Annotated in this window: 57 protein-coding genes (2 of these 57 cut by a window edge); 17 read left to right on the forward strand and 40 right to left on the reverse strand. The window is 27.1% G+C overall.

What is annotated here, in order from left to right:
* The 21 genes from SFBMNL_RS06085 to aroF form a co-directional block, all read right to left on the reverse strand.
* Positions 1-687: the 5' portion of a sodium ion-translocating decarboxylase subunit beta gene (locus SFBMNL_RS06085; RefSeq protein ID WP_005805516.1), read on the reverse strand. It extends 453 nt beyond the left edge of the window; 687 of the gene's 1,140 nt are visible here — the first part of the coding sequence; its start codon is at positions 685-687; its stop codon lies off the left edge, out of view.
* A gap of 13 nt (positions 688-700) precedes the next feature.
* Positions 701-1,060 (reverse strand): biotin/lipoyl-containing protein, encoded by a 360-nt coding sequence (locus SFBMNL_RS06090; protein ID WP_005805514.1) that lies wholly within the window; start codon positions 1,058-1,060, stop codon positions 701-703.
* Between the two features lie 12 nt (positions 1,061-1,072).
* The gene (locus SFBMNL_RS06095; RefSeq protein ID WP_005805512.1) at positions 1,073-1,384 is read right to left on the reverse strand and encodes an OadG family protein; all 312 of its coding nucleotides are present in this window, start codon (positions 1,382-1,384) and stop codon (positions 1,073-1,075) included.
* Between the two features lie 18 nt (positions 1,385-1,402).
* Complete coding sequence (locus tag SFBMNL_RS06100) at positions 1,403-2,785, reverse strand: oxaloacetate decarboxylase subunit alpha (protein WP_005805510.1); 1,383 nt, start codon at positions 2,783-2,785, stop codon at positions 1,403-1,405.
* A 180-nt stretch (positions 2,786-2,965) separates the two neighbouring features.
* Complete coding sequence (locus tag SFBMNL_RS06105) at positions 2,966-3,430, reverse strand: hypothetical protein (RefSeq protein WP_007439709.1); 465 nt, start codon at positions 3,428-3,430, stop codon at positions 2,966-2,968.
* Positions 3,431-3,462: 32 nt separating this feature from the next.
* Positions 3,463-3,885: a Fe-S cluster assembly sulfur transfer protein SufU gene (gene sufU, locus SFBMNL_RS06110; RefSeq protein WP_007439708.1), complete on the reverse strand. Its 423-nt coding sequence runs from the start codon at positions 3,883-3,885 to the stop codon at positions 3,463-3,465.
* A gap of 10 nt (positions 3,886-3,895) precedes the next feature.
* Positions 3,896-5,122, reverse strand: coding sequence for an aminotransferase class V-fold PLP-dependent enzyme (locus SFBMNL_RS06115; protein WP_005805505.1), 1,227 nt, complete (start codon positions 5,120-5,122; stop codon positions 3,896-3,898).
* A gap of 1 nt (position 5,123) precedes the next feature.
* Positions 5,124-6,167: a SufB/SufD family protein gene (locus SFBMNL_RS06120; protein WP_005805502.1), complete on the reverse strand. Its 1,044-nt coding sequence runs from the start codon at positions 6,165-6,167 to the stop codon at positions 5,124-5,126.
* 4 nt (positions 6,168-6,171) lie between these two features.
* Positions 6,172-7,557, reverse strand: coding sequence for a Fe-S cluster assembly protein SufB (sufB, locus tag SFBMNL_RS06125; RefSeq protein ID WP_005805500.1), 1,386 nt, complete (start codon positions 7,555-7,557; stop codon positions 6,172-6,174).
* A 6-nt stretch (positions 7,558-7,563) separates the two neighbouring features.
* Positions 7,564-8,301: a Fe-S cluster assembly ATPase SufC gene (gene sufC / locus SFBMNL_RS06130; RefSeq protein WP_042294851.1), complete on the reverse strand. Its 738-nt coding sequence runs from the start codon at positions 8,299-8,301 to the stop codon at positions 7,564-7,566.
* Positions 8,302-8,470: 169 nt separating this feature from the next.
* Positions 8,471-9,097 carry a hypothetical protein gene (locus tag SFBMNL_RS06135; RefSeq protein ID WP_005805497.1) on the reverse strand — a complete coding sequence of 209 codons (627 nt, stop codon included), beginning with the start codon at positions 9,095-9,097 and terminating at the stop codon, positions 8,471-8,473.
* A gap of 112 nt (positions 9,098-9,209) precedes the next feature.
* Positions 9,210-10,037, reverse strand: coding sequence for a Cof-type HAD-IIB family hydrolase (locus SFBMNL_RS06140; protein WP_042294853.1), 828 nt, complete (start codon positions 10,035-10,037; stop codon positions 9,210-9,212).
* A 28-nt stretch (positions 10,038-10,065) separates the two neighbouring features.
* Entirely contained in the window at positions 10,066-10,701 is a 636-nt protein-coding gene (locus tag SFBMNL_RS06145; RefSeq protein WP_005805494.1) for a hypothetical protein, read from the reverse strand.
* A gap of 102 nt (positions 10,702-10,803) precedes the next feature.
* Positions 10,804-10,941: a hypothetical protein gene (locus SFBMNL_RS08380; RefSeq protein WP_005805493.1), complete on the reverse strand. Its 138-nt coding sequence runs from the start codon at positions 10,939-10,941 to the stop codon at positions 10,804-10,806.
* Between the two features lie 95 nt (positions 10,942-11,036).
* Positions 11,037-11,204 (reverse strand): hypothetical protein, encoded by a 168-nt coding sequence (locus SFBMNL_RS08385; protein WP_173400380.1) that lies wholly within the window; start codon positions 11,202-11,204, stop codon positions 11,037-11,039.
* A gap of 117 nt (positions 11,205-11,321) precedes the next feature.
* Positions 11,322-11,657, reverse strand: coding sequence for a hypothetical protein (locus tag SFBMNL_RS06150; RefSeq protein WP_005805489.1), 336 nt, complete (start codon positions 11,655-11,657; stop codon positions 11,322-11,324).
* A gap of 116 nt (positions 11,658-11,773) precedes the next feature.
* On the reverse strand, positions 11,774-12,955 hold the full coding sequence (locus SFBMNL_RS06155; RefSeq protein WP_042295305.1) for a DUF4214 domain-containing protein: 1,182 nt from the start codon (positions 12,953-12,955) through the stop codon (positions 11,774-11,776).
* A 13-nt stretch (positions 12,956-12,968) separates the two neighbouring features.
* Positions 12,969-14,039: a 3-dehydroquinate synthase gene (aroB, locus tag SFBMNL_RS06160; RefSeq protein ID WP_005805486.1), complete on the reverse strand. Its 1,071-nt coding sequence runs from the start codon at positions 14,037-14,039 to the stop codon at positions 12,969-12,971.
* Positions 14,015-15,148 (reverse strand): chorismate synthase, encoded by a 1,134-nt coding sequence (gene aroC, locus SFBMNL_RS06165; RefSeq protein ID WP_005805484.1) that lies wholly within the window; start codon positions 15,146-15,148, stop codon positions 14,015-14,017. The genes aroB and aroC overlap by 25 nt, the downstream gene beginning before the upstream one ends.
* 11 nt (positions 15,149-15,159) lie before the next feature.
* Positions 15,160-16,434, reverse strand: coding sequence for a 3-phosphoshikimate 1-carboxyvinyltransferase (gene aroA, locus SFBMNL_RS06170; protein ID WP_042294856.1), 1,275 nt, complete (start codon positions 16,432-16,434; stop codon positions 15,160-15,162).
* Positions 16,435-16,453: 19 nt separating this feature from the next.
* Positions 16,454-17,449, reverse strand: coding sequence for a 3-deoxy-7-phosphoheptulonate synthase (gene aroF, locus SFBMNL_RS06175; protein WP_042294858.1), 996 nt, complete (start codon positions 17,447-17,449; stop codon positions 16,454-16,456).
* A 189-nt stretch (positions 17,450-17,638) separates the two neighbouring features.
* Here aroF and SFBMNL_RS06180 point away from each other — a divergent pair, with 189 nt between their 5' ends.
* Positions 17,639-20,620 carry a vitamin B12-dependent ribonucleotide reductase gene (locus SFBMNL_RS06180; protein WP_042294860.1) on the forward strand — a complete coding sequence of 994 codons (2,982 nt, stop codon included), beginning with the start codon at positions 17,639-17,641 and terminating at the stop codon, positions 20,618-20,620.
* 67 nt (positions 20,621-20,687) lie between these two features.
* The gene (locus SFBMNL_RS06185) at positions 20,688-21,578 is read left to right on the forward strand and encodes a hypothetical protein (protein ID WP_005805477.1); all 891 of its coding nucleotides are present in this window, start codon (positions 20,688-20,690) and stop codon (positions 21,576-21,578) included.
* 3 nt (positions 21,579-21,581) lie between these two features.
* On the opposite strand, the gene SFBMNL_RS06190 is transcribed toward SFBMNL_RS06185, so the two are convergent.
* A complete protein-coding gene (locus SFBMNL_RS06190; protein WP_042294862.1) occupies positions 21,582-21,899 on the reverse strand; it encodes a hypothetical protein in 318 nt (105 codons plus the stop codon).
* A gap of 47 nt (positions 21,900-21,946) precedes the next feature.
* Between SFBMNL_RS06190 and SFBMNL_RS06195 the strand changes: the two genes are divergently transcribed.
* Positions 21,947-22,417: an Lrp/AsnC ligand binding domain-containing protein gene (locus tag SFBMNL_RS06195; protein ID WP_007440801.1), complete on the forward strand. Its 471-nt coding sequence runs from the start codon at positions 21,947-21,949 to the stop codon at positions 22,415-22,417.
* Positions 22,418-22,507: 90 nt separating this feature from the next.
* Positions 22,508-22,708, forward strand: coding sequence for a DUF378 domain-containing protein (locus tag SFBMNL_RS06200; protein WP_005805470.1), 201 nt, complete (start codon positions 22,508-22,510; stop codon positions 22,706-22,708).
* A gap of 32 nt (positions 22,709-22,740) precedes the next feature.
* Here SFBMNL_RS06200 and SFBMNL_RS06205 read toward each other — a convergent pair whose 3' ends face one another.
* Together SFBMNL_RS06205 and SFBMNL_RS06210 are read right to left on the reverse strand one after the other, a co-directional pair.
* Entirely contained in the window at positions 22,741-24,495 is a 1,755-nt protein-coding gene (locus SFBMNL_RS06205; protein WP_007440020.1) for a hypothetical protein, read from the reverse strand.
* 22 nt (positions 24,496-24,517) lie between these two features.
* Entirely contained in the window at positions 24,518-25,243 is a 726-nt protein-coding gene (locus tag SFBMNL_RS06210) for a lysophospholipid acyltransferase family protein (protein WP_007440021.1), read from the reverse strand.
* A gap of 162 nt (positions 25,244-25,405) precedes the next feature.
* Between SFBMNL_RS06210 and SFBMNL_RS06215 the strand changes: the two genes are divergently transcribed.
* Together SFBMNL_RS06215 and gltX are read left to right on the forward strand one after the other, a co-directional pair.
* Positions 25,406-26,242 carry a ComEC/Rec2 family competence protein gene (locus SFBMNL_RS06215; RefSeq protein WP_005805465.1) on the forward strand — a complete coding sequence of 279 codons (837 nt, stop codon included), beginning with the start codon at positions 25,406-25,408 and terminating at the stop codon, positions 26,240-26,242.
* 63 nt (positions 26,243-26,305) lie between these two features.
* Positions 26,306-27,742, forward strand: a complete 1,437-nt coding sequence (gltX, locus tag SFBMNL_RS06220) for a glutamate--tRNA ligase (protein WP_042294865.1) — start codon at positions 26,306-26,308, stop codon at positions 27,740-27,742.
* A 13-nt stretch (positions 27,743-27,755) separates the two neighbouring features.
* Here gltX and SFBMNL_RS06225 read toward each other — a convergent pair whose 3' ends face one another.
* The gene (locus tag SFBMNL_RS06225; protein ID WP_005805461.1) at positions 27,756-28,448 is read right to left on the reverse strand and encodes a ribonuclease H-like domain-containing protein; all 693 of its coding nucleotides are present in this window, start codon (positions 28,446-28,448) and stop codon (positions 27,756-27,758) included.
* Between the two features lie 164 nt (positions 28,449-28,612).
* On the opposite strand from SFBMNL_RS06225, the gene SFBMNL_RS06230 reads away from it, so the two are divergent.
* Together SFBMNL_RS06230 and feoB are read left to right on the forward strand one after the other, a co-directional pair.
* Positions 28,613-28,849, forward strand: coding sequence for a FeoA family protein (locus SFBMNL_RS06230; protein ID WP_042294867.1), 237 nt, complete (start codon positions 28,613-28,615; stop codon positions 28,847-28,849).
* A gap of 4 nt (positions 28,850-28,853) precedes the next feature.
* The gene (gene feoB / locus SFBMNL_RS06235) at positions 28,854-30,617 is read left to right on the forward strand and encodes a ferrous iron transporter B (RefSeq protein WP_042294869.1); all 1,764 of its coding nucleotides are present in this window, start codon (positions 28,854-28,856) and stop codon (positions 30,615-30,617) included.
* Positions 30,618-31,036: 419 nt separating this feature from the next.
* Here feoB and SFBMNL_RS06240 read toward each other — a convergent pair whose 3' ends face one another.
* From SFBMNL_RS06240 to SFBMNL_RS06250, 3 genes are all read right to left on the reverse strand, one after another.
* Positions 31,037-33,385, reverse strand: a complete 2,349-nt coding sequence (locus SFBMNL_RS06240; protein ID WP_042294871.1) for a GH36-type glycosyl hydrolase domain-containing protein — start codon at positions 33,383-33,385, stop codon at positions 31,037-31,039.
* A gap of 103 nt (positions 33,386-33,488) precedes the next feature.
* Positions 33,489-34,526 (reverse strand): hypothetical protein, encoded by a 1,038-nt coding sequence (locus SFBMNL_RS06245; RefSeq protein ID WP_042294873.1) that lies wholly within the window; start codon positions 34,524-34,526, stop codon positions 33,489-33,491.
* A 9-nt stretch (positions 34,527-34,535) separates the two neighbouring features.
* A complete protein-coding gene (locus SFBMNL_RS06250; RefSeq protein WP_042294875.1) occupies positions 34,536-35,369 on the reverse strand; it encodes a mechanosensitive ion channel family protein in 834 nt (277 codons plus the stop codon).
* Positions 35,370-35,722: 353 nt separating this feature from the next.
* Here SFBMNL_RS06250 and SFBMNL_RS06255 point away from each other — a divergent pair, with 353 nt between their 5' ends.
* Positions 35,723-38,641, forward strand: coding sequence for an Ig-like domain-containing protein (locus SFBMNL_RS06255; RefSeq protein ID WP_042294877.1), 2,919 nt, complete (start codon positions 35,723-35,725; stop codon positions 38,639-38,641).
* Positions 38,642-39,108: 467 nt separating this feature from the next.
* Here SFBMNL_RS06255 and argS read toward each other — a convergent pair whose 3' ends face one another.
* Together argS and trmB are read right to left on the reverse strand one after the other, a co-directional pair.
* Positions 39,109-40,803: an arginine--tRNA ligase gene (gene argS / locus SFBMNL_RS06260; RefSeq protein ID WP_042295307.1), complete on the reverse strand. Its 1,695-nt coding sequence runs from the start codon at positions 40,801-40,803 to the stop codon at positions 39,109-39,111.
* Between the two features lies 1 nt (position 40,804).
* The gene (gene trmB, locus SFBMNL_RS06265) at positions 40,805-41,449 is read right to left on the reverse strand and encodes a tRNA (guanosine(46)-N7)-methyltransferase TrmB (RefSeq protein ID WP_042294880.1); all 645 of its coding nucleotides are present in this window, start codon (positions 41,447-41,449) and stop codon (positions 40,805-40,807) included.
* A gap of 129 nt (positions 41,450-41,578) precedes the next feature.
* Between trmB and SFBMNL_RS06270 the strand changes: the two genes are divergently transcribed.
* Positions 41,579-42,340: a biotin--[acetyl-CoA-carboxylase] ligase gene (locus tag SFBMNL_RS06270; RefSeq protein ID WP_042294882.1), complete on the forward strand. Its 762-nt coding sequence runs from the start codon at positions 41,579-41,581 to the stop codon at positions 42,338-42,340.
* An 8-nt stretch (positions 42,341-42,348) separates the two neighbouring features.
* On the opposite strand, the gene SFBMNL_RS06275 is transcribed toward SFBMNL_RS06270, so the two are convergent.
* From SFBMNL_RS06275 to SFBMNL_RS06295, 5 genes are all read right to left on the reverse strand, one after another.
* Positions 42,349-42,813, reverse strand: a complete 465-nt coding sequence (locus tag SFBMNL_RS06275; RefSeq protein ID WP_042294884.1) for a hypothetical protein — start codon at positions 42,811-42,813, stop codon at positions 42,349-42,351.
* Between the two features lie 35 nt (positions 42,814-42,848).
* Positions 42,849-43,244, reverse strand: a complete 396-nt coding sequence (locus SFBMNL_RS06280) for a hypothetical protein (protein WP_005805439.1) — start codon at positions 43,242-43,244, stop codon at positions 42,849-42,851.
* 17 nt (positions 43,245-43,261) lie between these two features.
* The gene (locus tag SFBMNL_RS06285; RefSeq protein ID WP_007439816.1) at positions 43,262-43,927 is read right to left on the reverse strand and encodes a hypothetical protein; all 666 of its coding nucleotides are present in this window, start codon (positions 43,925-43,927) and stop codon (positions 43,262-43,264) included.
* A 41-nt stretch (positions 43,928-43,968) separates the two neighbouring features.
* Positions 43,969-44,280, reverse strand: coding sequence for a hypothetical protein (locus tag SFBMNL_RS06290; RefSeq protein WP_005805434.1), 312 nt, complete (start codon positions 44,278-44,280; stop codon positions 43,969-43,971).
* Positions 44,281-44,436: 156 nt separating this feature from the next.
* Positions 44,437-45,006, reverse strand: coding sequence for a hypothetical protein (locus tag SFBMNL_RS06295; protein WP_005805432.1), 570 nt, complete (start codon positions 45,004-45,006; stop codon positions 44,437-44,439).
* A gap of 154 nt (positions 45,007-45,160) precedes the next feature.
* On the opposite strand from SFBMNL_RS06295, the gene rocF reads away from it, so the two are divergent.
* The 3 genes from rocF to gdhA are packed head-to-tail and all read left to right on the forward strand — an operon-like array spanning position 45,161 to position 48,028.
* Positions 45,161-46,054, forward strand: a complete 894-nt coding sequence (rocF, locus tag SFBMNL_RS06300) for an arginase (protein ID WP_007443015.1) — start codon at positions 45,161-45,163, stop codon at positions 46,052-46,054.
* Positions 46,054-46,665, forward strand: coding sequence for a 3'-5' exonuclease (locus tag SFBMNL_RS06305; protein WP_005805428.1), 612 nt, complete (start codon positions 46,054-46,056; stop codon positions 46,663-46,665). Before rocF ends, SFBMNL_RS06305 begins: the two co-directional genes overlap by 1 nt.
* 16 nt (positions 46,666-46,681) lie before the next feature.
* Positions 46,682-48,028, forward strand: a complete 1,347-nt coding sequence (gene gdhA, locus SFBMNL_RS06310) for an NADP-specific glutamate dehydrogenase (RefSeq protein WP_007439993.1) — start codon at positions 46,682-46,684, stop codon at positions 48,026-48,028.
* A gap of 36 nt (positions 48,029-48,064) precedes the next feature.
* Here gdhA and SFBMNL_RS06315 read toward each other — a convergent pair whose 3' ends face one another.
* The 4 genes from SFBMNL_RS06315 to SFBMNL_RS06330 form a co-directional block, all read right to left on the reverse strand.
* Positions 48,065-48,568: a DUF4358 domain-containing protein gene (locus SFBMNL_RS06315; RefSeq protein ID WP_014518771.1), complete on the reverse strand. Its 504-nt coding sequence runs from the start codon at positions 48,566-48,568 to the stop codon at positions 48,065-48,067.
* 77 nt (positions 48,569-48,645) lie between these two features.
* On the reverse strand, positions 48,646-49,740 hold the full coding sequence (locus SFBMNL_RS06320; RefSeq protein ID WP_005805424.1) for a 6-phosphofructokinase: 1,095 nt from the start codon (positions 49,738-49,740) through the stop codon (positions 48,646-48,648).
* A 76-nt stretch (positions 49,741-49,816) separates the two neighbouring features.
* Positions 49,817-50,653, reverse strand: a complete 837-nt coding sequence (locus tag SFBMNL_RS06325; RefSeq protein ID WP_005805423.1) for an undecaprenyl-diphosphate phosphatase — start codon at positions 50,651-50,653, stop codon at positions 49,817-49,819.
* Positions 50,654-50,764: 111 nt separating this feature from the next.
* Entirely contained in the window at positions 50,765-52,639 is a 1,875-nt protein-coding gene (locus SFBMNL_RS06330; protein WP_042294887.1) for a tetratricopeptide repeat protein, read from the reverse strand.
* Positions 52,640-52,720: 81 nt separating this feature from the next.
* On the opposite strand from SFBMNL_RS06330, the gene SFBMNL_RS06335 reads away from it, so the two are divergent.
* Genes SFBMNL_RS06335 through SFBMNL_RS06350 form a run of 4 tightly spaced genes read left to right on the forward strand, consistent with a single transcriptional unit; the run spans position 52,721 to position 57,021 of the window.
* Complete coding sequence (locus tag SFBMNL_RS06335) at positions 52,721-53,623, forward strand: hypothetical protein (protein WP_042294891.1); 903 nt, start codon at positions 52,721-52,723, stop codon at positions 53,621-53,623.
* A 25-nt stretch (positions 53,624-53,648) separates the two neighbouring features.
* Complete coding sequence (locus tag SFBMNL_RS06340; protein WP_042294894.1) at positions 53,649-54,989, forward strand: MurT ligase domain-containing protein; 1,341 nt, start codon at positions 53,649-53,651, stop codon at positions 54,987-54,989.
* A gap of 17 nt (positions 54,990-55,006) precedes the next feature.
* Complete coding sequence (locus tag SFBMNL_RS06345; protein ID WP_042294896.1) at positions 55,007-55,732, forward strand: type 1 glutamine amidotransferase; 726 nt, start codon at positions 55,007-55,009, stop codon at positions 55,730-55,732.
* Between the two features lie 44 nt (positions 55,733-55,776).
* A complete protein-coding gene (locus tag SFBMNL_RS06350) occupies positions 55,777-57,021 on the forward strand; it encodes a phosphodiester glycosidase family protein (protein ID WP_042294898.1) in 1,245 nt (414 codons plus the stop codon).
* A 77-nt stretch (positions 57,022-57,098) separates the two neighbouring features.
* Here SFBMNL_RS06350 and SFBMNL_RS06355 read toward each other — a convergent pair whose 3' ends face one another.
* On the reverse strand, positions 57,099-57,671 hold the 3' end of the coding sequence (locus SFBMNL_RS06355) for a DUF4214 domain-containing protein (RefSeq protein WP_042294900.1). Its footprint extends 2,586 nt past the window's final position; 573 of the gene's 3,159 nt are visible here — the last part of the coding sequence; its start codon lies off the right edge, out of view; its stop codon occupies positions 57,099-57,101.

Raw genomic sequence — 57,671 nt, forward strand, 5'->3', positions numbered from 1 at the left:
CGGTATAATTAATACCGTTAATGCCGTTACAACAATAGGAAATAATATTTTTTCTGTCTTTGAAACTTCTCTTAATTGAACCATTTTTATACTACGTTCTTTTTTAGTTGTAAATAATTTTATTATAGGCGGTTGAATAACAGGTATAAGTGCCATATAAGAGTACGCTGCAATTGCAATTGATCCTAATTGATGTGATGCAAGCTTGCTTGTCAAATATATTGCAGTTGGACCATCAGCTCCACCAATAATTCCAATAGATGCTGCCTCACTTCCATTAAAACCTAAATAAACAGCAATCAAAAACGCAACAAAAATTCCTATTTGTGCTGCTGCTCCTAATAAAAAATTCTTTGGACTCGCTATTAGTGGCCCAAAATCAATAGATGCTCCAATAGCCATAAATATAAGAGGGGGAAATACTCCTAACTTAACACCTTGATATAAACTATATAAAAGTCCTCCTTCATCCATAAGACCCTCCCCAAAAGGAACTGGAAAATTAACCAAAAACATCCCAAAAGCAATAGGTAAAAGAAGGTATGGTTCGTACTTTTTAAATATAGCAAGATACATGAACACCAACGAAATCAATATCATTATCAAATTCTTAGGATTATCTATTAAAAATCTAATTCCTGAAACACTATAAAGATCATATATCATATCTAAAAAATTAATATCCAAACCTACATCTCTCCTAACTTATAACTAGCAACACATCTTCATTATTTACACTTTTACCTTCAGATACAAATATATCACTAACCATACCCGAAACTGGAGCAAGTATTTCATTTTCCATCTTCATAGCTTCAAGAACAAGCAATGTATCTCCCTTTAAAACCCTATCGCCTTTAGATACTTTTATTGACAAAATACTTCCTTGCATAGGTGCCTTAACATTTTCACCATTGCCTTCAGATTTATCCCTTTCTATAACATTCGGAACATGGCTTTCTTTATTTGGTGTTTCTGTCAAATTTCCATCTTTATTCTCAACCAATTCAACCTCTACCTCATAAACCTTACCATTAACTTTTATTCTATAAACCTTCATGAAGCTTTCCCCCTATAACCTTTTAATGCTCTTAATTCTTACACTCTTATTATCATTTTCTTCAACCGAATCAATGGATGCAACAAATGCTGCAATCAACATATCTTCATCATCTATATCTTCAAATTTAATTTTATGGTTATCTTCTAAATGTTTTTTTACCTCTCTCACATATTCTTCTTTTTTATGATCAATTATCTTACTTTTACTATACAAAAAAATCTTAATTAAATTTATTCCCAATGAAATAACCATCAAAATAATAAAAACTATTAATATACAAAATATCGAAAGTATTACTGCATCCTTAATACCAATCTCCATATAAATCCCTTCCTAATTTTAATTAAACTCTAAGTTTATATTAATAACTTGATTATCATTTTGATTATATTTTTTCTCCAAAAATTTCTTTGAGATCTGTGGAAATAAAATATAACTTAACACATCTTCATCACTTTTTGCAAAATCTAAAGACTCTTCTTTTATTTTCAAAAACTCATCTTCAATCAAATCTGCAGGTCTACAAGTAATCTCCTCCCCATCTTTTAATATTTTATCTTTCAATTCTTTGCTTATCTCATATGGTGGACAACCATACAATCCCTTGACATAATCCTTTATTTCTTTTGATATCATCTTGTATTGTTCTCCACTCAAAATGTTCATAACAGCTTGAGTTCCAACCATCTGAGAAAGAGGAGTAACAAGTGGTGGATATCCAAGATCCTTACGTACCTTTGGTATTTCTTTTAAAACGTCTTCAAATTTATCCTCAGCACCCTGTGCTTTCATTTGATTAATCATATTTGAAATCATCCCTCCAGGTAATTGTGTTTCAATTATCTGAGGGTTTATGAAATATGACTTAGGACTAAGTATACCATCTTTTAAATATTTTTCCCTAATAGGTTTAAAATAATCTGCTATATCCCTTAAAACATCATAATTAACATCACATCTGTATTCTGATCCCATAAAAGTTCTTACCATTGATTCAGTAGGAGGCTGACTTGTTCCCCCACCTAAAGTTGATATAGCGGTATCAACTATATCTGCCCCTGCCTCAATAGCTTTTAAATAAAGCATCTCTCCAATTCCACAAGTTGAATGAGTATGTAACTCCAATGGAATAGAAATATTATTTTTAATTTCTCGTATAAGTTCATATCCATTATAAGGTAATAAAATGCCCGACATATCCTTAATACAAATTGAATGTGCACCCATTTCCTCAATTTGCTTAGATAAATTAATATAATAATCATGTGTGTGAACAGGACTTACCGAATAACTCATAGCCACTTGCAAATGACCACCATATCTTCTAGTCGCATCAATAGATGTTTTCAAATTTCTCAAATCATTCAATGCATCAAATATTCTAATTATATCAATGCCATTTTCGAGAGATTTATATATAAACTTCTCTACGACATCATCCGCATAATGCCTATACCCTAAAATATTTTGTCCCCTAAATAACATTTGGAGTTTTGTATTTTTAACGTTTTCTCTTATACATCTAAGCCTATCCCATGGGTCCTCATTTAAATATCTAATACAAGAATCAAAAGTAGCCCCACCCCAAACCTCTAAGGCATGATATCCAGCGCTATCCATTTTATGTAATATAGGTAAAATTTCATCTGTAGTTAGGCGCGTAGCCATAAGGCTTTGATGTCCATCACGCAAACAAGTTTCAGTAATTTTAAACTTTTTCAATGTTTCCCCAAACCCCTTTTACCGAATTTTTATAATTTAGATTTCAAAATAACATCATACATATATAGAATTTCCATAATAAAATAAAAAATAACTAAATTAATTTGTTTAAGATTATACCATACAAAAGAACCTACGTAAAACATTGTTCTACATAGGCCAACATATATTATTTTTTAATTAACTTGCCTTATATCTTATATAATCATATAGATTTACTGAACCACCGATAATTATAATTATCCCTGGTATTAAAAAAGGGATAAGTGAAATTATTCCACCTATTATCATAATAACACAAGACAATACACTTGAATTATTCCAACTCATAATAGTCCCAGATATTGCAAGTATAAATCCAACGAAAATAATAATAAAAATTAAAATTGATATATTAAATGAAGAATTGTAAAATTCCTCTGCTATTTGTAGAAAATTTAGTATTTCAAACTCCATAAGTATTTCTGCAATAATAGATATTATAATATCTTTAACTAACTTTCCAAATAGGATTATAAAAATTCCCATAAAAAAGGCTGTCATCCCAGATAGAATTGATCCAATTAAACCTAAAGTATAACCCAAAACTCCATTTTTCATTCTTTTGTTAACCGTATTCCGTTTTTCATACTCTATAGCTTCCATACTTCCTCCATAAAACATCAAATAATTTAATATTAGTTTTGTATTATTTCATTAAGTGTATGCCAAGCCAATGTAGCACATTTAACCCTAGCCGGCATATTTTGTATATTTTGAAATACTATTCCATCACCAAGCTCACTGATCTCATCTTCCGTAACTTCCCTACGTATCATCTTTATAAATATATCAACAATTCTCTTAGCCTCTTCAACTTCTTTGCCTTTCACCAAATCAATCATTATCGATGTAGATGCCATAGAAATCATACATCCATCTCCAATAAATGCAATATCATCAATTACACCATCACGAACCCTCATTGATATCGTTATTTCATCTCCACAACTATGATTTACACCTCTTTTTTTAAAATCATATGGTGAAACTTCTCTTCTATTTTCTGTATTTTTACCATGATAAAGGATAGTATCTTTATACAATTCATCAAGATTCATATCATTCACCTCAAAACTTTAAAATATTTCTTATTTCTGATACTTTATCAAAAAAATAATCTATCTCTTCCTTAGTATTATAAAAACACAAACTAGCTCTAGTCGTAGAATTTAATTCCATTCTTCTCATAAATGGTTGAGCACAATGGTGACCTGATCTTACTGCTATTCCATATGAATCTAGAATAGTAGATACATCATGTGGATGTACCCCAATCACATTAAATGAAAAAACACAAACTCTTTTATTATCATCTTCAGGACCATAGACCTCTATATCATCACAACCACTGGATTTATAAAGAAAATATTTTTTAAGTTCGTTTTCATAATTTATAATTTCTCTAAGTCCAATAGAACTTATATATTTAATTGCAGAATTAAGTCCAGCAATAGACGATACATTTTGAGTTCCTCCCTCAAATGCTTCATGAAATTTTTTAAACGTAACCTCATCTTCAAATACATAATCGATCATATCTCCTCCATATAAAAATGGATTCATATCATCAATCACATCATCCGATGCATATAAAATTCCAACTCCCTGAGGAGCTAAAACTTTATGTCCAGAAAAAACAAGAAAATCTATATTATCAGCATCTACATTAAACTTTATATGAGTCATAGATTGTGATGCATCAACTAATACCTTAGCTCCGAATTCCTTACTCTTTTGAATTATAGTTTTATAATCATGAACTACGCCAAAAGTATTGGTAACTGGGGTAAAAGATACAATTTTGGGTTTTCTCTCAAGTTTATTTAAAAAATCATCGATCAAGATCTCCCCAAATTTATCTACATAAAAATAATTAAGCTTAATACCCCTGTTGCTACAAAGAACCTTCCAAGGTACCAAATTAGAATGATGAGAATCTATTCCAATTAAAATTTCATCTCCTTCATTTAAATTATTAATAGCATAAGAATAAACAATAATATTTAGAGCCTCTGTAGCACCTTTTGTAAAAACTATATTTTTCTTATCCTTTGCACCAATAAAATCTTTAACACTACTTCTTGTTTCATCCATTATTAAAGATGCTCTAACCCCCGCAATATGAGATCCTCTATTTGCATTTCCAAATGAATTTATATAAACATCAGTCATCGCATCAATAACACACTTCGGTTTTAAGCTCGTGGCAGCATTGTCAAAATATATTATTGGAAGTCCACTATCTGTTTTGCATAATAGTGCTGGAAAATCTTCTCTAATTTTAGAAATATTCAACCTAAATTGCCTCCATTAAAATATCCATAAATTTATTAATTATCTCTTTATCCCTTATCTTGCTTAATATATTTAAAAATTTACCCTGCAATATCAAACCCTTAGCCTGCTTCTCTGTAAATCCACGACTCAATAAATAAAATACTTTATCTTTATTGATTGAATTAGCTGTAAATCCATGACTCCCTTTGACATTTTTCTCATTACACAAAAGCAACGGAAGTGATTGATTAACAACATTTTTACTTAGTACAATAACCTCTTCAGTTTCATTTCCATTTGCATTTAAGCAACCCTTTTTAAAATCAATAGCCCCTCTAAATATCTTTTTACTATTATCAAGTAAAATTCCCTTGCCATTTATTAAAGCATTACTCTCTTTACCAAGCATAGCAGAAGTTAAATTATAATCATACTTAAAATCTTCTGTACAAATATAGCAAACATCTATTTTACCTGAAGATTTATTGCCATTTAAATATAATTCACAATTTGTATATACATTGTTCTTATTTACATTCACAAATAAGACCTCTACATGTGCATCATCCTCTATTTCTCCCAAAACATTTATAAATCCCTTAGAAGATGAACTAGTAAACACAATAAGCGTAACCTTTGAATTCCTTTTAGCATTTATGTAATAAAAATAATTAAATTGGTCGCCACTTCCAGAAATTTTGCTATTAACATATAGGGTCTTATCTTCATCGCATTTCATATTAAAAGTTACGGCAGATACTCCGCCATTTAAACACTCTTTCAAATTTAATTCGGCATTCTCCTCACTAACCTTAACATTAATAAACTTACCCATAATTAAATCATTGATAATGTCCTTGTTAACTCCACCATTTATCTTACAACTTAACTCTGAAATATTATCTTTAATCTCATCTCCAAAATCAATCAATACACCCGAATTATCTATCAATACATCTGAGTTATTAACCCCATTTAATATAAAATCATCTTCACTAAAATTTCCTTTAAGATAACTATAGGTACTTACAATTGTTTCATTAATCTTAACTTTTTGACTCATATTTCTATAACCCCTGCATTTCAACATTTATAAGATTATTCATCTCAACTGCATATTCAAGTGGCAATTCTTTAGAAATTTCTTCTGCAAATCCTCTAACAATAAGTGCTTTGGCATCTTCTTCACTTAATCCACGGGTTTGGAGATAAAAAATCTTATCATCACTTATATTTCCAATTGTAGCTTCATGTCCAACATCGACATTTTCACAATTTATTTCAATATACGGAATAGTATCTGATGAAGATTGATCATCTAACACAAGCGAATCACAAGTAATATTTGTTTTAGATCCCTCAGCATTTTTCTTAAATGTAACCATACCTCTATAGTTCCCTACACCACCAGATTTTACAATAGATTTCGAACATATATTAGAATAAGTATTCGGTGCTGCATGAACTACCTTAGCGCCTGTATCTAAATACTGACCCTCTGATGCAAAAGAAATTCCTAAAAAATCACAGGTTGCATTTTCCCCCCTTAATATACTCATAGGATAAAGCATAGAGACTTTAGATCCAAATGAACCTGACACCCACTCAATTCTACCATTTTTCTCAACCATCGAACGCTTTGTATTTAAATTAAACATATTTTTAGACCAGTTTTCAATCGTAGAATATCTCAATGTTGCATTCTCTTTAACAAACAATTCAACACACCCCGCATGCATATTATAAACATTATGTTTAGGTGCTGAACAACCTTCGATAAAACTCAAATAAGCTCCTTCATCTACAACAATTAAAGTATGCTCAAATTGCCCTGCTCCTTTTGCGTTCAGTCTAAAATAAGATTGAAGAGGAATTTCAACTCTAACTCCTTTAGGTATATAAATAAATGATCCTCCAGACCATACTGCACCATGAAGTGCTGCAAACTTATGATCAGTTGGAGGTACAAGCGTCATAAAATATTTTTTCACAAGTTCCTCATGCTCTTTTAAAGCAAGCTCCATATGCATATAAATAACTCCTTGAGCTTTCAAGTCCTCGCGAACATTGTGATAAACTACTTCTGAATCATATTGAGCTTCAACACCAGCTAAGCATTCTTTCTCAGCATTTAAAATTCCAAGCTTATCAAAAGTATTTTTTATATATTCTGGAGTCTCTTCCCAATCATCCGAAAACCTACTATTAGGCTTAACATACGAAACAATATTATCTATATTAAGCTCATCAATATTAGGCCCCCAAACAGGCAAATTCATATTATTATAAATTTCAAGAGATTTAAGCCTAAAGTCAGTCATCCATTTAGGTTCATCTTTTTTCCTAGAAATATCGATTATAATATCTTTTGATAAACCTTTATTACTTATGAATTCTTCATAATTCTCGTGTTTAAAATCATACTTACTTCTATCAATATCATCTATTCTCATAACAAACTATTTCCCTTCTAATAGAGTTGAATACCCATTCTTATTTATCTCATTAAACAACTCTATACCTCCAGTTTTAACATTACGACCATCTTTTAATACATGCACATGAGTCACATTAAGTTCACGAATAACTTCTTCTCTATGAGTAATTATAATAGCAGCCTTATCTTGAGTTAATAATTCTTTGAGAATACTACAAACTGAACGGATAGCATCAATATCAAGACCCGAATCAATCTCATCTAATATTATCAACTTAGGATCTAAAAACTTCATTTGAAGCAATTCACTCTTCTTTTTTTCGCCGCCAGAAAATCCTTCATTTAAATATCTCATCATATGAGATTCTTTCAACCCAACATCTTCAAACTTTTTATTCAAACTCATATTAAAAGCAAGATTTGGTTTTTCATTTTTAACTTTAATTTTTAATTCCCTCAAATAATCTTTATATGTAAGACCCTCTATTTCCTCAACCTGTTGAAAGCACAAAAATATACCTTTCCTTGCCCTCTCATCTGAAGTCAAATTATTTATTCTTTCTCCCTCAAAAAATATATCTCCATTTGTAACTGTATATTTAGGATTGCCAAGTATACTCATGGATAACGATGACTTACCACTTCCATTTGGCCCAAGTATAACATGCACTTCCCCAGAATTAACTGAAATATTTATATCATCTAAAACATTTTTTTCATTTACATTAACGCTAAGATTTTGTATATATAATAAATTCATAAAGTTAGCTCCTCAAAATTTCCAGATTAATCTATACCTTTTTAGTATGAATTATATTTTAACTTATACAAAATACAAATTGCAATATCAATTACACAAAAATACTAAATAAAACTTAATAGTAGTAAAAAATATTTAAGGATAGCATTAAACTAATGCTATCCTTTTATTAAACTACCTCAATTAATGGTTTATTCTGTATACTTGACTCTTGATCTTTCAATATTAAATCATTTATTTTTGCTAATTGTACATATGTATTTATATCATCTTCATTTTTAAAAAACATCAACATTGATAAATCATAATGTGTAAATACCATAATATCTAACTTATCAAAATAGAAACTAGTAAAATGAATTTCTCTAGTACAAAGACTCAAAAACATTTTAAAAACACCAAAATCATTAATTTTGTAAACATCCTCATCTCTTATATGCGAACGTAAAATATTTATAAACTTAATTGAATCCTTATAATCCAAATCTCTTAACATATATAAAATTTTCATATTATCTATTTTATTTATATTAAAATTACCCACATACATAATTCCCTGATTCAATTTGAAAATATCTTCAAAAAATCTAAATATTTTATCTTCAAATCTTAAATTATGCTCTAAATTATGCTCAGCAAAATCTAATCTAGTTTTATTATAATTTATTTTATCCCCGTTATTTATGTATAATACCTTCAAAAAGTATTCATTAGTTATATTCTCCATCCCAAAATTCATGAAGTCAACAAATTTCTTTGTCGTATCTCTTTCTAGCGTATTAAGTATATGTAACATAGCTACCCCCTAAATTCCCAATTTTTACCATGTTACATTTATTATACATAATTATACTTTATAAATAAAGTTAAACCGAATACAAAAAAAATATTATTTTTTACAAAATTTACTAAAAGTGTTCCAATAAATTTTTTATAGCATATGCAACCCCATCTTTATCAAAATCAAGTGTTATAAAATCAGCTTTTTCTTTTAATTTATCTATTGCATTATTCATGGCAACCTTATATCCACATTCTCTAAACATAGATATATCATTTTCACTATCACCTATGCACATAATATCTTTTTTATCTATATCCAGATATTTTCTAAGTTCAATAATTCCTTTTCCTTTTCCTTCACCTTTTTTCAATATCTCAATAGTATTAACCCAAGAGTATTCTATCTCAAATTCCCCTAATTCCATAACTTTTAGTATTAAATCATTAAGTTTGTTCCGATCATTACTTGAAACAACAACCTTACATATGTTGTCACCATGATTTTTAAATACATTATCCCAGGAATCTTCACTATCAATTACTACCTCTTTCATAGAATATTCCTTCTTATCTTCCTCATTATGGTAATCTTCTAATTTATTATTAGAGTAAATTGTATCTATTGTAGAATAATGTGTATTAAAATGTTTTTCTCTTACAAATTTATGTATTTTAACTAAAAAATCTACACCAAAAAAGTTTGAATACACAACTTTATTATTTTCAACATCATATACATATGTTCCATTATTCCCTACCGCATATATAGGTATCCCTAAAACTTTAGAAAAATATAAACAATGTATAAATAACCTTCCTGTAACCAATGCTATTTTTATTCCACTATTATATGCTTTATTTATATACTCTATATTGCACTCAGAAATATTTGAAATATCCTTAAGTGTAGTACCATCCAAATCCAAACAAATTAATTTTATATTACTATGCATAATTAACCTCCTTAATACAAATAAACACTTATAAATCCATACTCAAACACCTTATATTTAACTCACTCAATGCAAAATCCAATAAAACTACAAATACAAATACAAATCCTCTTAAATAATAAACAAAATTAAATAAACAAACACTTACTGTTATAAAAATTAAATTTATAAACAACAAATGCCACAGTTCTTTTATTTTATTTTTAATATAATTAAATTTATACCTATCAAATCTCGTATCAACTAAATTAAATAATTTAATATTATACATAAAATATATAAATGTTAAAACTATTATCATAAATGCTATCATTAAATATCTGATTCTACTAAAAAACAAACTCATTAATAACAAACCTAAAATTATTATCCCTAAAAATAAAAACAGAATAAAATTAATACCTAAAAATTTTTTGATAATATAAATACTTGTTTTAATATAACTATTACCTTCCAATATTGAATGTACATTTCTAAACTTAATTCCCTGAATTAAAAGCTGAAATAAATAAATATAAACCATTATGTACACAGTCTTAATAATTGATAAATTATTTAAATAAAATTCAACAAAATTTATCAATATAACGCCAATTATATATGAAAATAATATAGCTATTAACTGATTAATTCTAATTAATCTCATTCTTTTATTATAATCCATTATTTAATCCCCTATCATCTAAAATATATAAAAATTTATATGATCTTAAATGATATTTTTATTCCATACAAAAAAGCACATAGACCTATATACTTTTATTTTTTAAATTATTCTATTATTAAATGTTGGTTTAGCTAAAGATAGATCAAACTTATTCCAATTCTTAACCAACTTAATTTTAGTAAATACATCAGATAAATTAACAGATATCGTTTTTAAGATACTCACAAATAAAATCACAAGTCCTATAAATTCTCCAAAATTATTTTTATCATATAAAAATGGTAAACTGTATCCATGCTAAGATCCATTATCTATAAAAATTATAAAATCACTTACTTAATAATTCCATATAATGTATCTGTTAACCCTAGTTGTATACTTAATAAGTTTACAAAATTAGAAATTTCATACTCTTTCCCACTTGCATGTGTAAATGACAAAAAGCAAAAACTAAAAATCATAAATCCCAATAATAGTTTCTTAATAAATCTTAACTTCATTATATTTTTACCTTTCTTGATCAATTTACCTACATAAGTTACATTTACTAGAAAACATTTACAATAACTTAGTTATTAATTTTTAAACAAAAAAATAAATAGGTCAAAAAAACCTATTTACTTAATATCAATATTTATAAGAGCAATTGTTACTACATATTCTTTACTATTATTTTCCTTATTTAAAACAGATTTTAATTTTATATTAAATACTTTGAAATTATCATTAATATTTATCTTACCTATAAATTCTTCAGCATCTTTTATTATATCTACTTGTTGAGGAACTTTATTATATACCAATACTAATTTCTTATATTTAAATACTGGAAAATTATTAAAAGTAACGAAATCATTAAATTTTTCATGTTTATCATTAAATAATGATTCGCAATTTTTACTATATGAATCATTTAAATTTATTTTAGAGTAATCTTTATCCTCTTTAAACATAATCTAGCTCCAATCTTCATCATTTAAAATCTTATTTGAATCTATTTATATTTAAACTACTAATATATCTTATTTTCGTTATAAAAATATATTTACTTTAACTAATTAACTTTATTTCAAATCAACGATGTGATTACAATTTGAGAATATAAATTAGTCATGAATCTTAATGTATTTCTCACTCTATCTTTTTCATACAAATTATAAACATATGTATTAGAATCGTCAAATGTAAATCTAAGTTTAGATAAATCAGAACTCAAAATTTTATTTAAAAGCTTCAAATCTTCTACCGATTCAATTTTAATTTTAAACTCATGAACAGAAATTCCTTTTCCTTCATATTTACTTTGATCTGTGTATTCAATCTCCAAATCTATAAATTCATTTCCTAAAATTATATCAGATTTAGTTATTAATTTCCCAAGATTCCTAGCAGTAATACTCAATCCTAAAGTTATAAAATCATCATTATTATCAATATCTAATTGTATAAAAGGTGAAATATATACAGATTCTTGTATATCATATGGCAACTTAACTTGATAATCAAGAGCATACACAAGTCTCTTTATGTTGTCACTTGATACACTTTTTAACTCCTCATATATTTCATTTTCTGTACTATCTGAAAAAATTGGTAACAATGATATTATATCATTAACATCTAATACATTCTTATCCTCACTAGAATCTTCACTTTGAACAGAAATAGCTTGTTCAAATTCATTGAAATCTTTATAAAGGTTATTTATATATTCTATTTTTTTAGGATCGTAATCTTCTCTTAACTCCGCAACTCCCAGATTATTTAAATTTTGAAATTGTGGCGTAGTTCCAATTTCATATGAAAATTCATTAAAAAAATTCTCATTAAACATTATTTTACAAACTTCATACCTTGCAGAATTTATATCATTTAATTTATTGTTCTCTTCCTGTATTTTACCTACCCAATAACTACTTTCTTCTTCACTTGGAACTTTATTTAATAATAATTCATAGATCATATCTATAAATTCCTTATCATTTACATTTTTAGATAAAAATTCTTCTCCTGTTACCAAAGAAATCATGTAATTATACAGTGATTCATTATGATTCCCGAGCAAATAACTCCAATGTTCGATACCAATATCGTCTAAATTATTCCTATTTAAAAATATTTCGTAACTCTTAATTACAAAATCATTTACAGAATTATATAATTTCTGGGCATTAACCTTAATTGAGCCAAAACTTAGTGATAAACAAATAAGTGAACCAAATAATATTTTACAAAATTTCTTCCTTAACATAATTCCTCCTTGATTAAAAATGATACTTTGAAAAATTAAATTCCTTAATTTCATTTACTGAAAACATATATTCTTCTACCTTAGATGGAGATATTGGAAGAATAAAACTGATCTTACTAAATTTATTTTTTTTATCCATTAACAATGCTTCATAAAATCTATCTTCATTTAAAACATTATTATCAAATTTTATACCAAAACTTTTTAAAATCTTATCTATGTATGCAAAATATGTTTCGTCTATTAAATTAAGTTTAAATGCAATCAAACTCTCATAATACATTCCTATAATTACAGCTTCACCATGAGTATACACTGAATAATTAGTCACACTTTCTATAGCATGACCTACAGTATGCCCATGATTTAAAATTTTTCTAATTGACGTATCATACTCATCTCTTTTTATAATATTAATTTTAATCTTACAGCTTCTTTTTACTATTTCCCTTATAACTTCAATTTCCCCTCTCAATATATCCATAAGGTATATATATATATATGTCAAAAAGTCATACTCACATACTATACCATATTTTAAGGCTTCAGCTAATCCAGAAATTATTTCCCTCCTCGATAATCCTTTTAAAAAATTATTATCTATAACAATAAAATGTGGTTGATTAAATGTTCCAACCAAATTTTTACATCCCGAAACATTAATTGCATTTTTTCCACCAATTGAGCTATCAACTTGAGCAAGAAGAGTGGTTGGTATATTTATAAATTTTATCCCCCTCATATATATTGATGAAACAAATCCAGCAATATCTCCTACAATTCCTCCACCAATTCCAATCAATACAGAATCTCTTATATATCCATTTTGACTTAATATTCTTATAATCTCTATTACTATGTTTATATCTTTGTTCCTTTCCACGCATTCAAACAGATATATATCATGATTTAAATCACTAATTAATTCTTTCAAATATGTACTATAAAATTTTTCATAAACTATCTTGTCTATAATAAAAAAACATCTCCTATACATCAATATCTCTTTAAGATATTTTAAAGAATCTTCACCCACTAATATCGTGCATTTTCTTTGATTTAATTCAAGAATGAATTTTTCCAACTTCTTAACACTTCCTTTAAACTATCTCCGGAAAACTTTCTCAAAAATTCCTGACATATAACAGTCATAGCTACACTCTCAGAAACAATTGAAGCTGCAGGTATAACTGTATAATCACTTCTCTCAACACTTGCAAATTCAACCTCTTTAGACAATATATTTACAGTCTTTATAGGTTTATATAGCGTCGGAATTGGCTTATGGTAACACCTAATCACAATCTCTTCACCATTACTCATACCGCCTTCAATACCCCCAGCTCTATTAGTAATCCTTCTATAATTTCCATTTTCATATATTATTTCATCATGAGAGTTTGATCCTCTATCCATGAAAGTTTCTAAACCATCTCCAAACTCTATGGCCTTCATGGAATTAACACTTATTAAAGCAGATGCCAATAGCCCGTCCAATTTTCTATCATAATGAGTATAGCTCCCAAGCCCTACAGGTACATTTTTAATCCTTAATTCATAGGATCCTCCTACTGTATCACCCTCCGATTTTATACAATCGATAAGAGATACTATCTCATTCCTCCTCGTTGTATCCAAAAATCTAAATTCATACTCATCACTTCTCTTAATATCATCAAAACAATAAATATTGCTGTTCTTAATTTTCCCTATGGATAAAACATGAGATGCACTCTCTATATTAAAATTTCTTAAAAATTGAGTACAAATCGAACCAATAGCTAATCTAGTTGCAGTTTCTCTAGCACTACTTCTTTCAAGAACATTTCTGCAATCATCAAAATCATATTTAATTATACCACTTAAATCAGCATGTCCTGGTCTAGGTTTTAAAACCCTTTTTGATGAAATATCACAATTTACAGGATCCATATATTTCTCCCAATTTTTATAGTCGGCGTTCTTTATAAAAAATGATATAGGCGATCCCAATGTTTTTGAATTCCTTATACCAGATATAAACTCAATTTTATCACTTTCAATTTTCATCCTATCTCCACGACCATAAGAAGATTGCCTTTTTTCTAAAACATTATTTATTTCATTTTCATCTATGTAAACATTAGATGGTAATCCCTCTATAATCCCAATAAGACCCTTCCCATGCGACTCGCCAGCAGTAAAATATCTCATACTAATCCACCTTACCTTAAAACATAGTTTAAAATATCATAGAAATTCGGAAAAGATACATCAACACAATATTTATTTAAAATCCTTATATCCTCACCACTTATTACTGATAATATCATAAATGACATGGCTATCCTATGATCATTATAACTATCAACTTCACATCCTTTTATACTTCCTCCACCAACTATCCTAATTCCATTCTCAAGTTCATAAATTTCAATCCCAAGCTTACTAAATCCCTCTACTATACTCTTTATTCTATTACTTTCTTTATACTTAAGTTCTTCTATATCTCTAATTATAGTTTCACCTTTCGCAAATACAGCAAGAACACAAATAATTGGTATTTCATCAATAAGTGTAGGTATAATACCCCCTTCAATTAAAGTACCAACTAAAAATTTGGTTCCATATACTTTAATATCACATACTTCCTCAAAATAATCACAGTGAACATTTACAAGTTCAATATTAGCTCCCATACTTCTTAAAACATTAATTATACCAATCCTTGTCTCATTAATACCAACATTTTTAATCAAAAGTTCAGATCCGTCAATACAAGATGCTAAAACCATAAAAAAACTAGCAGATGATATATCCCCAGGAATTGAAATTTCTCGCCCTTCCATTTCACCTTTTTGAATTAAAATAGTATTTCCATTTATTTTAATATTCCCACCAAAATAGCCAATCATTCTCTCTGTATGATCTCTCGTCTTTATATTTTCACTAACCTTTGTAATACCGTCACAATACAATCCTGCAAATAAAATACATGATTTAACTTGAGCACTATCTATTTCCATTTTATAAGAAATTGAATTTAATTCCTTACCACAAACACTTAAAGGAGCATAATTATCACTATTAAGAGCATAAATCTTTCCCCCCATAAGAGATAATGGTTTTATTATTCTATCCATCGGTCTAAGTCTAAGTGATTTATCACCATCAATAATTGAATCAAAATTACTCCCACTTAAAATTCCACTCATTATTCTAATCGTTGTGCCAGAATTTTTAGCATCCAATATACCTTCATATTTCCTAAGAGAATATAATCCATTTCCAAATACTCTAACTTTATAATCTTCGACCTCAATCCTAATACCCAAATTTCTAAGGCACTCCATTGTAGCTAAAGAATCTTGACTAAACAAAAAATTATGTATTGTACTAATCCCATTTGATATAGCTGAAACCATAAGAGCTCTATGGGATATGGACTTATCTCCAGAAATATTTATTATAGATTTTATCTTCTTACTTCTTATATTCACAACTTATCTCCTAAATAAATTAAAATAAACTCTTCCTTATCTTATGAATTTTCTTATTCATATCATCAAATCGTTTAAATTTTATTGATTGATATCCATCAGATAATGCATTTTCAGGATCATTATGAACCTCAACCATAATTCCATTACACCCAGCTGAAACAGAAGCTAATGCAAGAGGCTCAACCAAATCAAATTGGCCAGAAGCATGACTAGGATCAACTATTATAGGAAGATGAGATAACTTCTTAACAAGAGGAACTGCTGATATATCTAAAGTATTTCTTGTAGACTTCTCAAAAGTTCTGATTCCTCTCTCACAAAGTATAACATTTATATTTCCCTTTGAAACAATATACTCAGCACTAAGTAAAAACTCTTCAATCGTTGCACTTAATCCTCTCTTTAACAAAACTGGCTTATTGCACTCTCCAAGTTTCTTTAACAATTCAAAATTCTGCATATTACGGGCTCCAACCTGAAAAACATCTACATATTCATTAAAAAATTCTATATCCTCTGTAGACACAATCTCACTAACAAGCTTTAGACCAAGATCTGACGTAATTTTTCTCATACTTATCAAAGCATATTTACCAATTCCCTGAAAAAAATAAGGAGAGGTTCGAGGCTTAAATGCACCACCCCTTATTATATTTACCCCTAACTCCTTTAAACTCTTAGCTATCTCCATAAACATATCTTCATTTTCAAAAGAACATGGTCCACCTATAGTTTCAAAATATTCTCCACCTATCTTAACATCCCCAATATGTACAATAGTATCCTCTTTCTTAAAATCTCTACTAACAAATTTATAAGGTTTATCTACATAAACTATATCTTTAATTCCATCAATACTATCATATATAAACTTCTCATCAACATCACTTAAGATATGTATTCCTATATAATTTTCATCAAAATTAAAAGGCACAAAATCTAATCCAGAAATATGTTTTATATTTTCTATAGAACATTTTCTATCAATATCCTTCTTGAAAAATATGATCATATATTTACATTCTCCTATATATTCTTTATCTTAAATTTATCAAATTTCAACTTAAAAATAATTTCTATAATTTTACCTTCTTAAATTATTTTTTTCAATTAATTTATTTATCCAAACACTTTTTATTAATTTATCATATATGATTTTTATGATAAAATATTGCCACGTTAATTTTTAAAGGTGGTTATTATGGAAAATATTGATAATATTTTTAAAAGATATTTTACTCAAAGTCTTGAAAATAACAAAACTAAAGATGTTTTTAGTTTGTTTAAATGGAAAAAAGTAAATGTTCTACTTAAAGACTATAAAACAGGAAATACAATTTACGATATGAAAAACTTAGAATTTCCCGATCATTTCTCACAAACTGCTTGCGATATAATAGCTACAAAATATTTTAGGAAAAGCGGTGTTCCAAATGATTGCGGAATGGAAAATTCATTCAAAATGGTAGTACATAGACTTGTAAATTTTTGGATATCAGCATTAAAAGATCAAAAGTTAATTAAAACCGATCAACAAGAACAAATATTCTACGATGAAACTGCCTACGCACTAATTGATCAAAGATTTGCTCCAAACTCACCACAATGGTTCAATACAGGTCTTGCATTATCTTACAATATAAAAGGAGAACCTCAAAATACCTATTACTACGATATAAACGAAAAAAAAGTTGTTAAATCAATAGATTCATACACAAGAACTCAAGCATCTGCTTGCTTTATTTTATCAATTGAAGATAAACTTCTAGGTCCTCATTCTATTTCTGAACAATACATAACAGAAACTAAATTATTTAAATTTGGATCAGGGACTGGGACAAACTTTTCAAATATAAGATCAATAGGAGAAAAACTATCTGGTGGCGGATCTTCCTCAGGTCTTATGAGTTTTTTAAAAGGCCTTGATAAAAATGCAGGTGCAATAAAATCAGGTGGAACAACAAGAAGAGCTGCAAAAATGGTTTGTCTTGATTTAGATCATCCTGAAATAGAAGATTTTATAAAATGGAAATCTGTTGAAGAAGATAAGGTACGTGCATTAGTAAAAATGGGGTATGATGGAACATTCGAAGGGGAGGCATATAACACAGTATCAGGACAAAATTCCAATAACTCAGTAAAAATAAAAGACGAATTCATGAAGAAAGTTGAAAATCTAAATAATGATCCTGATTCTAAAGTTATATTAAAAGGAAGAATTGATTCCTCAGTAGATAAAGAGATCAATACTAAATATCTGTGGGATATATTTAATGAAGCTTCTCATAAATGTGCAGATCCAGCTCCACTTTTTGATGATACATTCAATGCCTGGCACACTTGTCCTGCTGGTGAAGATGGTGTATATAACGCAAAATATAATAGGATAAACTCTACAAATCCTTGTGCTGAGTATGCATTTTTAGATGATACATCTTGTAATCTCGCTTCGATAAATGTACTAAAATTTTACGATGAACATAACAAAATATTTAAAATAGATGAATACCTACATATGATTAGGATTTCTCAATTAATTCTCGAAGCATCAATACATTTTGGACAATTCCCAACAGAAGATATAGCAAGAAAAACTCATATGTTTAGAACGACAGGACTTGGAATATGTAACATTGCATCATTACTTATGATTATGGGAATACCTTATGACTCTGATGAGGCAAGATGTTTTACATCAAGTATAGTTGGTATATTAACAGGAGAAAGCTACTTCATATCATCTATTATGGCAAAAGAAATAGGGGCATTCGAAAAGTATAATATTAACAAAAAATATATGTTAAAAGTAATTAGAAATCATGCACGTGTTGCTGGATATTTAAAAGATTCCTTTGAAGGATTAAATTATACTCCAATGAAAGTTGATCATGATCTATTAAATAAAATGGAATTAAAATACATATCAACATGCTTAAAAAACGTCTGGAAATCTGCCTATGATTCTGGAGAAAAATATGGTTATAGAAATGCTCAAGTATCAGTAATTGCTCCAACAGGAACAATTTCATTTGCAATGGATGCTGCATCAACATCAATTGAACCATTTTTCTCACATATAGTTTATAAAAAATTATCTGGCGGAGGACATCTAACCCTATCAAATCCAATGATTGCATCTGCTCTTAAAAATTTAAAATACACAGATGAACAAATCAAAGATATATTAGCTTATATAGAAAAAACTGAAACTGTTGAATCCAATGGATTAAAATATGAAAAATTATCTGATGGGAAAATTGAAGGTGCTCCTCATCTAAAACAAGAACATATAAATATATTTGATACTGCAAACACATGTGGAACTGGTGTAAGATTTATATCTCCAGAAGGACACGTAAAAATGGTTGCATCAATCACCCCACTAGTTTCTGGTTCAATATCAAAAACTATTAATCTTCCAAGCAATTCAACAGTAGAGGATTTTAAAGAGATGACAATGTTAAGTTGGAAACTTGGAGTAAAAGGAATTTCTCTATATCGTGATGGAAGCAAATTTGCACAACCACTCAATAAAAATTTAGAAAACATTAGTGATAGTGACGACTTAGAGAATTTAAATTACAATGAACTCCTAATACTATCTAAAAACATGAAGGAATCGTTAAAACATAATCCAAAAAGAAATAAACCAATTGGGATAAGAAGTGGTACAACCCATCCAGCTGAAATTGAAGACATAAAAATATATACTACTGTAAATAGAAATACAAACAATGAAATATGTGAAATTTATATAACAACAGATAGAGAAGGTACTATCATAATGGGGTTATTAAACTCACTATCTAAATCCTTATCTGTGATGCTACAACACAAGGTTTCTCCTCAAGATATTTCATCAATGCTTAGAGGTCAGAAATATGAACCACATGGTTTTGTGAAAAAACATCCTTACATAAAACACGCATCATCAATATCCGATTTAATATCGAAAATAATTGATATAGAATTAAATGATTACAGATTTTGCCAAGTAAAACCTTCTGATTACCCAAATGATAATCATACTGATGAATCCCTAAATTCAGAATTTAAATTAGACTCATCAGATTACAAAAAAATTTATAATAAAATATGCTCTAACTGCTCAAGTGTAAAGATGTTCAAAAATGGTACATGCTATGTATGTAGTGATTGTGGTTCAACAACAGGATGTAGCTAAAGTATATTAGTATAATTTAATAAATTTATAAATATATTAAATAAAAACAATATCTAAGGATTTTATCATGTCAAAAACTTTCCTAAAAGGAATGTATTACGTACCTAAAGATAGTAATGAAAATCCATATTCTATTTTGAAAAATGCAAACAAAAACAATCTAAACTTTATAATAATTGAATACAGTAATAAATATCTGTTCAACGATTTATCTAAAGACAAATTTTCTAAACTCACCTATATACAAGATAAAATCAGCTCATTTGAAAAAAAATATAGAAATACTGTAGGTATAATTTGCTTTAAATGCCATTCAATTATGGGTCCAATTAGGATATTACTATCGAAAAGTATATTTAAAGGAGAAGTATTTAAACTTAAAAATTTCTATTTATGGTGCTATTTAAATAACCCAACTTTAATACTATCAAGCAATAATTTCACACAAATAGAAAATGAAAACATAAAAAAATATTTTACTTTATATAATGATAACTTCATAAAGACTGTAGATAACTACTTACAATTGTTAAATATAGGTATGAAAATAACTCCAATATATATAAACAACGGGTTTATCTTTATAAAAAATAAATCCAATGATATATTTGATTTCAAAAATTTAAAGCAATATATAACTTCACAGATTAAAAATGGAAATTTTTATATATCAAATTCAGATAAATTATACTTAAATTACACTCTAACTAACTCAAGTCATGATAATAAAAGATATCTTTCTTTAGATATCAAATTAAATAACACTAATTTTTTGAATCAAAAACTAATTCTACTAAATAATGAACATAACTCTATAATTAATCAAAATCTATACAACCTTAAAAATATATCCTATAATATTGATATAAAAAAAGGTGCAAATAAGTTTTTTATACTTAGGATTTTATCCCACAATAACTTATTTGCACTAACTTCTCCAATTTATACTAACTTTTAAAAATTAACCTTTATTTTTTATTCTATTAGGTTTTACCTTAGGTTTATTTTGCATGACTTTATTGTTTTTATTCCTTAACCTCTTTCTTCTATTATCAACAAAGAGGTCAACAAACCAAAGTATTAAAACAAAATATAGCCATTGAATTATATACATAACAAAAGTTGGTACTTTTAAGAAAAGTGAAACTACACAAAGGCTTATTCCTAAAGATAAGATTAACCATGCATTAACCTTAATATTTGATAGCACAAATATTTTTAACAAGTTATATGTAATTAAACTAAATAAAATAAATACTACAATACTTAAAAAATTCATTTTATATCCTCCTAATTTATATAATTCACAAAGGAAGTGGTAAACATTTGAACTCGCAAGTTTTTAACAATTTAGACAAATTGGATTTAGATATACTCGGTATACTTATCAAAGATTGTAAAACTCCATATCTTGAGATAGCTAGAATGTGCCATGTTAGTGGTGGAACCATCCATGTTAGAATGAAAAAAATGGAAGATATGGGTATACTGCTTGGATATAATTTATCATTAGATTTAACAAAACTTGGTTTCGATATATGTTGTTTCGTTGCTATATACACAGATAGTACATCATATATCCAAGATGTAATAAATGATCTCCAAAATATAAATGAAATTACAGAGCTCCATGTAACTACAGGAGATTTTGAAATCCTCACAAAAGTAATTTGTAAAAATATTGAACACCTACAAGACATGCTTGTAAATAAAATTAATAAGATTAAAGGAATTAACCGAACAAATACATTTATATCATTAATCCAAAAAATTAATAGGAATGTACTTTTAGGTTAATATTATTTTCTGATCTCTCAAATATTTAAAATTATTTTAGACAATACTAATAAATATAAATAAACTTATATTTTAAGAGAGGGTTGAAAAATGAGTAAGTTCCTAGATAGTATACTACTGTCAATCGTATTAATTGGTGCTCTTAACTTAGGATCCATAGGATTATTACAATTTGATTTTATTTCTTATTTGTTTGGAAATTTTACATTTGCTACAAGATTAATTTTTTGCTTAATTGGCTTATTTGCTATGTACTCTATAAAATTTATTTTTGAAATATTTAAAAGGTAATTATTGGGAAAACCAAATTAAAGAGTACCTCCTTAATTTGGTTTATTTCTTATTAAATCAAATAAATCTAATGCTGCATTCTTAGGACCATCTTTTTCCATACCATCTATAGCTAGACAAGTCTTAAGTTCTCCTACCTTTACCTCAAATTCAAACATCTTTTCAAAATATTTATTAAGTAAAATATCTGTTTCGTTTTGTTTTTGCATAGGTCCAAATGGATTTGCAAAATAAGAAGATACCAATCCCTTTTCATGTGTTGTACCTTTTGCAAATCTATTACCATCTCTAAATATTTTTATTATATCTTTTATTTTATCCTTACTATATAATTTAATCGTACTACCACTTGCTTTTTCATAATTATTTGCATATAGAATAAAATCAATTTTGTTGCCCATTATAATATCACGATAGCTAGAAACAGGCATAACAAGTCTTGCATTAGTTTTATCTGGATTCATAAATATGCTTCTATCAATTTCCTTAAATGCATACCCCTGATCTAAATCATCAAGTCTTACAAAAGCCCCTATTTCAGTACCATACCCATAAATTCCATCTTGAGCAATCTTTAAAACTCCCATATCATCAAATATTACTGTCATGTCAGAAATATATTCTTCCCCAAGGCTCCTAAAAGCTTCAAGTGATTCTGATTTACCAGCCCCTGAATCTCCAACAATTACAATATTTGATGATGTTCCATCTTTTAAAGTTATAGAAACCATAGCTCCATGAATTGGTAGATATCCCCTTTTAATCATAACCAAATTATGAAGTGTTAAAGTCATCTTTTTTAAATATCCAAAATAATCAACATCTTTGCTATAAGTAACGAGTCCCACCATCATATTATTTTCTCTATCATCATAAAAAACTGTTTTATGCTCAATTTTCTTATCTATAGTCAAGTCTTCTGCACCATAAACATACATTATATCTGGATTTCTTCCAACATACTCATCCCTATTTGACATTTCAAATAAATTAGATAATGCTATCCCATTAGCCATAAAATCTTTATGAAAATAAATAAATGCCAAAAGTTCCCCAACCTTCGCAGGATAGCAAAACCAATTTTCATTATCTATTTCACAGTTCCTAAACGGATTCTCAAATACTTCCGTAAAAGATCCACTCCTTGTATTTTTAGTTGGATATGAAATAAACGGAGTTTCTAATGAAATTGTATCTATAAATTTTATATCTTTGACCAATTCATAATTATCTAATTTCCAACTGTAATCATTCAATACAATAGATGCATTATTACCTGACTTTAATTGCCTATAAACCAATGGTACTTTTGATGTAACAGAGTTTTTTACTTTACGATAAAGTTGCATTATTAAATTCGTAAATTTTGAATTAGCATCGACAAACCCAAGTTTTATAATTCCATCCCCAACAGAAGTTTGAGTGAGTATTGTATACCTCTCAAGTTTTATCCAGTAAGAATAAAAGTCTTCTATAAAATTATCAAAACTATATTTATCCTCAAGAAGATGACAATATCTAACCCTCATATTGATAACCTCTTCTCTCTCAAATATAGTTAAAAGTTCTAATATTTTTATAAGAGACATAACAAATTCATCTAAATCTTCTATCCCTCTTAAAAAATACTTGTATATACTATCTTTTCTAGTTATCTTCTTATTTAAATAGTGAGTCAATACCTTTTTAAATCCATTGCTCTCAAGTACATCTTCAAACGTACTACAATACTTTTTAGTAAAATTCATCATTACTTTATCATTGCTTATAGAAAATTCTTTAATCATAGTAATTGCCTCCATATAAAATTTATTTAAGCTGCTTATATACCTCATTCATTCTATCACGAACTATAACATGTAAATTTCTAAGTTCATCAGAATCTAAAGAGTGTATGTCTATAGGATCTAGTATACGAACTTTTACGTTTCCATCTCTAATCATATTATTATTATCTTCATAAATCTCCCTAGTACCATACAACACCATCGGAAGAATTTTTACCCCAGATTTAAAAGCAAGTTTAAAACTACCTTTTTTAAATTCCTCAATTCGTCCTGTATTATTCCTCTTTCCTTCTGGAAACACACACATACTGGTTCCACTTTTTAATACTTCAATTCCCCTATTTAACTCAATTATAGAAGACCTATTATTATTTCTATCAATAAAGATAGATCCAGCAGTCCTCAACCACTCACTAAATATTGGAACTCTTGATAATTCAATTTTTGAAACAAAACAAATTGGCTTAGGAAAAGATTTTATTACAGTTGCAATATCTGCTATTCCTAAATGATTCGAAACAACTAAATACGTTTCATTTAAGTTAATTTTATCTTGTCCAATAATATCAAAATCTATTTTCGCACTTTTATAAAATATTTCTGAAAATAATTTACAGGATTTTGTAAATAACTTAGTAAATTTTTCACTATCATTGTACTTTTTAGACTTCTTAAAACTCCTTAAATTTAAAGTCATAAAAATATAATATTTCACATAAGCAGTCCAATAAAAAAGTATTTTATACAAGTTTTATCCCTCGCATTTTCTTTTTAAAAATATTTATTTTTATATTATATTAATTAGATATTAATTTTTACAAGTAATTTTTTATTTTGTTTTCAATGAATAATTTAATATAAACTATGAAAAAATTTTTAAAAATATACTAAATATATACGAGGTAAAGTTATGAAAAAGATAAAAAAATTCTTACTCTTTATACTACTTCTTTTTCTTATTTCATGTTCAAATAAAAATACAAAAGACTCCTTCAATCTCTTCTTTTTCGATGTTAATCAAGGAGATTCTAGTTTAATCAACTATAAAAATGTATCAATTTTAATTGATACAGGAGAAAAAGAATTTATTGATAATATTATAGACATTATCAAATCTAAGAATATCAAAACGCTTGATTATGTAATACTCACACATGATCATTCTGATCATTCATCTGGATTCCCTAAAATTTACAAAAATTTTAAAATAAATAATATAATCTTACCTGAAATTCTTAAAGATGAAACTTTTAATGAAGTTAAATCTTTAATAAAAGGTTCCGAAACTAAATTATTATACATTAACAAACCAACCACACTAACCATAAAAGATGATTTTACTATCAAATTCCTACGTGATTTTTCCAAACCTATAGAAGAATTCAACGATTCATCCCTTGTATTCCAAGCTTCAGTCAAAAATTTTGATGTTTTATACACTGGTGATATTGAAGAGAATGGACAACTTGATATTTTGAACATGAACATAGAAAGTGAAATATTGAAGGTACCTCATCATGGAGCCTATAATAATGATAAAAATAATGTCAAAAAATTTATTGAAAAAGTTAATCCTTATATATCTATCATTAGCGTTGGAAATAATTCATATGGACATCCCAATAAAAACACTCTAAATATCTTAAATGATATAAATTCTAAAATATTAAGAACAGATGAACTTGGAACTATTATTATAAACTGTGATCTTAAAAATAATACACTAAGCATAAATACAATTATTTAGTATTTAACGTTTTATTTTTTTTGTGTATAATTCTTATATAAATTTTTATGGAGGTAATGCTATATGGTAAGAACACGTTTTGCTCCAAGCCCTACTGGATATATGCACATCGGAAATCTAAGAACGGCTTTATATACATATTTGATTGCTAAAAAAGAAAATGGTAAATTCATTTTAAGAATTGAAGATACAGATACCGAAAGACTTGTTGAAGGAGCAATCGAAATAATTCTTAATGTTTTAAAAGATACTGGTCTTAATTACGACGAAGGACCTGATGTCCCAGGTAATTATGGACCTTATATACAAAGTGAACGTAAACATTTATACGAAGAATATGCTGAAAAATTGGTAAAAGATGGCCATGCTTATTATTGTTTCTGCACAAATGATAGACTATCAAAATTAAGAGAAGAATCAAGTAAAAAAAATGAAATATTTAAATATGATAAACATTGTCTCCATTTAACTAATGAAGAAATTAAAGAAAATCTATCCAAAAAAATTCCTTATGTAATAAGACAAAATAACCCAACTCATGGTATTACTACATTCAACGATATTTTGTACGGTGAAATTAGTGTTCCAAACTACGAACTTGAAGATATGATACTTCTTAAAACTGATAAAATGCCAACGTATAACTTTGCAAATGTAATTGATGATCACTTAATGGAAATTACACACATAGTTAGAGGAAAAGAATATCTTTCATCTGCACCAAAATACCAAAGACTTTATGAAGCATTTTCTTGGAAAGTACCAACATACATACATTGTCCTCATATCATGAAGAATGAAACAGAAAAACTTTCAAAAAGAAATGGAGATGCCTCATACAATGATTTAATATCCAAAGGATATTTAAGTGTGGCAATACTAAATTATATTGCTCTGCTTGGATGGAGTCCTGAAAATAATGAAGAATTTTTCACTCTAGATGAACTTATCGATAATTTCAATTATAAAAACATATCAAAATCATCATCAATATTTGATATTAAAAAACTTACTTGGATGAATTCTGAATACATCAAAAAAATGAATAAAGATAAATTTTATAATATAGCAACTAAATATTTAAAAAATCTTCCTCCTCAAATAGATAAAAAACTACTGTGTGAAATGATTCAAAATAGAATTGAAATATTATCCCAAATTCCTGAAATGATAGACTTTTTAATACATATTCCAAATTATGATTTAAGCATTTTTGAACATAAAAAGATGAAAACTACTATTGAAACATCTAAAAATATTTTAAAAGACGTACTTCCTATTTTTAGAAATACAAATGATTATTCTATAGAAAATTTAAATTCACTAATCAATAACTATATAAAAGATAATTCTTATAAAAATGGTTTTGTATTATGGCCAATAAGATGTGCATTATCTGGTAAAAATTCAAGTCCTGGTGGTGCTACAGAGCTTGCCTACCTACTTAAAAAGGAAGAAACATTAAATAGACTAGAAAATGCAATAAACAAATTATCATGAAAATAAAGAGGACTTACAAATCATCTTGTAAGTCCTCTTTAATATCTAAAATATATTTTTCAATCTTTTTCCATCTAACGTATATATAAAACAAATTAACTACATCATCTAAATTATAGTTTAATATCTTTTTAACCTTATCTTCTGGTATCCTATTTATATAATCATAATCTTTGACAATCTTTGCAAATGTCTTAGCAATAGTAACTCCACTCATAAGTTCATTTTTTCTATCAATACCAGCTATCTTTTCCAAATTTTTAAGACCTATGTTATCTTTATTATTTGAAATTTTAGAAAATTCCTTCTGTAAATCAATCTCTTCAAAATAATTCTTTATATCAAAATCCACATTATACTGATTAAAAAGATAATTTATAACAGTAAAATCATTATTTCCAGAAAACGTTATAATATATTTTTTACTAAATTCTAAATACATCTTCTTAAAATAATCTTTTGCCAGCAAAAGCAAAGTATGTATTTCATATTTGTTTTCTATCATATACTGAGTAACCTTCAATTTCTTAAGGTCATCATCATAATAGCAACACCCAAAAACTCCTATACAAATAGGTTTCTTATACACATAGTGTTCCAAATCAAAATAAATAGCATGTTTATACACCTCAATATCTACATCTCCATTCAAAACACTATCTATGTCAAATTCCTCAACATCGCAATACTGCTCCAATATCCTCATAAAAATTACCGCTCATTTCTCTTCACAGATTACCTTTACTATTATAAAATTAAGATAATAATAAAACAATATAAATTTAAAATATTTAATTTGTATTATATCTACATTATTAAAATATATTTGTTAATTATAAAACTTTTTTATTTTATTATAAGGAGGATTATATGAAAAATTTTAATAAAATATTAGTTGGTGAATCATATAAAATTGAAGATATATTATGCAATACTCCTATAAAAAAACGTCTTAATTCACTCGGTATATTAAAAAACTCCTCTATCGTTATATACGAGAAAATACCATTAGGTGGCCCTATAATAATTAATGTTAATGGATGCAACATAGCATTAGAAAAAAAAATATTCAATACTCTAATTCTTAATAAACATATAGGAGAATAACTTTATGAAATGTTCTTTGATCGGAAATCCAAATGTTGGTAAAACAACTATATTTAATATATTAACAGGATCAAATCAAAAAATTGGTAACTATCCTGGTGTAACAGTTCAAAAAAAAGTGGGTAAAATAAAAGATAATATAGAATTAATAGATCTTCCTGGCATATATTCTTTAGACTCACTTTCGATTGAAGAAAAAATATCACTTGAATATCTAAAAACCGAAAAACCCGATTTAATTATAAATGTTATCGACTCATCAAATTTATATAGAAATTTATTTTTAACCCTACAATTAAAAAGTTTTAATATTCCTATGATATTAGTTCTTAACATGATTGATATTGCAGAGAAAAATAATATAATAATAGACACTAATAAGCTATCCCTACAATTTAATTGTAAAATATTTGCTATTAATGGAAATAAAAAAAGTAGCACAAAATCTCTTAAAAATTTTATTGAAAATTATCAACCTATAAATATTAAAAACGACGAAATCAATAAAGATGAATCATATGATAAAATTTATGAAGAAATAGATTCAATTTTAAAATCCTGTCTTAAAAACAATAAATATATAGGAAAAAATAAATCCGAATATATAGATAAAATCATTTTAAACAAGTATTTATCATTACCAATACTTATCATAATTTTCTATTTAGTATTTAAAATAACCTTCTCTTGGGTTGGCGGACCTTTATCAGATATATTTTCTAATTTGATATCAAATAAATTTATTCCAACAATTGAAAATTTACTATTATCTTCATCAAACCTAACTAAATCATTTATATTAGATGGTATTATAAGTGCAGTTTCTACTATTATATCTTTTCTTCCAATAATACTATCAATGTTTATATGTTTAACATTTTTAGAAAGTTGTGGTTATATAGCAAGATCTGCAGTTTTATTAGATCGATTTATGGGTATATTCGGACTATCTGGTAAAGCATTTTTACCTATGCTTATGAGTTTCGGATGTACTGTTCCTGCTATAATGGCAACTCGTACATTTGAAAATGACAACGATAGAAAAACTTCTATATTTCTATTACCTCTCATAAGTTGTAGTGCACGACTGCCTGTTTTCTTATTATTCACAAACATATTTTTTAAAGAACATAGAGAGATTGTAATATTGTTCCTATATGTACTAAGCATTATTCTTGCTATAATTATTGGTCTCATAATGAAATCATTTTCTAAAAAGAATTATTCAGGAGAAGTTTTTATTTTAGAACTTCCGAATTATAAACTTCCCTCCCTATCGTATATTTTTAAAGAATCTCTAAATAAAATTTCTTCATTCTTTAAAAAAATAGGTACCCTTATACTATCAATATCAATAATAATTTGGTTTTTATCTAATTTTAATATTTATGGATTTTGTTCTGTTGAAGATAGTTTCTTATACTCTATAGGTACATATATTTCAAAAATATTTATCCCACTAGGATTTGGTTTTTGGCAAGCAGCCGTGTCACTAATAACTGGATTAATGGCAAAAGAATTTATAATAAGTTCTATGGGAGTTGCATTCGGATTAAATTTACATGAAATCCTTCCAACATTTTTCAGTGTACAATCATCAATATCTTTCTTAGTTTTCGTACTATTATATACACCTTGTATTTCTGTATTGTCTACAGTAAAACATGAATATGGAATGAAACTTACAATTATATTAACAATATATCAATTCCTATTAGCATACTCCGTATCATTTTTTGTATTTAATATTATAAATTTATTTTGGTGATAAAATGGAAAAATTAATTATAATAACAATAGTTACCTTAAGTTTTATTCATGTTTTAAAAACAATTTTTAAAAAAGATACTTCTTGCAAAAATTGTAATAAATCCTGTAAAAAAAATGATATAATAACAAAAGTTGAAAAAAAGAGATAAAATTTATAAACAATTCATGAGGCATTTTATATACCTAAAAATATCATAAATACTAAATTAAAATTTTTTAGCATTTAATTATTCCACAACTTCCACATATTTATTCACATATTTTCGTTAGTATATTGTTATAATCTATCAAATTCAAATATCTATCCTATGTTTTTAGGTTAAAATAACTAAGTTATACACATTATGTTGTTAACTATGTGTATAACTTTATATTATTCATGTTAATATATGTTGATATTTAAAATAAACTTATTTTTTAATACTTTAAATAAACTTCAACATTATATTCCTTATTTTTCTTAATATCTTTTATAATATTCCCAATTATTTTCTCTCCATTTACATAAATCTCCAAATTATTAACCTTCATACGTTTAAAATTTATGTTAAATTTTGATCCCCTATATTTTTTTATTATTGAAAACTCATTCCAATCTTCAAAAGGTTTTGGATCTATCAAAAGTCCTTTAATATTTCCTCTAACTCCTATCACAAAATTTGTTATAATCCTATGGAACCAAACAGATGATCCAGTATTAAAGCTCCAGTTTCCCCTACCAAAATTAACAGAATAGTCTCCCTCAACACTTGATGGCATAACGTATGGCTCTATCTGATACAAATCAATTTTATCATTCTTCTTTATTGGATTTATATTATCTACTATCTCTTTTGCAATATCTAATCGATTAATTAAAATAAATGCGAGTATTCCCCACATACATGAATGATAATATATAGAACCATTTTCTCTTATCCCTTCTGCATATCTTGTTATATACCCTATACTCTTATTTAAATTATCATATGGAGGATCCAAAATCTTCAATCCAAACTCTGTATTCAATAATTCATATACCTTATCCATTATATATATTTTTCTATCATCATCACACACATCACTTATTACTCCAAAAACTTGAGGAAGTAAAAATATCCTATGATCATCATCACAACAACCTATTTTTATATCCCTAGATATACCTCTTAAATACCATTTACTATTAAATCCAAAATTATTTATTGAATTCTTCAAAAGTTCACTATAATATGTAATTTTATTTATAAAAAATAAATCACCCATGATCTCACATATAGGTTTAAACTCTATTAAAATTAAATAAAGAAACTCACTTACAAATATACTATCTCCATCAAAATTGCTTATAGCATCATTCCAATCATGTTTTAAAATTAATGAAAGTCCTCTATCACTCAAATTCTTTAAAGAATATTCTATACTCCTCTTTAAATGATTATATAAACTTTCCTTAATAAAACTATCTAAATATCCTAAATTCTCATTTAAAATACTAAAATCAGATGTTTCATTTATGTATATTATTGTTATATATACAAGCCATAGATGATCATCGCTTGAATTTGTATCTAACCCGCACCTAGATTCATCCAAAAAATAATGTATAACTCTTCCATCTATAAATTCCATATTCCCATGCTCCAAAATCTGTTTCCTAGTCAACTCACTCTTACTGTTTAAAAATATCATGGAGTCCTGAAGATGATCTCGAAATCCAATTCCTTTATTTATTTGATAATAAGATCCTTTCCCCAAAAATCTGCATGAAATAGTTTGATATTTACACCATATATTAACCATAAAATCTATACTTTTATCAGGTGTAGATATGATTTCATCATCTATAAACTCCCTCATATAATTTTTAAAATTAACAAATTCATAAATTATATCATCAATAGATTTATATTTAATAAGTAATTCTCTAAGTTCAGCTTCCGATTCGCATATTCCCATATAAATAGATGTTTCTTTTTTATCACATGGATTTAAGTTCAAATATATCTGAATACAAGATACCATATGAAAATTTTTCCCAGATTTATTTGACAAATATTTCTCATTAAGAGACTTTGGATTTTTAAGAGAATTATACATACCTATAAAACTTTCTTTACATGTATCATAAGAAACTACTTCATCCAAAGATGTCATAAAAAATATATATCCGTATTCTCTGTTGTTACAATGTCCATATTTATCCATTACTCCCCAAAATGTTTTATTAAATATAATACTATTTAATTTTGTATCAAACCTACTTTTCATAAATAACTTATCAAACTCTTTATTCTCCTCAGGGAAATTTGATAAATATAATTCGGCATAACTAAATATACTTAATCTTCTATAAGTGTCCGATAAATTTTCAAGCTCTAGTAAATAAAACTCTACTCTGTCATCTTTTGATAAAAAAACCTTCAATGTAGACCTAATACCATTATATGTATGAGTAAAAATGGCATATCCAATTCCATATGTAACTGTATAATCATCTCCACATAAATCAAGGGGCTTATATGTAAACCCCCAAACATCCATTGTATCCTCATCTCTTATATAAAAATATTTCCCAAAATCATCAAGTATTGAGTCTTGAACAAATCTTGTAATTCTATTTTCAATAGAATTTTTCCCCCAAGAATATCCTCCACCTGTTTGAGTTACCAAAATCGAATAATTTCCATTACTTATTATATTACTCCATGGTTTTGGGGTTCTTGGATTTGTTATTTTATATTCATACCCATCGTTTGAAAAATAACCATACTTACAGGAGAACATACAAACTACACTCCACTCTAAAATCGTTTTAATTTATTATTGCTATAACTTTATAATTATATTCTAATATTTAAAACAAAAAAAAAGTAGAACATAGTCCTACTTACCCATATAAAATTAGTCCTGATATAACATTATTTTCCTCCATGTCAAATTCTATTTTTTTAAACAGTGTAAAATCTTTAGCATTATATATTTGTAAATACTTATCAGATAATATAAAAATTTTATCTTCTGATATATCAAATACCTTTATATTATAATAAAATTCTGTTTTACTACTCTTCAATGTTTTTCTATCAATTCTTATTACGCTATCTTTATTTATATCCGAATTATCCCCCCTAACTGTAACGTAAATATTATCTTCATATAGAAGTATCTTATCCAAATTATTACTAATCGTATTTATGTAATCAAAAGTTTCTGTGTATATATCATAAATTCCTATTTTCCCTGATTCACTCTTTGCATTTGCATCATAATTTGTAAAATATATTTTACCATTATAATAAAACATATCATTTTGATACAATCCAAATTTTGATAAATTAAATTTATTTATGATTTCTAAATTATTCTTATCTAAAACATTCAAATAAGAATTTCCATTATTATTTCTACTAAAAATATATACATTATCATCATCAATATATATTTTCCCAACCACGTGATCATCTACATTAATTGTTTTAATTTCATTTGATAAATCCTTATTATAAATACTCAACTTATTTAAAGAATGCGTTATGTAAATTCTATCGTTATCTATAAAAATTTTATAAATATCTTCAACGTCTAAATTAACTTTTGTATATCCATTAGTATATTTATCAACCTCTATTAAGTAACTATTACCCTTAGTTGAAACTATATCATTTGATTTAAAATAAAAATTCGAATCATCAGATGGTACAAAATCTCCAAGGTAACTTATACCTTCTAATGAAAACTTTATCCTATTACCTTCGTTACCCTCATAATCATATTGATTTATAAAAGATTCCCTCTTATCTTTATTAAAAGATATAATCCCAACATAGTATCCGTAATTTAAATTACTTGCATACTCTACATTACATGATACAAAAGACATAAGTATCATGAACATAATAAATGTAGATTTGATAACATATCGCATTTTTACCTCCTAATTTCTTATGATAGAGTATCTTTGTGTTGGTAAAATGATATTTTGAATTAATAATCTATCCATTATTAACTGCCTTAATTCATTCTCTATACACCAATGGGTCAAAGGCTTTGAATATCCAATTATCCTATATGTTATACTAACTTGATCCAAGGAAACAGTACCATAAATATATGGTTTAACCGTTATATCATCATGTGAATATTTGTTCAAAACATAATTTATACTTTCAACAACATCCTCAGATTTTTGATTTAATCCAACCTGTATATCTATTAAAATTCTGGAATCTTTCCTCGAATGATTTGTAATTTGGTTTATAGCTCCGTTTGGTATCACATGATAATCACCATTAAAATCCCTAAGCTTAGTTACTCGGGCTTGAACACTATCTACAATCCCCTTAAAATCATTTGATCCCTTATTTATAGTAATATAATCTCCCACAGTAAATTGATTTTCAAATGTTATAAATACCCCATTAAATAAATCTTTTAAAATATTTTGAGACGCAAATCCAAGAGCAACTCCAATAATACCTGTCAAAGTTATTCCAATAGCTCCTACAAAATTTTGAATCATAACTAAAATTAAAACAGTAATAAAAGAGTAACGTGCTATACTCATAACAAGAGTTTGAATTGTATGTAAATGGCCTTTGTCTATTCTACTATTAAATACTTTTTTACTAAACACACTCTTAATTACTTTACACACAATTTTATAAATAATATAAATCACTATAACACTAAATACTGAATCCAAAATTTTATTCCCAAATTTTAAGGAAGAATCAATTAAACTCTTAAATAAATTTTCAAATACCTTCATCACATAATCCCTTCTATTTATAGATCGTTATTATATGTTAAATTAAAAATGGGGAATTTAAACAAAAGAAATGCTTTACAAATTAATAGTAAATAATCAGAAATGAATATAAAAAATATAAGAAGATTGACGAATAATAAAGTAATGTAAAAATCTTGATAGTTATCTAAATTTAAAGATTATAAATAATATTCTCTTGATTATATCATAATCAAAAATCTAAATCTACATAAAACTTTTTATTATATATTGAGTTTAGATTTGATTCATTGTATTATTGTTAACATACTATTAATAATAAGTTTACTTTTTACATAGTTTACTTATTTTTTGTAATTTCGGAGGAACTTATAATGAATAAATTAAAGACAATATCTTCTATATCTTTAGGTGTTGCTGTTTTGTCCCTCTCGCTTCCAAGTAATTTAGTGCATAAAGCATCAGCATTATCAAACACTTTATATACATTAACAAATGAAGATTATAAAATACAATATACAAATAATACTCTTACATTAACTTTCAGTAATTCTGCTGTTCATAACAATATAACTACTATAAAACTTAAAGATAAAAATGGTAAATACTTAAGCTTTGATAAAAATTCAGAAAATTTTACACTCAAAGTAAATGAGGGTTTAGTTAATGGGATTTACTCTCTAGTATTCTCTCTAAAAACATCTAGCTCTCAAACAAAAGAATTAATTTCACCTATATATGTAAATTTTTCTCAAGTATCAAGTCAAAAATTATCTATCACTTCATTAAATCCTATAGTAACCCTCACAAACACCGATGGAGTAAACAAATTAACTGCTCGCTTTACAGTACTTAATATACAAGAAAAAATTCGTGGTGCTAGAATTTTAAGTTCTAATTTTTCCCAAATTGGTTATTTGGAAAATGCATCTAATACAAGAAATTATGTATTCAATTTAGGAACAAACAATCTTTCATCAAACGAAATTTATTACATTGAATATACTTTAGAAGATTCAAACAATAAAACATATACAATAAAGATCCCATTTACACACTCACCAAACTCAGTACAAATTAATCAAATAAATACAAATGGCTTTACTTATACTTCAAACGAAAATTCAAATGGAAAAATGGATCTTACTCTAAACTTTAGCGGAGTTGATAATAAAAATATCACATTTACTCAAGTCAATAATTATGGAGTTGGTATACTTCCTTCTTATGACAACAAAGGACACATAATTCTAAAAGATCTTCAAAAAGGATCAACTATCCAAGCTAATATTAAATATCAAGATGGGAAATATATAAATTTAGTCTTTAAGGTGCCTGATAAATCTCAAAACAATGAATCCGCTATACCTTTTTTAAGATTCATAAACACACCATCAATAACACTTAAGAGAGGAACTAAAATTACTATTCCTTTAATAAAAGATGATTTCACTAGTGCAGAATTTACAACTCCAAATAATTATTTGAAATTTGTTAGTATAGATCAATTTGGAACAGAAATTGATTTAACAGATGAAGTTAGAGTTTCTTCATCAATGAATAAAATAGATGTTTCAGTTAATTCAAATATTGAAACATTGTCACAAGATTCACAAGTTTATGTTAAGGTCTATAGCCCAACAAAATCTTGCTTTTTCCCTTTTAATACATCAAATACAACTGCAACTACAAAATCATCGGCTTTTGATGTTATAAAAAGCAGCACAAATCTCGATTCTGTTTCATTAACATTTAGACCAAACAGTACTGTTTTAGGAAATAACGAAACCTTTTCTGATGGAGATATACTTATTTTAAATGATTCAATACAAGCTACACTCTCTTCTGATAAAAAAACATTCTCTATTAACACAAAAGTGAACAAGCTTGTAAATGGTATCAACACATATACATTTATTAGAAATTCCTCAAGTGGTAACTCAAATTATGTAACTGGTGAATTCTTAGCAAGCTTCAATTCATCATCGAGTGATATATCTCCAGCAATAACTAGTTTTAATGTTAAAACTAACAATAGCACTAATCTTACACTCAATTTAACCATAAATCAGGATATTATTAATTCTGGTACAAAAAATACAATAAAAATTCGTGATGAGTTTGGAACTAATATAAATGTAAAGGCAAACTTGAGACAAAATGGATCTGAAAAGTACTACGAATTAATAATCGATCCTCCAAGCCAACTTGTTCCGAATAGATACTACACTATAGAATTTTCAAATGGATTAAATTCATTCGAATCAAACTTCATATTTAACAACAATACAAGCTATAATCCAAGAATAAATTTATCATTTAACAGTAATTCTACGTTTACTCTCAAAAATTTAAACAGTATCCCTGGATACTCAAATTATGAATTTAATATCAGAATTACAGATTACTATAATAAAAATAATATTTTCTATGAAAATTTTCCTCAAAATTATTATGGAGAAAAACTAACCCAAACTTCTATTACTAGAAATTTAAACAATGGAAAATATTTTAATCATGGTGATAGGTATTTGTTGGAAATTTCAAATGTTACAACTGGTGATATTTATAGAACTGATTTCACATTCAGAGAAGGAGATGTATTAAGTGGTGTAGGAAGCTTGTCTCAAATAAATATTTCCTCAAGCTCACTTATAAATACTGATGATAAAGTTTCATTCTCTTATTCAATTCCAAATAATAAATCTATAGCAACTATAATCACAAATACTAATGGAATAACAGGAGAATACTACAATAATAGAATAAACCTAACTAATATCGTTCCAAATAAAATTTATACGAACTTGAGAGTAACAGTTAATTTCACTGATGGAACTAATCAAAATATAATCATAAGTGAGTTTAAAGCTAATAAATCATCAGATGAACTTAAAAATTACATCGCAAAAGTTTATACAACTGCTTTAACTCCTATAAACGAAACTAACAAATATAAAATCAGATATGCAGATGAAGAAGGTTTTAAATATTGGTACGATATGCTCTACAACAAAAAAATATCTGGACCAGAATTCATTTATAGAATTCTAGATGCTTCTGAATTTAATAACGTTCAATCATCACCTCAAAACAAAATAAGAGCTCTTTATCCTATAGTTACAAATAGGGAAGGAGATACTAATGGAATAAATTATTGGATTAATGAATTTAATACAACATCTTCATCTTTAAACAGTGAAAGTCTTGCACTACAAATAACACTAAGTAAAATGCTAAACGAAGCAGAACCTCAAAGATTATTTCAAAGTCTAGGAATAAGATTAAACTAAATCACTCACCCTACAATTAGATTGTGGGGTGATTTTTATATTAAAATTATTTATTTACCTATTACTTATACTAAATATTTCTGCATTCCCTCTTAAAAATACGTTTCCAATAAATATAAAAAACTCTTTAACATCATATTCAAAATCTTTATACTTACCAAACATTTATGTATATGGAAATAATTCAATCGCCTTTGATATTCCCAATCACCTTAAATTTTCATATCTAAATGTAATTTCATTTATCTCACCCTCAGGTAAACAACTAATACACACAATTCCTCAATTGATAAACATAAATTCCTCTCCTGTATATATATCACTTAGAAAACCTCTGAACGAGATAGGAATATATAAAATTATCTTTTCAGGTAAAGATGAACTAACAAATAATCAAATCGATTTAATTGGAAATTTCACATTTAGATAAAATAAAGGAATGCATTATATATGCATCCCTTTATTTTTTACATTTCATCAACAGTTTCAATACCTATTAGATATAATGCATTTTTAATTACTATTGTTGTAGCATAAACTAAAATAAGCCTTGAAATTTTTAAGTTCTCATCTTCAAGATTCAAGATATTGTTAGAATTATAAAATTTATTAAACGCTTTTGCTATATCAATCACATATCTTGTTATAATCGATGGCTCTAAATAGGATATAGATGATTTAATGTTATTATTAAAATCACTAAGTACTTTAATTAAATTATTCTCATTATCATGCGTAAGAAGTCCTAAATATTTCTCAGTATCTATATTTTCAATATCAATTCCACTCTTTTTTAAAATAGATTTTCCTCTAGCAAAAGTATATTGAACATAAGGTCCAGTTTCTCCCTCAAAAGATAAAATATCATCGAAATCAAATATGATATCCCTTTCTCTATTCATTTTTAAATATGTAAAAACTATAGCTCCAATACCAACTTTCTTTGAAACACCATCCTTATTCGAAAGATTAGGATTCTTTTCTTCAATTACATTTCTTATCTTATCTATAGACATATTTAAAAGATCTTCAAGAAGAATAACTTCTCCTTTTCTCGATGAAAGCTTCTTATCTTTAAACTTAACAAGTCCAAATCCAACATGAATACAATCCTTCGCCCATTCATAACCCATAAGTTCTACAGTTTTAAATACCTGCTTAAAATGAAGTGCCTGAGGAATACCAGCTACATATATATTCTTATAAAAATTATAAGTTTTCTTTCTATATAACAAGGAAGCTAAATCCCTAGTTGCATAAATCGTAGCTCCATCTGCTTTTTTTATAATACATGGTGGCATATTATAATCATCAAGTCTAACAACTCTAGCACCAAATGAATCATCTAATAGATTTTTATCCTCAAGTTCACAAACAATTGCATCCGTCTTATTGGAAAAAAATGCTTCTCCGTCATAAGAATCAAACTTAACTCCTAAATCCTTATATAATTTTTCAAACTCCAAAAGACTAAGCTCCCTAAACTTTTTCCAAAGCTCTATACACTCCTCATCTCCATCTTCAAGCATCTTGAAATACTTTCGACCCTCATCTTCAATCGATGGATCATTTTCTGCTTCATTGTGAAATTTTACATATATCCTAAATAACTCGGATATAGGATTCTTTTTAAGTTCTTCAATATCAACCCATCTCTTATATGCATAAATAAGCTTACCAAATTGAGTTCCCCAGTCACCTAAATAATTAATCCCAACAACATCATATCCTTGAAACTTATGTAATCTATATAAAGAATTCCCTATAACAGTTGTAAATAAATGACCTATATGAAATGGTTTTGCAATATTTGGCGAAGAATAATCAATCACTATCGTCTTACCTTCTCCATCATTTGACTCTCCATATCGATCTTTTAATTTTAATATACTACTTAACACATCTCGCGAAAAACTGGACTTATCCACGAAAAAATTTAAATATGCTCCAACAGTTTCAATTCTATCTATAAATTCATGCGATATTTTAAGTTTTAAATCCTCTGCAATAATTTGTGGAGATTTTCTAAGTTCCTTTGCAAGTTTAAAACACGGAAATGCTAAATCACCCATATTTTTATCAGGTGGTATCTCTATAGAATCATAAACATTTATACCAATGATTTCTTCTATCAAATCACTTATAATTTTTCTATAATCCAATTTATTTTCTCCTTCCTTTATATTTTGAAACAAAATACATTATCCTCATGCCCTTATTCATAAATTTTTCTTCATATTCCGTCATAATATTTTTTATATTCTCACTATGTAAATCAAAAGTTTTATATATAATCTCAAAATCATTCCCTTCTAAATACTCTATAGAATCTAAAAAGAAATTTTCATGATCAGTTTTCAATATAATTTTAGAATCTTCTTTCATTATTTCAATATACTTTTGTAAAAATCTAGGATGAGTTAACCTCCTTTTATTATGCCTAGACTTTGGCCATGGTGTTGAAAAGTTCAAATATATATCCGAAATCTCCCCCTTCTCAAACACCTCATCTATGTAATTAATATCAAATGATAGAATTCTTACATTATTTAAATTTAAGTTCTCACACTTACGTTTAACATAAACTAAAACTTCATTCTTTAAATCTACTGCAACAAAATTTTTATCTGGATTCTCATCTGCAATATTCTCCATAAATCGTCCTTTACCACATCCGAGTTCTAAACAAATATCATTTTCATTATTAAATATCTCATTCCATCTACCCTTAAATTCTCTAGGATCCTCGATAAATAAATCACTCTCTAAAAGTTCTGGAAGTGCCCAGGCTTTCCTTCTTAATCTCATTTTATCTACCTCAAATAAAGAAATACTCTTAACAATTTATTATTCTATCATATAAAATATAAAATTTGACATTATTTGAAATATTTTTTATAATTAGTAATCTAAATTTCAATGCATTGGAGTATAAATATGGACTTAAATAATATATTTGGTGCACGAATCTACGAATTTGAAACCATATCTTCAACCAATGACTTCTCCAAACAACTATGTATGGATAATCCCAAAAATGGAACAATAGTTATCGCCAACGAACAAACAAAAGGTAAAGGGCGTTTAGGTAAAACGTGGTCATCAATAAAAAACAAAGGTTTATATTTCTCCATAATATTTAAATGTGATAATAACAAATCAAAATATGAAACCTTAACACCAATAATATCCCTCGCAATTACGGACCTCCTTAAAGATTATTCATTAAATCCCAAAATAAAATGGCCAAATGATATATTAATAAACAATAAAAAAGTATGTGGAATACTTTGCGAATTTAAACAGAGTCCTCACGGAAATTTCATAATATGTGGCATAGGTGTAAATCTTTATCAAGATATTTCAGACTTTAATGAAGAACTAAGAGATAAAGCAACAAGTATCTCTATAAACACAAACATAAAAATAATAAGAAATGAATTTATAAATAATTTAATTTCCAATCTTCATGTTTACTATAATAATTTTAACAGCTCATCCTTAAAACCATTTTTAAATAAATATACAGAATTATCCTCTCTCTTAAATAAAGAAGTATCTCTAAAAATAAATGGATACGATACTTCGGGTAATGTCATTGGATTCAATGAACTTGGATACTTATTATTAAAAACAGAGAATAAAGTAATCGAAATATCCTCTGGAGAAGTAACATTAAAAAATACATATAAAAAATAAAGGAGCAATTACTGCTCCTTTTGATCTTTTTTATCCTTGCATTTATTTTTGCACTTACCTCTATGTTTAAACTCACTATCTAAAATATTTTTAATTTCATCCTTAAATTTAGCAGAATTTATTTTTTCTCTTACTTCCTTAATTTTAGAAATTCTACCCTCTAATCTTTCTACCTTTTCATTATCATTTTCACCTTTATACTTTTCAATCTCCTTCTCCATAAAAGAAATCTTACTATCTAAATGATCCAAAACATTTTTCTTAACTTCATCAAATTTTCCATATTCTAATAATTTGATTATAGATTCCTTATGTTTACCAATAATTTTCTTATCATGTGAACACTCTGTACTCTCACTATAAAATTTTTTACTAAACTCTTTGCTCACAACTGATTCTCCTTGAACCATACCTGTTAAAAAAACTAACAAGCATCCTATAGCCAAAATAAAATTTTTAACTCTATTATTCATATTTATTCTCCTCATCGTACTTACATTTTTTAAGTTTATACTGCCTCTTTATGTCTAACCTGCATTGCTTCTTTTAAATCACTCTTAGTTTTTGCAGAATTTATATTATTTAAAATTTTGTTCAACCGTTTAATCTCATTTTCATATAACTTAATTTTATCCTCATTATTTTCTCTTTTAAAATCTTCAAGTTTTGTAACTGTTAATTCCATCATGTTATCTATGTATCCAAGTATCGATCCTCTAATCTCTTCAATCGGTGTATTATCCCAATAATTATTTGGATCAACTTCATCTTTCATGTTCCCAAAAGAAACTACTGGATCCTGAGTATTAATACTTACTGTTGCATCTTGTTTATTTGAATATCCAATACAAAATGCTGAACATACTAAAACTCCAATAATTGAGAATATAAACATCTTTTTCATAAAATTCCTCCTAAAATTTAATAAATTATACCATCTGCATAATTTCTCTCTTCTCCGTCTTTAATAATTAATATCTGCTCATTAAGCCCATTTTCGAGTCTGAAACTCGGTCTATATCCAACTTCCTCTGGCTCCTTCGGAAATACTAAAAGTACATTATTCTTATCGCTGTTATTCCCAAATATCTGTTTATAAAGACCCTCAAGCTCCTCTTCAAATACTTTATCTAAATTTTCAACTATAACAGAGCAATGACGAACATTCTCTCCATTTTGCTTGTATTCAATAGATTCAAACACATTATAAAATAACTCATTACTCTCATTATCAATTTCATGTTTTAAATTTCTAAGAGTATCTTCCCTCAAACTATTTTTCAGTTCGAGCTCCACAAAATCTCTATACTCTTTTTTCAAATCAACCCTAACAGATTGTTCAAATTTATCATATAACTCTGAATATAATTCATTCTCAACCTCTGTCTTTACCTTAGCCTTCATATTGGTGAAAACTTTCTGACGTTCACGATTTATATTGTTTATAATTCCAATTATTGCAATACAAATCGATGCAACCAAAATAATTAGAAACTTCACCCACTCTTTCTTAAAAACATTTATTCTACTATTAGAATGTTTCTTTTCCTCATCAGCAATAACATTACCATTCTCCACTTTATACACCTTTTCTCTCCTCCAATCAAAATTCAAATATCAAAATATATCTAAGATTTAACCCATTTTCTCTCGAGTCTAATCTCCTTTATCAAATCTTTCTTAAGACTATCCATAACATCATCCAAAAGTTCTACTCTAAGCTCCTTAAGTACCTCAGATTTTAACGAATCTTTAAGTTTTGCCTTAACTTTCGTCTCAACTCCATTTAAAATTTGCTCCTTTACATCCCTTTTATAATTTGTGAGCATATATCTTGAAGACTCTACCTTCACAAAATTAATTATCGGTACTTGAATAATAGTTGAAAAAAATAAAACAACAACTGGAATAAGTGCGTATTTAAATTTTATAAACTTCATTAAAATCTTCTCCCTTGTTCTTAATCATTGTATCTATTTTGGTATAATTGGATAATTTTAATACATTTGTAAACTTTAAAATTTTTTAGTCTTTTTAAACAGGATAAAAAAAATATGAAGAATAACTTAACAATTATCTTCATATTTAAAATTCCTCTATTTAGTTGTATAAAGCAAAATGTCACTAAACATTGAATCGCTCACATTTTTAATTATCTTCTCATAATTATCAAATTGAAGAGATAAATCTATATTTCCATTCGGATGATCATATCTATCTATATTTCTTATCTCTGTTAAATAAATCACCTCTCGTGAACCCCCATTATCTGGAGTAAACACTATTGAGTTTCTCGTAACCTCAAAATTTCCAAGGACATCGATACCATCTAAATTATACTTTCCATAATATGTATTTTTGATATTAGCTAAATCTTCACTCTTAAAATTTTTCTCAGATGGATATATATTATTTTCTGATTTCTTTCCTACGTTATCTTTCCCCTCATAGGAATTCTCAAAAGTATTAGTTTTTGTATCTGTATTTTTATCTTTATCCTTATAATAATTATCAACAAATGATTTATCATTCACACTACTTAAAGCACTCTCAAATTTATCAGCATTTGCCCGTTTACTACAACTAACTAATATGATCAATATCAAAACCATACAAAACACAATTATGGGTTTTGTTATGTCAAAAGGATTTCTACCATTATTCATTTTAAAAATTCTCCTTCCTTAAAATAACAATTTTTGTTATAATTAGCTTATTTAAATTTAATTATACTTAAAATTATGTATTATATTTCCAGATTTATCGACATTTTATACTAAATATTTTAAAATTAATAATTTCGGAGGATCTTTGCCTAAGATGAATTTAAATATAATAACTGTTTCCACATTTTATGGATGTGATAAAAAAGGAGTTGAACTAGGACCTAAAGCTCTAATCAACAATAATCTTTTATCTATTATCAAAAATTGTGGACACACAATAAATGAAATAATCGATATACCAGTAGATATAGATAATAAAAATAAATTTGATAATAATAAACAGATTAAATACTTTGATAAAGTTAAAACTATAGTTAAAAATCTTTCCATCTCAATTGAAGAAAGCTATAAAAATAATACATTTCCACTAGTTTTAGGTGGAGATCATGCCATATCTATCGGATCACTAGCTGGTTTTTCTAAAAGTTTCAAAAATACTGGAGTAATCTGGATAGATGCTCATGGCGATTTGAATATCCCAAGTTCATCGCCTTCATACAATGCCCACGGAATGCCACTCGCATGCTCACTTGGGTATGGTCATGAAGAATTTATATCAATATTTAAAAAAAATATTGATCCCAAAAATGTATTTCTATTTGGCATACGATCTCTTGATAATTGGGAAAAAGAATTTATAATCAAAAATGAAATGCACATATACGATAGAAATTCATTTGATCAAATTCCTCAAGACTTAATGATTGATACTTTAAAAAAATATACAAATAAAAATAAGATTGAAAACTTCCACTTATCATTTGATATTGATGTATTTGATCCTTTAATCGCACCTGGTACCGGTACTCCAGTCAAAAAAGGATTGTTAATGGATGAAGTTAAAAATCTTATGAGTAAGTTGTTATCTTCCATAAATATAGTTTCAATAGATTTTGTTGAATTTAACCCTCTACTCGATAAAGATAATAAAACCCTTACTGCTTGCCTTGAAATTCTTGAATTTATATTTAGGAGGATAAAAAAATAATGAAATTATTGTTTTTAGATACCGAAACTACGGATAAATCTCCAGGTCAAATATGCCAATTAACATACATAATATACGATACGGATTTACCTAAAGAAAATAGAGTTAGTGCAAAGAACTTCTTTTTCTCTGTTGACTTTGTATCAGATACTGCATACAATGTCCATGGATTTGATGTTAATACACTAAAGAGTCTAAGCGGAAACTTGACATTCAAAGATCTTTACAAGTTATTTAAAAAAGATTTAACAGAAAATGATTTTATACTTGGTCATAATATAAATTTCGATATTTCATTTTTAAGAAGGGAATTCGATAGGATCAATGTTGAATTTAAACCAAAAAACTTGTTTTGCTCCATGAACTATTTTAAAAACATACTTAAACTTAAAAATTCAATTGGAACGATTAAATCACCAAAATTATCAGAACTGTTAGAACATCTTAAAATTACTGAAGAAAATATTTTAAATTCTACAAATAAACTATTCAATAGCGACGAAACCTACTTTCATGACGCACGTTTCGATACAACGGCACTATACCTTGCAATTATAAAATCCATAAAGCTTAATTTAATAAACAATGGATATTTTTCGAATCAAATATAATTTTAGGAGTGATTTTATGATTAATGTTAAAAATTATATAAAAGATATTTACGAAAAAGTTATATCTAAAAATCCATCCGAACCTGAATTTCATCAAGCGGTACATGAAATTTTATTCTCTCTTGAACCCGTATTAGAAAAATACCCAAAATATATCGAACACAACATATTAGAAAGAATTGTTGAACCAGATAGATTCATTCAATTTAGAGTAGCTTGGCTTGACGATAATGGAAAAACTCAAGTTAATAGAGGTTTTAGAGTTCAATTTAACAATGCAATCGGACCATATAAAGGAGGACTCCGTTTCCATCCAACAGTTTACTCCTCTATAATTAAATTCTTAGGATTTGAACAAATATTTAAAAATTCGCTAACAACCCTTCCTATGGGTGGAGGAAAAGGTGGATCTGATTTTAATCCAAAAGGAAAATCAGATAATGAAATAATGAGATTTTGTCAATCATTTATGAGTGAGCTTTACAAGTATATTGGAGAAAATATAGATGTCCCTGCAGGAGATATTGGCGTTTCATCAAAAGAAATTGGATATATGTTCGGCCAGTATAAAAGACTCAAAAACGATTTCACTGGAGTTCTAACTGGAAAAGGAATTCCTTTTGGCGGAAGTCTTGTTCGTAATGAAGCCACAGGATATGGAGTATGCTATTTTGGAGAAGAAATGCTAAATACATTTTCTAAATCTTTCAAAGGCTCTAAAATTTCTATTTCAGGTTCTGGAAATGTTGCAATTTACGCAGCTCAAAAAGCATATGAGCTAGGTGCAACCGTAGTATCCATGAGCGATTCATCAGGATACATCTACAATGAAAATGGAATAGATTTATCTATAATAAAAAAGATTAAAGAAATTAAACACGAAAGAATAAGTGAATATTTAGAATTTGATAAAAATACTAAATTCAATGGAAACTTCAAAGAAATTTGGAATGAAAAATGCGATATTGCTCTACCATGTGCAACGCAAAACGAAATAACTGAGGATTCTGCGAAAGTTCTAATTAAAAATGGATGTTTCTGCGTTTGTGAAGGATCTAATATGTCATCAACTCCTGAGGCTATAAAATTATTTTTAGATAACAATATTTTATTTGGTCCATCAAAAGCTGCAAATGCTGGTGGAGTTGCAGTCTCTGGGCTTGAAATGTCTCAAAATTCACTTAGATATTCGTGGTCTTTTGAAGAAGTTGACGAAAAACTTAAAAATATAATGAAAAATATATTTAAAGTTTGCTATGACACATGTTCCGAATTCTCACTTGGAAATAATTTTCTTGCTGGTGCAAATATCGCAGGATTTAAAAAAGTTGGAGACGCAATGATATCCCAAGGTATATATTAAAAAATTAAACGGTATGAATATCATACCGTTTTTCTATTAATTGGCATTATTTACTACCTTAATTAAATTCTCAAAAATCGTAACTGCATTATCCGCTATAATATATCCTTTTATATTTCTATCACTAAACTTCTTAACATTCTTGATAAGTTCATATTGATCAGGTAAATATCTGCTCCATGTAGCATCCAAGTCCTCTAATCTTCTTGTAATACCTTTATCAATTAAATCTTCTTGTTCCTTAGTTGAAAACTTAAATAACGCAATTTCTGTTGCTTGAACATTCAATGGACTTAAACAAAATGTTGCCTCATCATAACTTGAAGAAGCTATTGCCATTAAACTTCCTATTTCACTATCACCTAATTTCTCTAATTTTGGTATATCAACTCCACTTATAATTTTCTCATAAATTTCATCGGTTGAAAGGTTAACATTTTTAGACGCATTAGATCCTTTACAAGAAGCCATAATCCCTAATAATAAAAAACATACAAAAACAAATGAAAATCTCCTTATATTGTTAAACAAAAAAACCACCTCTTTAATTTATTAATGTTATTTTATATCACATAGAATTATTTTATACAAAAAAAGCACCACATAAACGCAGTACTTTAATCTCCAAATCCAATTCCCATACTCTTAGATATCTTTATTAATTCATGATCAGGATTAACAAATTTTTCATTTCCAATAACACCTTCAAGCTTTATACACGAAATTTCATCACCATCTAAACAAACCATATTACCAAACTTTCCTTCATAAATAAGTCTAGCTGCTGCAGCACCATATCTAGTAGATAAAATTCTATCGTATGTTGAAGTATTCCCTCCTCTTTGAATGTGACCAAGTATTGTTGATCTAACCTCCTGATCTGGTATTCTCTTCTCTAGATCAATTGCAAGCTTATTTGCTATTCCACCAAACCTTATTGGATCTGGAGAATCCTCAACAACTTTTGCAATAACAGTTTCTCCTAAAACTGACTTAGCTCCTTCGGATACGACTATTAAAGTATATTTATATCCCATAGCTTTTCTTTCATTAATCTTCTCTACAATTTTATCCAAATTATACGGTATCTCAGGTATTAAAATTATATGAGCATCTCCAGCAATTCCAGCATGAAGAGCAATCCACCCTGCATTTCTACCCATAACTTCAGCAATTAAAATTCTATGATGTGATTCAGCTGTTGTATGGAGCCTATCCAAACAATCAGTAACTATCCCTATCGCCGTATTAAACCCAAATGTAAAATCCGTAGCTCCTAAATCATTATCGATAGTTTTAGGTACACCTACAACATTAACACCTTTACGGGCAAAATCTCTCGCTGATGTAAGAGTCCCATCTCCACCAACTATAACCAAAGCATCAATATTTTCTTTCTTAAGATTGTCAACAGCGATATCTGAAACATCTTTCTTAACTTTTTGTCCATTTTCCTCTACTATATAATCAAAAAGATTATCTTTATTGGAACTCCAAAGTATAGTTCCACCTTTATGTAAGATATTATCAACTGCATTAATATCAAGGTTAATATAATCATTATTATACAAACCTCTATATCCAAACCTATACCCTATAACTTCATATCCATATTCTAATATAGCTGTTTTTGTTACTGCTCTTATAACTGCATTAAGACCTGGACAGTCTCCTCCACCTGTAAGTATCGCAATTTTCTTTATTTGATTCATAGTAATCCTCCCAATATCTGAGTACACTGAGATTAATTGTAACATAAAACATAATATGTGTAAATATATTATAATCCTATACTTTAATAATATTAAGATTAACAAGTATGATAAGAAGTATCGCTATAATTATCCTATAATACGCAAAATATTTCATTGGATATTTCCTCAAAAATTTTATAAACGTATCAACGACTAAAATTGCAACCAAAAACGCAACTGAAAATCCAACCACAAGGGCAATTGCGTGACCAGATGTAAATGATGAATAATCCATCCCAAAAAGTTCATAAACAGATGCCCCAATCATAGTTGGTATAGCAAGAAAAAATGAAAATTCCGCTGCCAATTTTGTTGAACATCCAAATATCCACGCTCCAGATATAGTGGAAGACGATCTACTCATTCCAGGCCATAGAGATAAAACTTGAAAACATCCAATTCCTAAGGCTTGTTTAAGTGTTACATCACCAATATCTTTAGTCTGCTTGTCTACATTTCTATTCGAAAAATACTTTTCTACAAATAAAAGTATAATTCCCCCAATAATAAGTCCAAATGACACACTAAATGTATTGAATAACTTAGATTTAATTATATCATTTATTAAAATCCCAATAAGTGCAGATGGTAAAAACGCTATAAATATGTAAAACCACATCTTAAATCCATACTCTTTTAAATGGACAATCGAATCTATGATCTTATTTCTATACAAAACCATAATAGCAAGAATAGCTCCCAATTGAATAACAACTTCGTACATTTGTACAAAATCCACACCGGCAGTTTCGATAAAATTTATTATATCACTTGCAATTATCATATGCCCAGTTGATGATACAGGTAAAAACTCTGTTATACCTTCAATAATTGCAATTACAACTGCCTTCAATAACAATAAGATCTCCAATCTTGTATCCTCCTTTTAAAATTAAGTTAAACTCCAATACATATATTATCATTTTATATTTACAAATACAAAAAAACTTTAGGAAAATACTTCCTAAAGTTTTTACAAATTTTAGTATAAATAATCTAAAATAGGTATCTCTTCACTCAATGTTTCACCAGTTGCATTATCATAAATCGCTTTAAGTTTAAAATAATTTTCCCTTATTATAAATGCTTCATACTCACTATATGAATCATCAAGACCCTCATAAGCTGATTCAACATTTGAAAATGCCCTCTGAATATTATTTTCTATATTCGCATAATAAGCTCCCGCATTATTTAAATTTAAAATATCCTTCGGATTAAGTTCATAGGCTCTTCTGATACTATCTATTCCAGGACCTACTTCTCCCATATTTAGGAGTAAAACTCCGTATGTTCTCACATAAATAGAATCTTCATTTAATGCTATTGCTTCTCTAAGTTTAACTTTCGCCTCTTCATATTTTTTCAAATCTATATATATCTTAGCTGCTTGATATTTAAGGCCAGATTCATATATCGAAATTTTATTAGAAAATTTAAGTATATCTAATGCACTATTTACATCATTAAATTCATTTGTATATTTTAAGACAAACTCCTTGTCAATGTAAGTATTTAATATATCAAGTGATTTCATCTTAAGATAAAAATAGTTCATATTTAAAATTTTATTTTGTCCAACGAGCACATTGAGTAACACATCATAACTTAGAGCAAAATCACTATTTAATTTAATGCTCTGAGTTATATTATTTAAAGACTCATTATAATTTTGAAGTTTCAAATTATGCTTGGCCAAAATATAATAAACATAAAAATTTTTATCTTTAATGCTCTTTAACTCATTCAATAGTACATCAACATCATCTAATCTATTTGCATTTGTAAGTATCTCAAGCCTTATACCATTTGATAACATATTCCCATGATATTTTTTTGAGAACTCATAAACATCTTCAAGATTTGATTGAGTTTTAGACACATCTTTTATATTTATGATAGCACGAATAAACCTAAGTTCTGGGGTAGCTCCTTGAGATTCAATGAAAAAATTAAGAGAATCATTAGCCTTATTCATATCATAATACTTAATCATATCTATAACAGATAAAACATCCGTATTCTCAGGATCACTCACAAGTATCTTAATTATCCCATTTAAACTATTATCAAATCTATTAAATATAACACTAAGTTTACTATAACTAATAATGTCATCTATATCATTAATGGAAGATAAATCTATACCATTATAAATAAACAAAGCATTATCAGGATTATTTGATAAAAGATTATATAATATTTCCTTTTCTTTAAATCTTATCTCATCACCTAAATTTTGAACATTTTTATCCAAAATCTCTCGTGCCTCTTCAAGACTATTATATAAAAACAAATTATCTAAGAGTTTATACACATTATTTTTATGATCGCTCTGATTCCTTACAAGAGTATTATGAGATATTTTATTTTTAAGTAACGTAAGTTCCTCTTTTGCTTGAGAAATATTATTAATAGAACTTAGTAGTGTCACAAGTTCTAAATGGCTTTCAATAGAAATTGATGAGTTGTTTCTATACGCATTTATAAGATTTTGAAAATCTCCATGTATTACATAATCTAAATAACTTTCTATTATATCTGATTCATTATTCTTTCCATCTATCTTATTTACCAAAATTTCTATATTTTGATTAATTACACTATAAGTTCCTGTAATGCTATAGCTTAATACTAAAAAAACCATACAGCATGAAATAATAACCGTACGTTTAAAAAATCTATTTGAGGGAAGCACTTTATAATTTTTCCTTATATCTTTCTCTCTTAAATAATTAATTATCTCATAAGGTGACATTCCACTGAAGTCTACTTTCTTATTTTTCCTTTTTACTATTTTATCTAAACGTTCAAAATAAACTTCCCTACTCTTATCACCCTTCAAATTTTTCTTCATATTTAAAAAACCTCATTCAACTACATTTTTATTATCTAGTTTGATAATACTAAATACAAACTAATTACAAGGGGACTTAAAATGAAATTTTTAATAAAATCATTAATCATCATCACGTTCTTTACAGGATTTTATCTTTGTACATACGAGAATTTTTTTTCTGAATCCATACATTTTTTAACATTTTATTCTCAAAACTTTAAAGATTACATGAGTAACATTGTACTACAAAATAAAAATATTAACAACACACTAGATGAAACAAATACCAAATCATTATTAAACGAGTACTTCATAACAATTTTTAACGAATGTCACATAAACGACAACTTCAAAGAAACTCTCAACTCTTCAAATTTCAAAATTTTAAATTTAAGAAATGAATCAGTCCAAAATATAGACTCAATTTTATCTATAAATGAAAAAAATTTATGCGTGTTAAATGAAGTAGAAGACATGTTACAACTAAAATATTTAAAAATAGACGAATGTACTTACCGTTTATTTGGCTACGACAATTATTCAATTTCTTACGTTAATCCAATACTTTTGACAAATAAAGATCTCTTAGATATCTATAAATATTTAAGAGTATTTGAGGACAACTTCTACACTTCTATTATTTTTGTTAATCAAAAAGATCTAAATAAAAAACTTATACCCCATATACTAAATAAAAATAGAATACTCTTAACTTTTGGAGAAGAATTTTCGATTAAAAATCACAAAAATTTTCCTTTAATAACATTCGGAAAATTTAAAGATGTAGACTTCTTATATCAATTAAATCTCTTCATATCAGATTATTCTATAAACAAAATAAAAATCAAATTATTCCCAACAATTGAAGAAGGACTTCCTCTTCCATCCGAAAAAATAAAAGAAATGTTAGATGATTTTAATGATAATTCTAAATTAAAATTCTCGATTAGTGAAAATGGTGACTATATTTATAGTGAATATGATATACTTAAGGATAGTTAATAAAAATTTTAGAGGTTAGAGTAAAATGAAAAAAATATTATCAATCATAATAACCAAAATAGCTATTATGGTTTTAAAATTAAAGAAAAAAGGAAGTTCATTCCCTGGTAAAATTGCTTTAAAAATTTGTCCTGATATATTAAAACATGTATCAAAGAATATAAATACAATTTTAATCACAGGAACCAATGGTAAAACCACAACAACTGCTCTAACAAATCACATATTTAATAATTCATTTATCAACTGTTTCTCAAATTACACAGGAGCAAATATGCTACCTGGAATAACTACAACTTACATAAAAAACTATAATTTATTTAACAAAAAAGTATCTAAGACCGCAATAATAGAAGTAGATGAAGCTAGTTTAAAATATATTTGCAAATTTATCGAACCAAAAATAATTGCCGTTACAAATATTTTTCGCGACCAATTAGATAGATACGGAGAAGTCTATACAACTCTAAATCATATTAAAGAAGGAATAAAACTCTGCAGTAACTCAAAGCTCATATTAAATGGAGACGAACCTCTGCTATGCTCTCTCGAAAAAATATATAATAGCAAATATTATTTTGGATTTGAAAACTACAAAAGTAGTTCAAATCAAGAAAACCTAAATGTAGAAGCTACTAATTGTAAGTTTTGTGGATCGCCTTACGAGTATAATTTCATAACTTATAATCATTTGGGAAATTTTAAATGCAGTAGATGTGATTTTAAAAGAGAAGAGCTTGATTTTTCTGTTGCAGATATTTTAGAAAATAATATAAATGAAAGTATTATAAAAATTAAAAACAACGTTATAACAATAAATCAAGGTGGTATTTATAATATATATAACGTTCTTTGTGCCTATGCCATCAGTTCAGTTTGCAATATACCAGATTATATTATAATCGACTCTATAAAAACATTTTCAAATGTATTTGGACGACAGGAAAATTTTAAAATTAAAAATAATGACATAACTATGTTCCTAGTAAAAAACCCTGCAGGCTTTAATGAAACACTAAACACTATAAATTTAAATAAACAAAATGAATTTTATCTTGGATTTTTATTAAATGACAACTTTGCAGATGGTCAAGACATATCGTGGATATATGATGTAAATATTGAAATGATAAATGATTTTAAGCTAAAAGAAGTATTCACTGGAGGAACAAGAACCCATGACATGGGTTTAAGATTAAACCTCGGAGAAGTTAAAAATATAAATATCTTTGAGAAATATGAAGAGATTTTAGATTATTTAGAAAACAAAGAAAATGAAACCGTATATATTCTTTGTAGTTATACTTGTATGCTTGAATTCAGAAGATTCTTGTATAGCAAAAAATACATAGATTCAATTTGGTAAATTAGGAGGTTTTTAATATGGAAATAACAATACACCACTTTTATCCCGATCTACTAAATACATACGGTGATATTGGAAATATTTTAGCCTTAAAAAAAAGATGTAAAGAACGAAGAATAGAAGTTAAAATAAATAATGTCCACATAGGCGATGATATTTCTTTAAATATTGGCGATATTGTATTTATTGGTGGTGGACAAGATTTCGAACAGTCCTTAGTCGTAGATGACTTATTATCAAAAAGAAATGTCATAAAAGATTTTATAGAAGAAAATGGATGTGTACTTGCTATATGTGGCGGGTATCAACTCCTTGGAAAAAGTTATACAACTCAAACTGGTGATATTCTAGAAGGACTTGGTATATTAAATATTTATACAGTCGCATCTAATATTCGTAAAACTGGAAATATTGTAATAAAAAATGAAGAAAATGGGGAAACTTACATAGGTTTTGAAAACCACTCAGGTAATACATATATAAATGATCACACTCCTCTTGGGAAGTGCATAATTGGTTTTGGAAATAATGGAGAAGATTCTTATGAAGGACTTGTATATAAAAATACAATATGCACATATATGCACGGTCCACTTCTGCCCAAAAACAGAGAAATTACAGATAGATTAATATCAAATTGCTTAAAATCAAAATATCAAAACTTTACAGAATTAGAAGATATTGACTCAACATACGAGGATAAATGTAAAGACTTTTTACTTAATAGATTTAACATAAAATAATATAGTTTAAAATTTTAAAATTTTATATATTTGGAGTAATTTTCATGAAAAAATTTAAGACAAAATTATCAATGTTTTTATTTGCTATTTTTGCAATGACTTTGTTTTTAACAAATATTTCTTTAGCTGCAACCCCTTATTCTTATAAAATAACTCTAGAAGAAGATATACACTTCATACATAATACAATAATAAATTATGATGGTCACGGTGGTAATCAAGAAGTAAATTATATTGAATTTGATTTAAACAATGAAAACATTTCTTTAGCATTAATTAAAGCAAACAACCTAACAGCATCAAAAGAAACTTTATTAACACAATTAAATAATTCCGAATACATAACAGGTAAAAATATTATTGGTGGAGTAAACGGCGAATTCTTTCAAATGTCAAATGGTCAACCGCTTTTCACTACAATATCAGAAGGTGAAATATTCTCTATAATAAGTGATCCTTCTGATTCAAAAAGGCCTTTATTTTACATAGACAAATCTGGAAAATATGGATTTGATTTTTTTACAGTAAGTGGAGCTATAAAATTTATAAAAGGATCTTATAAAGATCTCCAAATAGAATCTATAAATAAGCTTGATTCATACAAACACACAAATATATCAAATTACAAAATAAATGAAGAATCAACTTACTACCCACACGAAGGTTTACCTTCACGCTATATGCTAATAGAACTTTTTAATAGCGATGGAAGTATTTTTGCTGGAACAACAATATACGGAAAAGTAATTGATATAGGAGAAATGAACGAACCTAAAAAAATCGAAAAGAACCAAGTTTTAATCACATCTTATGGTGATGAAAATTATTACAATATTGATTATAAATTTTTAAACGAAATCGTATCATTCAATTTTAATATTTATTCTAAAAATGAACAAAAGTTCAAAAACGATATTCTCCACGCCTTCACAGGTCATGAATATCTAATATCTTCAGGTAAAGAGATGGGAATTGATTATTATAAAACACTAGGTGATACATCATTTATAACTGGAAGACATGCAAGAACAGCCTTAGGTATAACAAGTTATAATAAAGTAATATTATTTACAGTAGACAAATCAGATGATAGCCTAGGTATGACGCTTTCTGAGCTTTCAAAATATTTAAAAGATCTAGACATAGTTGATGCAATAAATCTAGATGGAGGTGGTTCAACCTCAATAGCACTTGAAAATAATACATACACTTTAAAACTAATGAATGATCAAACAAAATATCAAAGAGAGATAACAAACGGAATTGGAATAGTAGTAAATAAGGCGTAGATATTAAATCTACGCCTTTTAGTTATAACTATTTGCTTTTTAGGAAAATCACATGTGTTAAATTAAAATTTCAAATTCTACCACTCAAAATTAAGCTTTTGAGCTAAAGTTTTTAATTCATTTTCATTAACCATTCTATCAGCTAAAGCTTGAAGAGTTGCAGAAGATGATCCATAAACTGATAATAATTTTTTGTATTCTGCCACCCAGAATGCCTTACCTTGAGTATCAGAATCTCTATTAACTATAGCATTATATAAGGCTTCTACCTTATTTTCAGCAGTTGTATATAGCTTGTCAAATTCTTTTTCATTTATCATATTTAATAAGAATGCCCTTAAAGAAACTTTCTTACTAGTTAAATTTCCTAAATGGAACATATATCCATTCTCATCAGCTGGTCTATTAAATACGACATTATAAACATTAGCTAAATAACTTTGACCTTCAGATGTAGAATCAATTTTTACATTTTTAAGAACTAAAGTTTTAGTTTTGTTATTTTTATCATTGTAATTAATACTTATTTCAGTATACTCTTTTCCTGGAACTAATCCTTCAAGAACTACCTTTCCATTCTGGAATCTAGCTTTAACATTTGAGTATTGATCATTAGTTTCAATTACAATTTTACCGTTCTTATCTTTATA

This window comes from Candidatus Arthromitus sp. SFB-mouse-NL (assembly GCF_000709435.1).
In the GTDB taxonomy this organism is placed as follows: Bacteria; Bacillota; Clostridia; order Clostridiales; family Clostridiaceae; genus Dwaynesavagella.

Bases quoted from the DNA above. Each gene is read 5' to 3' on its own strand.
- SFBMNL_RS06090 (WP_005805514.1), bottom strand. From the start codon at position 1,060: ATGAAGGTTTATAGAATAAAAGTTAATGGTAAGGTTTATGAGGTAGAG.
- SFBMNL_RS06095 (WP_005805512.1), bottom strand. From the start codon at position 1,384: ATGGAGATTGGTATTAAGGATGCAGTAATACTTTCGATATTTTGTATA.
- SFBMNL_RS06105 (WP_007439709.1), bottom strand. From the start codon at position 3,430: ATGGAAGCTATAGAGTATGAAAAACGGAATACGGTTAACAAAAGAATG.
- sufU (WP_007439708.1), bottom strand. From the start codon at position 3,885: ATGAATCTTGATGAATTGTATAAAGATACTATCCTTTATCATGGTAAA.
- SFBMNL_RS06120 (WP_005805502.1), bottom strand. From the start codon at position 6,167: ATGAGTCAAAAAGTTAAGATTAATGAAACAATTGTAAGTACCTATAGT.
- sufB (WP_005805500.1), bottom strand. From the start codon at position 7,557: ATGAGAATAGATGATATTGATAGAAGTAAGTATGATTTTAAACACGAG.
- sufC (WP_042294851.1), bottom strand. From the start codon at position 8,301: ATGAATTTATTATATATACAAAATCTTAGCGTTAATGTAAATGAAAAA.
- SFBMNL_RS06135 (WP_005805497.1), bottom strand. From the start codon at position 9,097: ATGTTACATATACTTAATACGCTAGAAAGAGATACGACAAAGAAATTT.
- SFBMNL_RS06140 (WP_042294853.1), bottom strand. From the start codon at position 10,037: ATGCATAGTAATATAAAATTAATTTGTTTGGATTTGGATGGTACTACA.
- SFBMNL_RS06145 (WP_005805494.1), bottom strand. From the start codon at position 10,701: ATGGATTATAATAAAAGAATGAGATTAATTAGAATTAATCAGTTAATA.
- SFBMNL_RS08385 (WP_173400380.1), bottom strand. From the start codon at position 11,204: ATGAAGTTAAGATTTATTAAGAAACTATTATTGGGATTTATGATTTTT.
- SFBMNL_RS06150 (WP_005805489.1), bottom strand. From the start codon at position 11,657: ATGTTTAAAGAGGATAAAGATTACTCTAAAATAAATTTAAATGATTCA.
- SFBMNL_RS06155 (WP_042295305.1), bottom strand. From the start codon at position 12,955: ATGTTAAGGAAGAAATTTTGTAAAATATTATTTGGTTCACTTATTTGT.
- aroC (WP_005805484.1), bottom strand. From the start codon at position 15,148: ATGAGATATTTTACTGCTGGCGAGTCGCATGGGAAGGGTCTTATTGGG.
- aroF (WP_042294858.1), bottom strand. From the start codon at position 17,449: ATGATCATATTTTTCAAGAAGGATATTGATAGAAAATGTTCTATAGAA.
- SFBMNL_RS06180 (WP_042294860.1), top strand. From the start codon at position 17,639: ATGGAAAATATTGATAATATTTTTAAAAGATATTTTACTCAAAGTCTT.
- SFBMNL_RS06185 (WP_005805477.1), top strand. From the start codon at position 20,688: ATGTCAAAAACTTTCCTAAAAGGAATGTATTACGTACCTAAAGATAGT.
- SFBMNL_RS06190 (WP_042294862.1), bottom strand. From the start codon at position 21,899: ATGAATTTTTTAAGTATTGTAGTATTTATTTTATTTAGTTTAATTACA.
- SFBMNL_RS06200 (WP_005805470.1), top strand. From the start codon at position 22,508: ATGAGTAAGTTCCTAGATAGTATACTACTGTCAATCGTATTAATTGGT.
- SFBMNL_RS06205 (WP_007440020.1), bottom strand. From the start codon at position 24,495: ATGATTAAAGAATTTTCTATAAGCAATGATAAAGTAATGATGAATTTT.
- SFBMNL_RS06215 (WP_005805465.1), top strand. From the start codon at position 25,406: ATGAAAAAGATAAAAAAATTCTTACTCTTTATACTACTTCTTTTTCTT.
- gltX (WP_042294865.1), top strand. From the start codon at position 26,306: ATGGTAAGAACACGTTTTGCTCCAAGCCCTACTGGATATATGCACATC.
- SFBMNL_RS06225 (WP_005805461.1), bottom strand. From the start codon at position 28,448: ATGAGGATATTGGAGCAGTATTGCGATGTTGAGGAATTTGACATAGAT.
- SFBMNL_RS06230 (WP_042294867.1), top strand. From the start codon at position 28,613: ATGAAAAATTTTAATAAAATATTAGTTGGTGAATCATATAAAATTGAA.
- feoB (WP_042294869.1), top strand. From the start codon at position 28,854: ATGAAATGTTCTTTGATCGGAAATCCAAATGTTGGTAAAACAACTATA.
- SFBMNL_RS06240 (WP_042294871.1), bottom strand. From the start codon at position 33,385: ATGTTCTCCTGTAAGTATGGTTATTTTTCAAACGATGGGTATGAATAT.
- SFBMNL_RS06245 (WP_042294873.1), bottom strand. From the start codon at position 34,526: ATGCGATATGTTATCAAATCTACATTTATTATGTTCATGATACTTATG.
- SFBMNL_RS06250 (WP_042294875.1), bottom strand. From the start codon at position 35,369: ATGAAGGTATTTGAAAATTTATTTAAGAGTTTAATTGATTCTTCCTTA.
- SFBMNL_RS06255 (WP_042294877.1), top strand. From the start codon at position 35,723: ATGAATAAATTAAAGACAATATCTTCTATATCTTTAGGTGTTGCTGTT.
- trmB (WP_042294880.1), bottom strand. From the start codon at position 41,449: ATGAGATTAAGAAGGAAAGCCTGGGCACTTCCAGAACTTTTAGAGAGT.
- SFBMNL_RS06270 (WP_042294882.1), top strand. From the start codon at position 41,579: ATGGACTTAAATAATATATTTGGTGCACGAATCTACGAATTTGAAACC.
- SFBMNL_RS06275 (WP_042294884.1), bottom strand. From the start codon at position 42,813: ATGAATAATAGAGTTAAAAATTTTATTTTGGCTATAGGATGCTTGTTA.
- SFBMNL_RS06280 (WP_005805439.1), bottom strand. From the start codon at position 43,244: ATGAAAAAGATGTTTATATTCTCAATTATTGGAGTTTTAGTATGTTCA.
- SFBMNL_RS06290 (WP_005805434.1), bottom strand. From the start codon at position 44,280: ATGAAGTTTATAAAATTTAAATACGCACTTATTCCAGTTGTTGTTTTA.
- SFBMNL_RS06295 (WP_005805432.1), bottom strand. From the start codon at position 45,006: ATGAATAATGGTAGAAATCCTTTTGACATAACAAAACCCATAATTGTG.
- rocF (WP_007443015.1), top strand. From the start codon at position 45,161: ATGAATTTAAATATAATAACTGTTTCCACATTTTATGGATGTGATAAA.
- SFBMNL_RS06305 (WP_005805428.1), top strand. From the start codon at position 46,054: ATGAAATTATTGTTTTTAGATACCGAAACTACGGATAAATCTCCAGGT.
- gdhA (WP_007439993.1), top strand. From the start codon at position 46,682: ATGATTAATGTTAAAAATTATATAAAAGATATTTACGAAAAAGTTATA.
- SFBMNL_RS06320 (WP_005805424.1), bottom strand. From the start codon at position 49,740: ATGAATCAAATAAAGAAAATTGCGATACTTACAGGTGGAGGAGACTGT.
- SFBMNL_RS06330 (WP_042294887.1), bottom strand. From the start codon at position 52,639: ATGAAGAAAAATTTGAAGGGTGATAAGAGTAGGGAAGTTTATTTTGAA.
- SFBMNL_RS06335 (WP_042294891.1), top strand. From the start codon at position 52,721: ATGAAATTTTTAATAAAATCATTAATCATCATCACGTTCTTTACAGGA.
- SFBMNL_RS06340 (WP_042294894.1), top strand. From the start codon at position 53,649: ATGAAAAAAATATTATCAATCATAATAACCAAAATAGCTATTATGGTT.
- SFBMNL_RS06345 (WP_042294896.1), top strand. From the start codon at position 55,007: ATGGAAATAACAATACACCACTTTTATCCCGATCTACTAAATACATAC.
- SFBMNL_RS06350 (WP_042294898.1), top strand. From the start codon at position 55,777: ATGAAAAAATTTAAGACAAAATTATCAATGTTTTTATTTGCTATTTTT.